The 57186-nt window shown below is 66.1% G+C and carries 46 protein-coding genes (1 of these 46 only partly in view); 19 read left to right on the top strand and 27 right to left on the bottom strand.

The genetic code is table 11. The features are described from left to right. Together FAS41_RS20455 and FAS41_RS20450 are read left to right on the top strand one after the other, a co-directional pair. Positions 1-320, top strand: the 3' portion of a protein-coding gene (locus tag FAS41_RS20455) for a MerR family transcriptional regulator (protein ID WP_138525271.1). 103 nt of this gene lie to the left of the window's left edge; only the last 320 of its 423 coding nucleotides appear in the window; its start codon lies off the left edge, out of view; its stop codon occupies positions 318-320. Next, entirely contained in the window at positions 320-1069 is a 750-nt protein-coding gene (locus FAS41_RS20450) for an SDR family NAD(P)-dependent oxidoreductase (protein ID WP_138525270.1), read from the top strand. The genes FAS41_RS20455 and FAS41_RS20450 overlap by 1 nt, the downstream gene beginning before the upstream one ends. Positions 1070-1120: 51 nt before the next feature. Here FAS41_RS20450 and FAS41_RS20445 read toward each other — a convergent pair whose 3' ends face one another. Then, positions 1121-2098, bottom strand: a complete 978-nt coding sequence (locus FAS41_RS20445; protein WP_138525269.1) for an alpha/beta fold hydrolase — start codon at positions 2096-2098, stop codon at positions 1121-1123. A 759-nt stretch (positions 2099-2857) separates the two neighbouring features. Between FAS41_RS20445 and FAS41_RS20440 the strand changes: the two genes are divergently transcribed. The 3 genes from FAS41_RS20440 to FAS41_RS20430 all read left to right on the top strand — a co-directional run bounded on the left by FAS41_RS20440 (position 2858) and on the right by FAS41_RS20430 (position 6473). Next, entirely contained in the window at positions 2858-4237 is a 1380-nt protein-coding gene (locus FAS41_RS20440; RefSeq protein WP_138525268.1) for an APC family permease, read from the top strand. A gap of 101 nt (positions 4238-4338) precedes the next feature. Next, positions 4339-5232: a LysR family transcriptional regulator gene (locus tag FAS41_RS20435; RefSeq protein WP_138525267.1), complete on the top strand. Its 894-nt coding sequence runs from the start codon at positions 4339-4341 to the stop codon at positions 5230-5232. A gap of 107 nt (positions 5233-5339) precedes the next feature. Beyond that, positions 5340-6473 carry a M14 family metallopeptidase gene (locus FAS41_RS20430; RefSeq protein ID WP_138525266.1) on the top strand — a complete coding sequence of 378 codons (1134 nt, stop codon included), beginning with the start codon at positions 5340-5342 and terminating at the stop codon, positions 6471-6473. Here the strand turns inward: FAS41_RS20430 and FAS41_RS20425 are convergent. The 4 genes from FAS41_RS20425 to FAS41_RS20410 all read right to left on the bottom strand — a co-directional run bounded on the left by FAS41_RS20425 (position 6467) and on the right by FAS41_RS20410 (position 11396). Continuing rightward, positions 6467-8860: a TonB-dependent siderophore receptor gene (locus tag FAS41_RS20425; protein WP_138525265.1), complete on the bottom strand. Its 2394-nt coding sequence runs from the start codon at positions 8858-8860 to the stop codon at positions 6467-6469. The two genes, FAS41_RS20430 and FAS41_RS20425, sit on opposite strands and share 7 nt — an antisense overlap. 75 nt (positions 8861-8935) lie before the next feature. Then, positions 8936-9850 carry a FecR family protein gene (locus FAS41_RS20420; protein WP_138525264.1) on the bottom strand — a complete coding sequence of 305 codons (915 nt, stop codon included), beginning with the start codon at positions 9848-9850 and terminating at the stop codon, positions 8936-8938. Then, the gene (locus tag FAS41_RS20415) at positions 9847-10359 is read right to left on the bottom strand and encodes a sigma-70 family RNA polymerase sigma factor (protein WP_138525263.1); all 513 of its coding nucleotides are present in this window, start codon (positions 10357-10359) and stop codon (positions 9847-9849) included. Before FAS41_RS20415 ends, FAS41_RS20420 begins: the two co-directional genes overlap by 4 nt. Positions 10360-10487: 128 nt before the next feature. Beyond that, positions 10488-11396, bottom strand: a complete 909-nt coding sequence (locus FAS41_RS20410; protein WP_138525262.1) for a LysR substrate-binding domain-containing protein — start codon at positions 11394-11396, stop codon at positions 10488-10490. A gap of 158 nt (positions 11397-11554) precedes the next feature. Between FAS41_RS20410 and FAS41_RS20405 the strand changes: the two genes are divergently transcribed. From FAS41_RS20405 to mrdA, 6 genes are all read left to right on the top strand, one after another. Next, entirely contained in the window at positions 11555-12853 is a 1299-nt protein-coding gene (locus tag FAS41_RS20405) for an NAD(P)/FAD-dependent oxidoreductase (RefSeq protein WP_138525261.1), read from the top strand. Positions 12854-12910: 57 nt separating this feature from the next. After that, positions 12911-14002, top strand: a complete 1092-nt coding sequence (locus tag FAS41_RS20400; protein WP_138525260.1) for a polyamine ABC transporter substrate-binding protein — start codon at positions 12911-12913, stop codon at positions 14000-14002. Continuing rightward, complete coding sequence (locus tag FAS41_RS20395; protein WP_138525259.1) at positions 13999-15267, top strand: NAD(P)/FAD-dependent oxidoreductase; 1269 nt, start codon at positions 13999-14001, stop codon at positions 15265-15267. Before FAS41_RS20400 ends, FAS41_RS20395 begins: the two co-directional genes overlap by 4 nt. Before the next feature lie 46 nt (positions 15268-15313). Next, positions 15314-16213 (top strand): DMT family transporter, encoded by a 900-nt coding sequence (locus FAS41_RS20390; protein WP_138525258.1) that lies wholly within the window; start codon positions 15314-15316, stop codon positions 16211-16213. A 52-nt stretch (positions 16214-16265) separates the two neighbouring features. Next, entirely contained in the window at positions 16266-16664 is a 399-nt protein-coding gene (locus FAS41_RS20385; protein ID WP_138525257.1) for a heme-binding protein, read from the top strand. Positions 16665-16888: 224 nt separating this feature from the next. Next, complete coding sequence (mrdA, locus tag FAS41_RS20380) at positions 16889-18781, top strand: penicillin-binding protein 2 (protein WP_138525256.1); 1893 nt, start codon at positions 16889-16891, stop codon at positions 18779-18781. A 17-nt stretch (positions 18782-18798) separates the two neighbouring features. On the opposite strand, the gene FAS41_RS20375 is transcribed toward mrdA, so the two are convergent. The 4 genes from FAS41_RS20375 to FAS41_RS20360 are packed head-to-tail and all read right to left on the bottom strand — an operon-like array spanning position 18799 to position 23943. After that, positions 18799-19020 carry a formate dehydrogenase subunit delta gene (locus FAS41_RS20375; RefSeq protein ID WP_138525255.1) on the bottom strand — a complete coding sequence of 74 codons (222 nt, stop codon included), beginning with the start codon at positions 19018-19020 and terminating at the stop codon, positions 18799-18801. Continuing rightward, on the bottom strand, positions 19017-21911 hold the full coding sequence (gene fdhF, locus FAS41_RS20370; protein WP_138525254.1) for a formate dehydrogenase subunit alpha: 2895 nt from the start codon (positions 21909-21911) through the stop codon (positions 19017-19019). Before fdhF ends, FAS41_RS20375 begins: the two co-directional genes overlap by 4 nt. Further along, positions 21908-23467, bottom strand: coding sequence for a formate dehydrogenase beta subunit (locus FAS41_RS20365; RefSeq protein WP_138525253.1), 1560 nt, complete (start codon positions 23465-23467; stop codon positions 21908-21910). The genes fdhF and FAS41_RS20365 overlap by 4 nt, the downstream gene beginning before the upstream one ends. After that, a complete protein-coding gene (locus FAS41_RS20360; protein WP_138525252.1) occupies positions 23461-23943 on the bottom strand; it encodes a formate dehydrogenase subunit gamma in 483 nt (160 codons plus the stop codon). Before FAS41_RS20360 ends, FAS41_RS20365 begins: the two co-directional genes overlap by 7 nt. A gap of 364 nt (positions 23944-24307) precedes the next feature. Here FAS41_RS20360 and FAS41_RS20355 point away from each other — a divergent pair, with 364 nt between their 5' ends. The 5 genes from FAS41_RS20355 (at position 24308) to FAS41_RS20335 (ending at position 29178) form a co-directional block, all read left to right on the top strand. Beyond that, positions 24308-24676, top strand: a complete 369-nt coding sequence (locus FAS41_RS20355; protein WP_138525251.1) for a c-type cytochrome — start codon at positions 24308-24310, stop codon at positions 24674-24676. Between the two features lie 16 nt (positions 24677-24692). Further along, a complete protein-coding gene (locus FAS41_RS20350) occupies positions 24693-26087 on the top strand; it encodes a D-arabinono-1,4-lactone oxidase (RefSeq protein ID WP_138525250.1) in 1395 nt (464 codons plus the stop codon). Positions 26088-26172: 85 nt separating this feature from the next. Further along, a complete protein-coding gene (locus FAS41_RS20345; RefSeq protein ID WP_171049524.1) occupies positions 26173-27381 on the top strand; it encodes a DSD1 family PLP-dependent enzyme in 1209 nt (402 codons plus the stop codon). A gap of 212 nt (positions 27382-27593) precedes the next feature. Further along, positions 27594-28634 (top strand): AraC family transcriptional regulator, encoded by a 1041-nt coding sequence (locus tag FAS41_RS20340; RefSeq protein ID WP_138525248.1) that lies wholly within the window; start codon positions 27594-27596, stop codon positions 28632-28634. Positions 28635-28725: 91 nt separating this feature from the next. Continuing rightward, positions 28726-29178 carry a universal stress protein gene (locus tag FAS41_RS20335; protein WP_138525247.1) on the top strand — a complete coding sequence of 151 codons (453 nt, stop codon included), beginning with the start codon at positions 28726-28728 and terminating at the stop codon, positions 29176-29178. Between the two features lie 34 nt (positions 29179-29212). On the opposite strand, the gene FAS41_RS20330 is transcribed toward FAS41_RS20335, so the two are convergent. The 6 genes from FAS41_RS20330 to FAS41_RS20305 form a co-directional block, all read right to left on the bottom strand. Beyond that, positions 29213-30526, bottom strand: coding sequence for an LLM class flavin-dependent oxidoreductase (locus tag FAS41_RS20330; protein ID WP_138525246.1), 1314 nt, complete (start codon positions 30524-30526; stop codon positions 29213-29215). 7 nt (positions 30527-30533) lie between these two features. Further along, positions 30534-32858: a TonB-dependent receptor gene (locus FAS41_RS20325; RefSeq protein ID WP_138525245.1), complete on the bottom strand. Its 2325-nt coding sequence runs from the start codon at positions 32856-32858 to the stop codon at positions 30534-30536. A 153-nt stretch (positions 32859-33011) separates the two neighbouring features. After that, positions 33012-34064: an AraC family transcriptional regulator gene (locus FAS41_RS20320; RefSeq protein ID WP_138525244.1), complete on the bottom strand. Its 1053-nt coding sequence runs from the start codon at positions 34062-34064 to the stop codon at positions 33012-33014. 251 nt (positions 34065-34315) lie between these two features. Then, positions 34316-35989, bottom strand: coding sequence for an arylsulfatase (locus FAS41_RS20315; protein ID WP_138525243.1), 1674 nt, complete (start codon positions 35987-35989; stop codon positions 34316-34318). 211 nt (positions 35990-36200) lie between these two features. Then, the gene (locus FAS41_RS20310; RefSeq protein WP_138525242.1) at positions 36201-37463 is read right to left on the bottom strand and encodes an OmpP1/FadL family transporter; all 1263 of its coding nucleotides are present in this window, start codon (positions 37461-37463) and stop codon (positions 36201-36203) included. A gap of 164 nt (positions 37464-37627) precedes the next feature. Continuing rightward, entirely contained in the window at positions 37628-37924 is a 297-nt protein-coding gene (locus FAS41_RS20305) for an ArsR/SmtB family transcription factor (RefSeq protein WP_138525241.1), read from the bottom strand. A gap of 157 nt (positions 37925-38081) precedes the next feature. Here FAS41_RS20305 and FAS41_RS20300 point away from each other — a divergent pair, with 157 nt between their 5' ends. Together FAS41_RS20300 and FAS41_RS20295 are read left to right on the top strand one after the other, a co-directional pair. Continuing rightward, the gene (locus tag FAS41_RS20300; protein ID WP_138525240.1) at positions 38082-38519 is read left to right on the top strand and encodes a YeeE/YedE family protein; all 438 of its coding nucleotides are present in this window, start codon (positions 38082-38084) and stop codon (positions 38517-38519) included. A gap of 1 nt (position 38520) precedes the next feature. Further along, positions 38521-38946 carry a DUF6691 family protein gene (locus FAS41_RS20295; RefSeq protein ID WP_138525239.1) on the top strand — a complete coding sequence of 142 codons (426 nt, stop codon included), beginning with the start codon at positions 38521-38523 and terminating at the stop codon, positions 38944-38946. A 31-nt stretch (positions 38947-38977) separates the two neighbouring features. Here the strand turns inward: FAS41_RS20295 and FAS41_RS20290 are convergent, their stop codons facing one another. The 12 genes from FAS41_RS20290 to FAS41_RS20235 form a co-directional block, all read right to left on the bottom strand. After that, complete coding sequence (locus tag FAS41_RS20290; protein WP_138525238.1) at positions 38978-39676, bottom strand: type 1 glutamine amidotransferase domain-containing protein; 699 nt, start codon at positions 39674-39676, stop codon at positions 38978-38980. Positions 39677-39710: 34 nt separating this feature from the next. Next, a complete protein-coding gene (locus FAS41_RS20285) occupies positions 39711-40610 on the bottom strand; it encodes an acetoacetate decarboxylase (protein WP_138525237.1) in 900 nt (299 codons plus the stop codon). Between the two features lie 186 nt (positions 40611-40796). Further along, positions 40797-43262, bottom strand: coding sequence for a TonB-dependent siderophore receptor (locus FAS41_RS20280; RefSeq protein ID WP_138525236.1), 2466 nt, complete (start codon positions 43260-43262; stop codon positions 40797-40799). 108 nt (positions 43263-43370) lie between these two features. Beyond that, positions 43371-44312 carry a FecR domain-containing protein gene (locus FAS41_RS20275; RefSeq protein WP_138525235.1) on the bottom strand — a complete coding sequence of 314 codons (942 nt, stop codon included), beginning with the start codon at positions 44310-44312 and terminating at the stop codon, positions 43371-43373. After that, positions 44309-44794: a sigma-70 family RNA polymerase sigma factor gene (locus FAS41_RS20270; protein ID WP_138525320.1), complete on the bottom strand. Its 486-nt coding sequence runs from the start codon at positions 44792-44794 to the stop codon at positions 44309-44311. The genes FAS41_RS20275 and FAS41_RS20270 overlap by 4 nt, the downstream gene beginning before the upstream one ends. 175 nt (positions 44795-44969) lie before the next feature. Beyond that, complete coding sequence (locus FAS41_RS20265; RefSeq protein WP_138525234.1) at positions 44970-47519, bottom strand: TonB-dependent siderophore receptor; 2550 nt, start codon at positions 47517-47519, stop codon at positions 44970-44972. 119 nt (positions 47520-47638) lie between these two features. Further along, positions 47639-48577, bottom strand: a complete 939-nt coding sequence (locus FAS41_RS20260; RefSeq protein ID WP_138525233.1) for a FecR domain-containing protein — start codon at positions 48575-48577, stop codon at positions 47639-47641. A 4-nt stretch (positions 48578-48581) separates the two neighbouring features. Beyond that, positions 48582-49085 (bottom strand): sigma-70 family RNA polymerase sigma factor, encoded by a 504-nt coding sequence (locus FAS41_RS20255; protein ID WP_138525232.1) that lies wholly within the window; start codon positions 49083-49085, stop codon positions 48582-48584. 137 nt (positions 49086-49222) lie between these two features. After that, positions 49223-51670 carry a TonB-dependent siderophore receptor gene (locus tag FAS41_RS20250; protein ID WP_138525231.1) on the bottom strand — a complete coding sequence of 816 codons (2448 nt, stop codon included), beginning with the start codon at positions 51668-51670 and terminating at the stop codon, positions 49223-49225. Positions 51671-51785: 115 nt separating this feature from the next. Continuing rightward, on the bottom strand, positions 51786-52727 hold the full coding sequence (locus FAS41_RS20245; RefSeq protein WP_138525230.1) for a FecR domain-containing protein: 942 nt from the start codon (positions 52725-52727) through the stop codon (positions 51786-51788). Between the two features lie 4 nt (positions 52728-52731). Continuing rightward, positions 52732-53232 (bottom strand): sigma-70 family RNA polymerase sigma factor, encoded by a 501-nt coding sequence (locus tag FAS41_RS20240; RefSeq protein WP_138525229.1) that lies wholly within the window; start codon positions 53230-53232, stop codon positions 52732-52734. A gap of 96 nt (positions 53233-53328) precedes the next feature. After that, complete coding sequence (locus tag FAS41_RS20235; protein ID WP_138525228.1) at positions 53329-56127, bottom strand: ATP-binding protein; 2799 nt, start codon at positions 56125-56127, stop codon at positions 53329-53331. A 471-nt stretch (positions 56128-56598) separates the two neighbouring features. Here FAS41_RS20235 and FAS41_RS20230 point away from each other — a divergent pair, with 471 nt between their 5' ends. Beyond that, positions 56599-57009, top strand: coding sequence for a helix-turn-helix domain-containing protein (locus FAS41_RS20230; protein ID WP_138525227.1), 411 nt, complete (start codon positions 56599-56601; stop codon positions 57007-57009). The last annotated feature ends 177 nt before the right edge of the window (positions 57010-57186 follow it).

The following is a 57186-nucleotide window of genomic DNA, read 5'->3' as shown; positions in this document are numbered from 1 at the left end:
ATCGCGACTACGCGCTAGCCATGGTGCAGCGCGTGCTGTGGGTTCGCGAGCTGCTCGAGTGCGGCTTCAGCACCCGGCAGATCCACGGCCTGTTGCAGTACCTGGAGGAGGATGAAGACAGCGAAGGCTTCCTCGCCTGCCTGCAGCAGCACCTGGAAAAGCTGGTCGCGCTGGACGCACTCCAGGCGCAACTGGCCGAGCGCCGCGAGCGCCTGGCGGAGAAGGTCGAACGCTATCTGCCCCTGCACGAGAGCCTGGCACGCGCCCCCGATTTCCGACCTCCCGAACGAGCTCATGCACAAACCACGTTGGAGAGATGATGGGAAAGCTAAGCAACAAGGTTGCCCTGGTCACGGGCGGCAACAGCGGTATCGGATTGGCCACCGCACAACGATTCGCCCTGGAAGGCGCCGAAGTGGTCATCACCGGACGCCGCCGGGATGCGCTGGAGGAGGCGGTCGGCCTCATCGGTGAAAGCGCCGTTGGTATCTGCGCGGACGCCAGCCGGCTGGCGGATCTGGACGCGCTGTATCAGGAGGTGGGCGAGCGCTTCGGTCGCCTCGACGTGTTGGTCGCCAATGCCGGCATCATTCGCCCGGCTCCGGGGGATCGGGTTGACGAACAGCAGTTCGACGAGCAGTTCGACATCAACGTCAAGGGCGTCTTCTACACCATCCAGAAAGCGTTGCCGCTGCTGCGTGACGGCGGGTCCATCGTGCTGGTGTCGTCCATCGCCCACCTGAAGGCACTGGAAGCCCACGTGGTCTATGCGGCGACCAAGGCGGCGGTGCGCTCCTTCGCCCGCAGCTGGGCGGGGGAACTCAAGGGGCGCAACATCCGCGTCAACTGCCTGAGTCCCGGTCCGGTGCTGACCCCGATCATCGGCAAGATGGGGATCGGCGAGGCGCAGTTCGGCGCGTTCGAAAAGCAGCTGGCGGGGTTGATTCCGCTGGGCCGTCTTGGCCGGCCGGAAGAGTTGGCGAACGCGGCGCTGTTCCTCGCATCCGACGACAGCAGTTTCATCACCGGCGTCGACCTGTGTGTCGATGGCGGTTTGTCGCAGCTCTGAACCGCAAAAGGCCCGGTGCGAACGCGCCGGGCCTTTTGCGTTATGCCGCCGTCAGCTTTTGATGAAGGCCAGCAGGTCCGCGTTGATGGTGTCGGCGTGGGTGGTGCACATGCCGTGGGGCAGGCCGGGGTAGGTCTTCAGGGTGCCGTGCCGCAACAGCTTGATCGAGAGCCGCGCGGAGTCGTCGATGGGGACGATCTGGTCGTCCTCCCCGTGCAGCACCAGGGTCGGCACCGCGATCTGCTTCAGATCCTCCGTGAAGTCGGTTTCCGAGAAGGCTGCAATGCAGTCGTAATGAGCCTTGGCGCCGCCATTCATGCCCTGGCGCCACCAATTGTCGATCACCGCTTCGGAGACCTTCGCACCCGGCCGATTGAAGCCGTAGAAGGGGCCTGCCGCCACGTCGCGGTAGAAGTTCGAGCGACTGGCGGCGAGTGCCTCGCGGAAGCCATCGAAGACCTTCAGCGGCAGTCCGCCGGGGTTCTTCTCGGATTGCAGCATGATCGGCGGTACAGCGCCGATCAGCACGGCCTTGGCAACGCGGCCGGCACCATGGCGCGCGACGTAGCGGGCGACCTCGCCACCACCGGTGGAGTGGCCGATGTGCACGGCATTTTTCAGGTCCAGGTACGCCGCCAGTTCCGCCAGGTCGGCGGCGTAGGTATCCATGTCATTACCTTGCGCCGTCTGTGTGGAGCGGCCATGGCCACGGCGGTCATGGGCGATCACGCGGTAGCCCCTGGCGAGGAAGAACAGCATCTGATTGTCCCAGTCGTCCCCCGAGAGCGGCCAGCCGTGGTGGAACACGATGGGCTGCCCGCTGCCCCAATCCTTGTAGAACAGTTGGGCGCCGTCGCGCAGGGTGAGATAGCCCGACCCTTGCTCCTTGCGGCGCGCCCCCGTTGCGCCGGGTGCCTGGGCGGCGCTCGCCTGGCCCGCCAGCAGGGGGACGGCCACCGCCAGGGTGGCAGCGGCTACGCCAGCGCTCATCAGGGCGCGGCGGGTGGTTCCTTGGGTCTCGTCGGTCATGGTGAAAGCTCTCGTCAGGGGGCCGCTCGCGCGGCGAATGGGAGGCCGGCTCGGTCTGGGTTCGTAGCGACGTTGCTATCGTTGTGCAGGCCGGATTGCCGGTAGGAAAACCCTATTCGCTGGCCGGGGACTCTCACCATCGTCCATGGGTATCGCGCCACCATACTTAGGTTTCGCGGGGCTACACCGGGGCGTGCCTGTGCCGCTGTGAACGGCCCTGCCACGGGGCGGTGGATGGCGCTAAACCCGGGAGCCAATCGTGGTCGAAATTCCCTCGCATGACAGCGAGGCAGGGCAGCGGGTCCACAACGGCCGGCCATTTTTTTCATTGACCGCGAAGATATTTTTACTAATTTTCCTCGGCGAAAAGCTGAAGCACCATGCGCCCCCATTCCAACAACAACGTCCTTCGAGGCGGTCAACAGGAGTGCCCGGGTGCAAGCGTTCAACGAGTGGCGGCAGTGTTTTGCAGCGCAGACTTTCATCGATGAAACGCTCGATGGCGACCTCATACTCGCCGTACGGAAGAAGAGCGCTTTTGCGCATTGCCTCCCGGCTCCGCTGACCAGGCTCCGCCTGACCCGAATAGCCTGCCGGGCTACCCCGACAGACCTCCGCTGAATCTTTCCGGCAGCGGCTGCCCGAAGCTTTGCCCCGGCTGAAACCGCCGGGCTCCCGACCGCTGCCCAGGAAGCCTCGACCGGCATCACGCCGTTCCAGCCCAACGAGCGCCCGTCGCTCGCAGTCCATGAGTCAGCCATGAAAAAAACAACAAGCGCGTCCGCTACTTCCTTGCCTGCCCATCAATCTCACGAGTCGCCCTCGCGGTCCTTCCGCAAATCGCTGGGCATCCCGGCGCTGGTGCTGTTCGGCCTGGCCTACATGGTGCCGCTGGCGGTCTTCACCACCTACGGCCTGGTCACCCGCATGAGCAAGGGCCACCTGCCGGCGGCCTATCTCTTCACGCTGGCGGCCATGCTGCTGACTGCGTACAGCTACGGACGGATGGTGCAGGCGCATCCGTATTCGGGGTCGGTCTACAGCTACACACGCAAGACCTTCGGTGCGGCGTTCGGCTTCCTGGCGGGCTGGACGCTGCTGCTGGATTACATCTTCCTGCCGCTGCTGAGCTACCTGCTGATCGGCATCTACATGACCGACTATTTCCCCTCGGTACCGCTGTCGGTCTGGATCCTTGGCTCGATCGTGCTGGTGACCCTGCTCAACCTCGTGGGTATCGAATCCATCACCCGCGTCAACTGGGTGCTGATCGTCGCGCAGATGGTGTTCGTCGTGGTGTTCATCGCGCTGTCGGTGAGCCACCTGGGCGCCCAGGCCGAACCGGTGCCGCTGGTGCAGCCTTTCTATGACGAGCACTTCAGCCTGCCGCTGGTGATGTCCGGCGCGGCGGTGCTGTGCCTGTCGTTCCTCGGCTTCGACGCCGTGTCGACCATGGCCGAGGAAACGCCCGAGCCGCGTCGGCAGATTCCGGCGGCGATCATGCTGGTGACCCTGATCGGCGGCGTGCTGTTCATCGTCATGGCCTACTTCGGCCAACTGGTATTCCCCGAATGGCAGGCGCTCACCGATGCCGACTCCGCGTCGCTGGACGTGCTGCGCCGTATCGGCGGCGAGTGGCTGGTGACCTTCTTCACCGCCACCTACGTGGCCGGCTGCTTCGCCTCGGCGATGGTGTCCCAGGCGAGCGTCTCCCGCGTGCTGTTCGCCATGGGCCGGGACGGCGCGCTGCCCCGCGTGTTCGGCAAGCTGGTGACGAAGAAACGCGTGCCGGCCACGGCGATCATGCTGATCAGCCTGCTCTCGCTGATCGCCCTGTTCGTCACCCTGGATACCGTCGCCAACATGATCAGCTTCGGCGCACTGTTCGCGTTCTCCGCAGTGAACCTGGCGGTGATCAAGCACTACCTGGTCGACGAGCGCCTCACCGGCAAGGGCAATTACCTGCGCTACGGCGCGCTGCCGGCGGTGGGCTTCCTGAGCACCATCTGGCTGTGGTCGAGCCTGTCGGGCATGTCGTTCATGATCGGTTTCGCCTGGATGTGCCTGGGCTTCATCTGCCTGGCCAGCGCCACGCGGATGTTCCAGCAGCCGCTGCCGGACCTGAACATGGCGGAGTGATCGTCGGGCGGAGAGAGGCCGGGCCTGGCCCCGGCTTCTTTTCAAGCCTGCCTGATACTGGTTAAGGTGGCGCGAATTCGAGGAACTGGCCGGATTTCGCCATGAAATTGCATCAATTGCGCGCCCTGCGCACCATCGCCGAGAGCGGCAGCATCCAGGAAGCCTCGCGGCTGCTCGACGTGACTCAGCCGTCGCTGTCCAAGGCGGTGAAGGAACTGGAAGGCGAGCTGGGCGTGCCGCTGCTGGTGCGCTCGAATCGTGGGGTGACGGTCACGCCCTATGGCGAACGGCTGGTCAGCATGGCCCGGCTGGTCACCGAGGAAGTGCGCCGCGCCCGCGAAGAGATCGACACCCTGAAGGGTGAGATGGCTGGCCGTGTAGCCATCGGCGTATCGCCGGTGACGCCCAATCGCGCCTTCGCCAATTGCTTCAGGCGTTACCGCGAGCTGTACCCCAACGTGCAGCTGCAGATCTTCGAGCTACGTTCGGTGCAGCTGTTCGAAGGGCTGAAGGAGGGCCGGCTGGACCTGGTGCTGACGACCCAGCCGATGGCGGATCAGGCCGACGGGCAGGTCTGGCGCGAGTTGGCGCCGCAGCCTTCGGCGCTGGCGGTACGCAAGGGGCATCCCCTGGCGGCCGCGCGATCGCTGCACGAGCTTCTGGACCTCGAATGGCTGCTCTCCGACCCGCTGGAAGTCGCCCTGGCCGGGCAGTTCTTCCGCGAACGCCAGGTGGCGCCACCCAAGCGCATCACCGAATGCTCCTCGTCGCTGCTCTACCTGGAGCTGGCGGCCAACACCGATGCGGTGAGTTTCTGGTCGCAGCACATGCTGGCTCTGCCGATGGTGGCCCAGGTGCTGGAGCCCTTGCGGATCGCCGAGGCCACGCCGGTGGCGAGCATCTCGCTGGTCACCCGGGCGGAGGAACTGATGACCCGTGAAGCCCGGTTGCTGGCCGAGGAAATGGCAGCTGCTTTCCGTGCGGAACAGGCGTGACCGGCATAACCAGCCTCAATGCTCATGTGTAGAGATCATTACTCCGCGTTTTCGCGCTGATGCATCCTGCCGGCCGCCATTTGCCACAGGAAACGGCCGGAGTCGCCATGAATGCATCGTCGTATTTCTCCCAGAGCTACGCCCAGGCGCGCAGCAAGTTCCTCGACGCCTGTGCGGCCGCCGGCTTGCCGGTGGAGTCCCACGTCCATCCACTGAGCGGGCGCGACGGCGAGACGCTGGCGGTGGACGTCGCCCGTGAGGGTCCGATGGATGCGCAGCGCCTGCTGATCATCAGCAGCGGCTGCCATGGCGTCGAAGGCTTCTGTGGCTCGGGCGTGCAGAGCGCGCTGCTCGCCGACAGTGCATGGCGCGAGTACGCGCGCCGCAACGATTGCGCAGTGCTCTACCTGCACGCTGCCAATCCCTACGGCTTCTCCTGGTGGCGTCGCTGGACCCAGGAGAACGTCGACCTCAACCGCAACTTCCGCGACTTCGCCCAGGCAGCGCCGGAGAACCCCGGTTACGCGCGCCTGGACCCGGTGCTCGCGCCGCGGCGCTGGCCCAGCCCGTTGGGGCGCTTGCATCTGCTCGGCTATGCACTGCGCCATGGTCGCTGGGAGTTGCAGAAGGCGATCTCGTCCGGCCAGGCCAGTCATCCCGATGGCCTGTTCTTTTCCGGCTCGCAGCCGACCTGGAGCAACCGTACCGTGCGCAAGGTGCTGCGCCAGCATGGCCGGCAATGTCGCGAGATGGCCTGGATCGACGTACACACCGGCCTCGGTCCTACCGGCTACGGCGAATACATCTACTCGGGCGACCCGCGTCCCGAAGCGCTGGTTCGCGCCCGCACGTGGTGGGGCGATGAGGTGCGTTCCACGGAGGAGGGCAACAGCGTGTCGGTGAAGCTCAGCGGCAAGCTGGTCCATGCAGCACTCGAGGAGTGTCCGCAGGCATTGCTGATCTCCATGAGCCTGGAGTTCGGCACCGTGCCCGGTCCGCAGGTCCTGGAAGCGCTGCGCGCGGACCAGTGGCTGCATCGCACGCCCGACGCACCGGCGGCAAAGGTGCGACGGATCAAGCAGCAACTGCGCGATGCCTTCTACGTCGACACGGAGGAGTGGAAACAGGCCGTGCTGACCCGCGCGCGGGAGACGGCCTGGAGAGCGGTGGAGGGATTGAGCAGCGATATTCCCGCCGGCTTGTGTCCCCACGTCGAGGGTGGGAACGCCTTGCCTCAATAGGTGGCGCGCAGGGTCAGCATCAGGTTGCGTGGCTCGCCGTAGAAGTTCGAGCCCCAGGCACTGTCGACACGCTCGTAGTACTTGCGGTCGAAGAGGTTGTTGGCGGTCAGCGTCGAGCTCAGGTGGTCGTTGAACCGGTAGCCGAGCTGCGCCGTGGAGACTGCGTAACCGGGCTGGACGAAGTCGGTATTGCTGCGGGTATAGAGTGTTTCGCTGACCACGCGGGTACCGCCGGCCACATGGAAACCCTTCAGCGTGCCGTCAAGGAATTCGTACTTGGACCACAGGTTGAAGTTGTGCTTGGGCGTGATGGTGCTGAAGGTGTCTCCCGAACTGAGGCCATTGTTCGGGTCGTCGTCCAGCAGGCGGGTCATGGTGAAGGCGTAGCCGGTGACGATGCTCCAGTTGTCGGTCAGGTTGCCGGTCAGCTCGGCTTCCCAGCCCTGGCTGCGAACCTTGCCCTGCGCTTCATAGGCGTTGACCGGGCTGCCGCTCCACTGGGCGCGGTTCTCGTCGTAGATGCGAAACAGGGCGACCGAGGCATTCAAGCGGCCGTCCATCAGCTCCTGCTTCAGGCCCACCTCGTATTGCTTGCCCTTGTGCGGCGCGATCATCTTCTCGCCACTGGCATCCGTCTCGCTCTGCGGCTTGAACACGCTGGTGTAGCTGGCATAGGCCGCCAGTGTCGGGGTGAGCTTGTAGATCAGCGCGCCGTAGGGAATGACCTTGGCGTTGGTCTGGGTAGACGGGGAGCCGAAGTTGTTGAAGAAGGTGTTGGCGTTCTTCGCGTCGGCGTCGTACCAGGTCACGCGCGAGCCCAGGATCACGTCCAGTTCGTCGGTCACGCTGAGCTTGGTGCGGCCATAGAGGCCGTACTGGCGGCTCTTGGTGTAGTTGAAGTTGGTGTGCGGCATGTCCAGGCGTGGGAGGTCGTTGGCGCCGTCGATGCCAATCGGCACCTCGTCGGCGTAGCCGTCGTGGTCCAGGTCCACCGAGCCGTAGGTGAAGGCCTTGTCCAGGTGCTGGTATTCACCGCCCAGGGTGAGTTCATGGGTGCGCCCCGCCAGGCTGAAGGGCGTGGTGACGAAGCTGTCCAGGCCCAGTGTCTTGATCCGCTCGTAGTACGAGTAGCGCGCTGCATCGGCGGTCTGGGTGTCCGGGTTGACCACCCAGGTGGTCCAGCTGAACTCGCGCTGTGGCAGGCGTGCGTCTCGGTAGGTCAGGGAGGTCTTCCACTGGCCGCCGTTGTCCAGGGTGTGGTCGAGCTCGGAGAAGGCTTCCCAGGTTTCCTCCTTCATGCGGTTCCACTTCGCGTCGATGTAGGTGGAGCGCGGCACGTCGAGCAGGGTGCCGTCGGCGTAGGCGGGCAGGCCGAAGGCCGGCGTGGAGTTGTTCTTCTGGTAGGCGCCGCCGAAGGACAGGGTGGTGCTGGGGGCCAGATCCATCTCCAGGCGGCCGTAGAACATCGGGCGTTCGTTCTGCACATAGTCGACGAAGGACTTGTTGTGCTCATAGGCCATGACCGAGCGGCCGCGGATCGTCCCTTCCTCGTTCAGCGGACCGGTGACGTCGACCATGCTGCGGTAGCGATCCCAGGAGCCGGCGGCCATTTCCCCGCTCAGGCCGAAGGTCCCCAGCGCGCGCTTGCGCACCAGGTTGATGGTGCCGGCCGGCTCGCCGGAGCCGGCGTACAGGCCGCCCGGTCCGCGCAGGACTTCGACGCGGTCGTACATGGCCAGGTCGAAGCTGGTCGCCATGTCGCCCTGGCCGGTGATCTGCGAAACGCCGTCGACCTGCACCTGGTCCACGAGGAAGCCGCGCATGTACACGTCGTTGAGGCTGGAGCCGGTGTTGTAGGTCTTCACCGTGGCGCCGGTGACCTGGCGCATCGCGTCCTGCAGGTTGTTCATGTTCTGGTCATCCATGCGCTGGCGCGTGATGACGGTGACCGACTGTGGGGTTTCCAGAAGCGTCTGCTCACCTTTGCCGATGGTGATGGCCTTGGTGGCGTAGGAGTGCGTGCCTTCGGTGGTGGTGCCCAGGCCGCGGCCGCTGACGGTAGTGGAGGAGAGGTCCAGCACGTCGGAGGTGTCGCGACGGACGATCAGCCACGCGCCGCCCTGCTGGCGAACGCCAAGGCCTGAGCCGGCGAGCAGCTCGTCCAGCGCGCCGTTGAATTCGTAGTTGCCCTTGAGAGCGGGCGCGATGCGGTCTGCCACCAGTTGGTCGTCCATCGCCAGGGTCACGCCGGCGAGGTTCGCCAGTTGCTTGAGCGAGGTCGCCAGGGGCTGCGGTGGCAGGTCCAGCGCCACCGGCGCGGCGAAGGCGTTGAGGGTGAATGCCAGGGTGCTGGAGACCGCCAGGGACTTGAGGGAAATCGACTTCATGGCAAAGCTCGTCAGGGACTTGGATAACCAATGACGGAGCAGCGCGAAGAAACCCCTACCTGGTCCGGAAGAAAATCAGCGCGGCACCAGCAGCGTGACCCCGCTGCCTTGCTCGATGCGAACAGCGGCCAGCTCGGGCAGCAGGGCGAGGAAGCTCTCCACATCCGCCAGCTGCACCACGGCCGTGATCGATTGCGCAGCGGGTTGCAGTGCCTTCACCGGTGTCTTGCGATAGCGCGACAGGGTGGCGGCGATCTCGCCCAGGCTGGCGCGCTCGAACACCAGGTTGCCCTGGGAGAAGCTGAAGGCATTGCTCGCCGGGCGCTTCAGGGCGTGCAACTGCCCCAGGGCATCGAGCTCGCCGACCTGGTCGCGTTCGAGTACCAGGCGCTGGCCGGCGCTGGAGAACTCGACCCGTCCCTCGGCGACGCTCACCCGTACCTGCGGCTCCAGCCGCTCGACGACGAACCGCGTGCCCAGCACGCGCACCTGCGCGGCGCCGGCATCGACTACGAAGGGACGTGCAGGCGCATGCTCCACGTTGAAGATCGCGCGGCCACGCAGCAGGAATACCTGGCGGGTCGATTCGCTGAACAGCACATGCAGCCGGGTGTCGGCGTCGAGGAAGACTTCGCTGCCTTCCTCCAGGATGAAGCGGCGTCGCTCGCCGATGCCGGTCATCAGCATCTGCTCGCCCTGGCGGCTGCGCATCGACACCAGCCAACCGGCGGCGACCGCCAGCAGCAAGCCGCCCACCGCCCCGTTGCGCACGAAGCGCCGGCGACTCAGGTTCTCCATGGCGCCGGCGAGCGCCTGGGTCTGCGGCGTGCTCGAGAAGTTGCCCCAGAGTTCGCTGAATGCCTGGTACTCCTTGGCGTTCTGCGGGTCGGCGGCGAGCCAGCGGGCAAACGCCTGGCGCTCGGGATGATCGCCGGGCAGGTCCAGCAGGCGGGTGAACCAGCGTGCCGCCTGCTGCCGTCTGGCGCTCACGAGGACAGCTGCTCGCGCGCTTCGCGCAGGTTCAGCAGGGCGCGGATCAGGTGGCGTTCCACCATGGAAATACTGATGCCGAGCATCCGGGCGACCTCCACCTGGCGGTGACCCTCTATGCGCGCCAGCCAGAACACTTCCCGGCAGCGCGCCGGCAGGCACTCGAGGATGCGCTGGATGGCTTCCAGGCGTTGCTGCAGGTCGGCCAGGTGCTCGGCGGAGGGGGCGAACTCGGCGTCCTCGCGGGTATCCATCCAGGGCTCGAGATCACCCTCGGGCAGGGGATAGAAACGCGAGGCGTCGCGGTAGTGGTCGATCAGGACGGAATGCGCGACCCGCCGCAGGTAGGCGTTGGGCTGCTCGATGGCGGTGCGTTGGCTGGCGAGGATGAAGCGGATGAATGCATCGTGCAGCACGTCATAGGCGAGCTGCACACATTGGGTCTTGCGGCTCAGGCCGAGCAGCAGGTCGGTGTAGGCCCAGCGCAGATTGATTCCGTTCCATTCCATTCTGCAGGCCTTCGCGAGCTGCGGCTTCCGGTGTCAGGCGGGCGAGTCTACTGATTCGTTTCTCTTCTGTAAATGCAAGTGATTAGCATTTGATGGTCGCACTGGCTCGGCCTTGAGGCGAGCGCGCCTCAGGACTCCAACTGGTTGCGCTGTTCCTCGAACCAGTCGAGCACCGGCTGACAGGCCGGGTGGGCGGCGCCGCTGTCGCGTAGCCACAGCGCGTAGCGGCCGCCGGTTTTCAGTGCCTCGCCAAAGGGCACGATGAGGTCGCCGCGCTGCAATGCGTCGTGAGCCAGCATGAGGTCGGTCATGGCGACGCCCAGGCCGCGGGTGGCGGCGTCCAGCGCCAGGTCGTCGAGGTTGAACAGCATGTGCTTGAACTGCGCAGGCGGCGGAGCGGCCTGGGCGCGCAGCCACTGCGGCCATTCCAGGCCGCCGCTGGAAGCGTGGATCAGCGGGTGGCGCGCCAGTTCCTCCAGCGAACGCGGCGGCTCCTGGCCGTCGTCCAGGCGGGGGGCGCAGACCGGGATCAGGTATTCGTCGTACAGCGGCGTCAGCGCTCGGCCCTGCGGGTCGCTGCCACTGGGCAGGTAGAGCACGTAGGCGTCGCAGTCACCGCCGTCGTCCACCACTTCGCCGCCCACCGTCTCGATGGACAGGCACAGCTCCGGGTGCCGCGAGTAGAAGGAACTCAGGCGCGGCAGCAGCCAGCGCACCGCCAGCGAAACGAAAATACGGATGCGGAACGGCCGCTCCGCCGAGGCCGGGGCAAGGCGCTCTTCCAGGCGCAGCAGTTGCTGGAGCATGCCCTCGGCCACCGCGTGCACTTCGCGACCGGCGTCGGTCAGCGCCACCTTGCGGCTGGTGCGGTCGAACAGCGGCACGCGGTAGTACTCCTCCAGCTGTTGCACCTGTCGGCTGATGGCGCTCTGGGTCAGGTGCAGCTGTTGCGCGGCGGCGGTGAAGCTGCCGGAGTCGGCGACCTGCACCAGGGCCTGAAGGGCTTGCAGGGAGGGAACACGCAGCAGTTTGTCCATGACGCTTCCCTCTGCAATCTATGCGTTTTGAGAATACCAGGATGAAAAATGAGCGTTGGTGCGGCCAGCGAAACTGCCCGTAGATTCTGGTCATGACGCGCCATCGGGGAAATCGCTTGGATACGCCCGGCGCATGGATTGTGAAGGAGTGCCGGGTAATGAACAATCACTGTGGCTGGATCGCCCTGGCGGGCGAGCTGCCCGCGCGGCCGACGCTGAGCGGCACCCAGCGGGCGGACTGGCTGATCATCGGTGGCGGCATCACCGGCTTGTCCGCTGCCCACACGCTGGCAGCGCGTTTCCCCCAACAGCGCATCGTGCTGCTGGAGCGCCAGCGCATCGCCCAGGGTGCTTCCGCGCGCAATTCCGGTTTCGTCGTCGCCCATGAACTGCCTGCCGCCAGCGAACGCCTCGGGCAGCCCGGCCATGCGGCCTACCAGGTCGCCTCGCGCATCGGTATCGCGGCGGCGCAGGAAGTTCGCCAGCGGATTGCAGGGCTGGGTATCGACTGCGAGTTTTTCGAGGACGGCTATCACTTCGCCGCGCATCGGCCCGAGCACCTGGGCGATATCGACGGCATCCTCGCTACCCTGGCGTCGGTGGGCGCCAACGCGCGCTACTACGAAGGCCTGGCGCTGGAGCAACGCCTGGGCAGTGGCTTCTATGCGCGGGCCATTCATTGCGCGGGCGGCAATGCGCTGCTGCAACCGGCGAGCTATGTGAAAGGACTCGCGGACAGCCTGCCGGCGTCTGTAGAGGTCTTCGAGCAGAGCGACGTGAGCGACCTGCGCCGCAGCGGCCAGGGCTGGGTAGCGCGGACCGCGCAGGGTGAGGTGCAGGCTCCACAGGTACTGGTCTGCCTCGGCGCTTTCATTGCCCGCGCAGGCTTGCAGGACAGCGGCACCTTCCCGCTGGAACTGAGCGCCAGCATCACCCGTCCGCTGGACGAGCCGCGCTGGGAGTCTCTGTTCGGCGAGCGCCAGTGGGGCGTGCTCGCGCCACTACCGGGCGGCGGCACCGTACGCCTGCTGCCGGGTCGCCGGCTGCTGATCCGCAACACCGTCGAATACCGCCATCGCGATCTCGACAACAGTGCACTGGCCGAGCGTCGCCGCCGTCATCTCGTCGGTTTGCAGAAGCGCTTTCCCAGCATCGTCGAGGCTGACATCGCCTACACCTGGACCGGCCACCTGAGTGGCACCCGCTCCGGCGAGCCGTACTTCGCCCGCATCGACCAGGGTCTGCATGCCGTCGCTGGCTGCAATGGTTCGGGTGTGGCGCGCGGCACCCTGTGGGGGCGCCTGCTGGTGGAGATGGCGGTGGGCGACAGCTCGCCCGTGCTGGCCGACGTGCTGTCCCAGGCCAGCCCCGGCTACCTGCCGCCCAGCCCGTTCTTCGATATCGGCGCCTCGCTGCGCATGGCCTGGGAAGTGCGCCGCGCGCGCGCCGAGGCCTGACTCACCGCTTTACCCACGCAAACCAAGACCATCCCGAAAACAAAAACCGAGGGCAGCATGATCATCCGTCCCATGACCCTGGCAGGCCTGGCCCTGTCGCTGTTGGCTGGCACCACCCAGGCGGCGCAGACCGTCACCATCGCCAACTGGAGCAGCTACATCGCCGACGACACCCTGGCGAACTTCACCCAGCAGACCGGCATCCAGACCACCTACGATCTGGTGGACAGCAACGAGACCACCGAAGCCAAGCTGATGACCGGCGCCAGTGGCTATGACCTGGCCAGCCCGTCCAACCACTTCCTGCCGCGGCTGATCAAGGCCGGCGCCATCCAGGAGCTGGACAAGAGCAAGCTGCCCAACTGGAACAACCTCGATCCCAAGCTGATGAAGATCCTCGAGGTCAGCGACCCGGGTAACCGCTACGCCATTCCCTACCTCTGGGTGACTGTCGGCATCGGCTACAACGAGGACAGGATCAAGGCCATCTTCGGCAACACCGACGTTACCCGCAGCTGGCAGCTGCTGTTCGATCCGAAGAACGCGGAAAAGCTCGCCCAGTGCGGTATCGCGGTCATCGACAACGCCACCCAGATGGTGCCCATCACCCTCAAGGTGCTCGGCCGTGATCCGGCCAGCCAGAACCCGGACGACTTCAAGGCCGCCGAAGCGGCGCTGCAGGCCATTCGCCCGTCGATCCGCTACTTCCACCAGTCCAAGTACGTCAGCGACCTGGCCAACGGCAACATCTGCGTCGCCATCGGCTTCAGCGGCGACGTGCTGCAGGCCATGACCACCGCCCAGCAGGCCGGCAACGGCGTGAAGATCGGCTACAGCCTGCCGCGCGAAGGCAGCACCATCGCGGTGGACACCGTGGTGATTCCCAAGGGCGCGCCGCACCTGGATAACGCCTACGCCTACATGAACTACCTGCTGCAGCCGGAAGTGATCGCCAACATCACCAACGCCGTGCAGTACCCCAACGGCAACGCCGCCGCGACCTCGTACGTGAAGCCGGAACTGCGCGCCAACCCGGCCGTGTACCCGCCGCAGGAAGTGCTCGACACCCTGTTCCCGATCAAGACCCTGTCGCCGTCCGGGATGCGCATGAGCACCCGCCTGTGGACCCGCGTGATGAGCGGCAAATGACCCAGCCTAACGACCTGCGCCGCCATGCCCTGGTGGTCGGCGCCGGCGTGGTCGGCCTGGCCACGGCGCTGCAATTGCAGCGCCGTGACTTCCGCGTGACCCTGCTGGACCGCAATCCGCCCGGCCTCGCCACTTCGTTCGGCAACGCCTGCACCTTCGCCACCTACTCGGTGGAGCCGGTGGCCACGCCTGGCATCTGGCGCAAGGCGCCGGGCATGCTGCTGCGCCCGGACAGCCCGCTGGCGATCCGCCCGGCCTACCTGCCGAGCATTGCGCCGTGGCTGCTGCGGTTCCTGGCAGCCTCGCGGCGTGATCGCGTCGAAGCCATCGGCCACGACCTCAACACCCTGCTGCGCCCCTGCATGGGCGCGTGGCAGGGACTGTTCGACGAGGCCGGCGCCAACGACCTGATCCGTCATGACGGTTCGCTGTACCTCTTCGAGGAGCATGAACGCCGCGATGCGCAGGCTATGGTGGATTACCACCGGCGCTTCGACGTGCCGATCCGTTTCGTCGAAGGGGGCGAGTTGCGCGAGCAGGAACCGGCGCTCAACGCACGCGCGAGTTGCGCGGTGGAGCTGCCCGGCGTGAGCCGCACGCTTGATCCCTACGCGCTGAGCCTGCGTCTGTTCGAACGCTTCCTGGCCTTGGGCGGCGAGTTTCGCCGTGGCGAGCTGCTGGGCCTGGAACCGGCCGGGCAGGGCAGGGACGCGGTGCAGGCGCAGCTGGTGGCCGGCGAGCACCTGACTGCCGACCGCGTGGCGCTGTGTACCGGCGCCTGGTCGCGCACGCTGGTGGATCAGTTGGGCGATGCGGTGCCGCAGGACACGGAGCGCGGTTACCACGTGCTCTTCGGGCATGCCGGGCAGGTGCTCAATCGCCCGGTTTGCTGGGGTGCCGGCGGCTTCTACATGACACCCATGGCGCAGGGCCTGCGCGTCGCCGGCACGGTGGAATTCGCTGGGCTGGAGGCGCTGCCGAGCCCGGCGCGCTACCGCTACCTGACCCGTGGCGCACGACGCTTCCTGCGCTTGCAGCACGAGCCGGTGTCGCAGTGGATGGGCTTCCGCTCCTCGGTGCCGGACAGCATGCCGGTGCTCGGCCCATCGTGGCGCCTGCCTCAGGTCTTCTACAACTTCGGCCACGGCCATATCGGCCTGACCCTGGGCGCCATCACCGGCCAGCTGCTCGCCGAGCAGGCCAGCGACCTGGTCACCAGCGTGCCGGTGACGCCCTTCCTCGCCAGCCGCTTCGGTTCGCGCTGAAGCCTTGGCGGCGCATCCATCCACCCTCGAAACAGGAGATCACGACATGCCCCAGCTGACCCTTGTCGCCCCTCGCAGCCATGCCATGCGCAGCGTGGGCCTGATGCTGTTGTCGATGTTCTGTTTCGCCGTGGTGGATGCGCTGGCCAAGGTGGTGGCGCTGAAGTACCCGGCCAACGAGGTGACCTTCTTCCGCATGGCTTTCGGCGTGCTGCCGGCGTTTCTCCTCTGCCTGCGCGGCCGTCCGCTGGCTGAGCGTTGGCGGCAGCTGGACGTGCGCGGGCAGAGCATCCGCGCGGTGACGCTGCTGGGCTCTTCGGCGCTGTTCTTTGCCGGGTTGCCCTACGTGCCGCTGAGCGAGGCGATTTCCATCGCCTATTCCGAGGCGCTGCTGGTGATCGTGCTGGCGCCGCTGCTGCTGGGTGAACGCCTGCTGCCGCGCAACGCGCTGGCGGCGGTGCTGGGCTTCATCGGTGTGCTGATGGTGGTCAAGCCGGACAACGCCGAGGCCAGCCTGCTCGGGCCGGGCCTGCTGGTGGCCAGCGCTTTCTTCGGGGCGTTGTCGATGATCCAGATCCGCCGCATCCGCGCGACCGACGACTCCACCACCACGGTGCTGTATTTCACCGTGGTCGGCACGCTGGTCACCGGCACCACGCTGCCGTTTTCCTGGAGCACGCCGAGCTTGCCGGACCTGGGCCTGATGCTCGCCCTCGGCCTGCTCGCGACCCTCGGGCAACTGCTGTTCACCATCGCCGTACGCCGTGCCCATGCCGCTACGCTGGCGCCGTACACCTACACCAGCATCATCTGGGCAAGCCTGCTCGGCTACCTGATCTGGGGCGAGGTGCTCAGCCTGCTGTCGCTGGTTGGCATCGTGCTGATCGTCGGCAGTGCCGTGGTCGTGGCGGTGCTGGAGCAGCCGCCGGAAGGCTCGGTGGTCTGATTCTTCCCCTCGGTGCTGCGCGCCGTTCACGAGACCGTTCAAGAGAGATGCCATGCAACACAAAGCCGTACTCGAGCAGACCGACGTCACCCGCATCGTCGCTGCCGCCACCGACGAAGCCCGGCGCCAGGGCTGGGCGGTCTGCATCGCCGTAGCGGACGATGGCGGGCACCCGCTGGCACTGGTGCGCCTGGACGGTTGTGCCCAGGCCAGCGCCTACATCGCCACCGAGAAGGCCCGCAGCGCCGCCATCGGCCGACGCGAAACCCGTGAGTACGAAAACATGGTCAATGGCGGTCGCAGCGCTTTCCTCAGCGCGCCGCTGCTGACCTCCCTCGAAGGCGGCGTGCCGATCCTGGTAGGTGGGCAGGTAGTCGGTGCCGTGGGAGTTTCCGGCGTCAGGGCCGAGCAGGACGCGCAAGTGGCGCGAGCGGGGGTCGCTGGGCTCTGAGGAGGTGAAAGGCCGACGCCTCGACTGCCGGTCAGAATCCGCCCGGCCAGTCTGCTACCATGCCGCGCCGGACTGCCTGCCGACGCGTGATCGCTCCACGCCGGGCACTGCCGGTTTCTTCCTTTCCCGCTCTGCTGCAAACAGGCCGCATCGATTGGAAAGCTCCCTTGCACGGCAAGGGCGAAACGCTTTCCGCCGGGTCGATGGGGCCTTCTGGAATCCCGATGCACGATCCGATCAAACTCAAGGACCACCAGCAGGAGTCGATGCTGGTCAACCGCCGCCTGATCGCCTGCGGCGCGCTGGTGGCCCTGATGAGCGTGACCCTGGTGGCGAGGCTGTATTTCCTCCAGGTCACCGACTACGCGACCAACGCCACTGTCTCCGAGAACAACCGCATCCATGTCCTGCCGATCCCCCCGGAACGCGGGCTGATCTTCGACCGCAATGGCAAGGTGCTCGCCGAGAACCTGCCCAGCTTCAACCTCACCCTGACCCGCGAGCGCGCCGGCAATTCCCAGGTGGTGCTCGACCAGGTGACCGATATCCTTCACCTGAGCCCCGAGCAGCGCCTGCAGTGCGACAAGGCGCTGAAGAAGAGCCGCCATCCCTTCGAACCGGTGACCCTGCTGCACGACCTGAGCGAGGAGCAGATCGCCCTCATCGAGGTCAACCGCTACAAGCTGCCGGGCATCGATGTGGATGCCGAGTTCGTCCGCCACTACCCCTATGGCGAGCACTTCGCCCACTCGGTCGGCTTCGTCGGGCGGATCAACGAACGCGAGGCGGCGCGCCTGGACAGCACCGAGTACCGGGGCACCGAGTACGTCGGCAAGACCGGTATCGAGCACTTCTACGAGCCGCAGCTGCATGGCCACGTCGGCTACGAGGAAGTCGAAACCAACGCCCAGGGCCGCGTCATGCGCGTGCTGAAGAAGGTGCCGCCGGTGGCCGGCGAGAACATCGTGCTCGGCCTGGACGTGGACCTGCAGGTCGCCGCCGAGAAGGCCCTGGGCGATCGCCGTGGCTCGGTGGTGGCGCTGGACCCGAACACCGGCCAGGTGCTGGCGATGGTCAGCAACCCGAGCTTCGACCCGAACCTGTTCGTCAACGGCATCAGCTCTGCGCAATATGCCGAGCTGCGCGATTCCATCGACCGGCCGCTGTTCAACCGGGCGCTGCGCGGACTCTATTCGCCGGGCTCGACCATCAAGCCGGTGGTGGCCATCGCCGGGCTGGATACCGGCACCATCACACCGGCCACGCGGGTCTTCGATCCGGGCTACTTCCAGCTGCCCAACTACGACCACAAGTACCGCAACTGGAACCACAGCGGCGACGGCTGGGTGGATCTGGGCACGGCCATCAAGCGCTCCAACGACACCTACTTCTACGACGTTGCGCACAAGCTCGGCATCGACCGCATGCACGACTACCTGACGCGCTTCGGGCTGGGTAGCAAGGTCTCCATCGACATGGCCGAGGAATCTCCCGGCCTGATGCCGTCCCGCGAGTGGAAACGCGCTACCCGCCGCCAGGCCTGGTTCCCCGGCGAGACGGTGATCCTTGGCATCGGCCAGGGCTACATGCAGGTGACGCCGCTGCAACTCGCCGAAGCGACCTCGCTGATTGCCAGCAAGGGTGCCTGGCACCGTCCGCGGCTGGCCGAGTCGGTAGGCGGCGAAGACGTTGTCGATGCCCATCCCATGCCCGACATCCACCTGAGCAACCCCCACGACTGGGACGCGGTGAACTACGGCATGCAGCTGGTGATGCACGATCCGGGCGGCGGCGCGCGAGCTGCGGGGCAGGGTGCGCAGTACCGCATCGCCGGCAAGAGCGGCACCGCGCAGATCGTCGCGATCCGCCAGGGCGAGCGCTACAACCGCCTGAAGACCCAGGAGCGGCACCGCGACAACGCGTTGTTCGTCGGTTTTGCTCCGGCCAGCGAACCGTCCATCGTGGTCTCGGTGACCATCGAGAACGGCGAGGCCGGCGGCCGCGTGGCCGGGCCGGTGGTGCGCGAGATCATGGATGCGTGGCTGCTCGACCAGGACGGCAAGCTCAAGCCGCAGTACGCCGTGCCGGCCGAGACGGCCTCAGGCAAGCACGCCTGAGGTCCTGCGGAGCCCGGCTAGGCCTGAGCTGCCGGCTCCGCCAGTGCCGCCCGCACCAGAGCGTGCAGCTCGTCGCCGGGGTTCTGATCCTGCCAGTCCTTGAGCTCGCGGCGCATGGCCGGCGTCCAGAAGTTCTGCAGGTGCTGCCGAACGCCGTGAACCGCCAGCTTGTGGTCCGACTCGGTGGAGAAGTACTGGCCGATCTGGTTGGCCATCTTGATCAGGTTCTCGACGCTCATCGGCGCACCTCGGCTTGCGCGGCTTGGGCGTGGCGGCGGTCCTTGAGCAGGCGCCGTTGCTCGTCACTGAACGCCTGGTAGCGCTTCTGCCATTCCGATGGCTGGAACACGCGCACCACTTCCACTGCCGTGACCTTGTATTCCGGGCAGTTGGTGGCCCAGTCGGAGTTGTCGGTGGTGATCACGTTGGCGCCCGATTCGGGGAAGTGGAAGGTCGTGTAGACCACTCCCGGCGCCACGCGCTCGCTGACCTTGGCGCGCAGCACCGTCTGCCCCGCGCGGCTGCCCACGCCAACCCAGTCGCCGTCGTTGATGCCTCGGCTCTCGGCATCGCTGGCGTGGATTTCCAGGCGGTCTTCCTCATGCCAGGCGACGTTGTCGGTGCGCCGGGTCTGGGCGCCGACGTTGTACTGGCTGAGGATGCGCCCGGTGGTGAGCAGCAGGGGGTAGCGGGCGTTGACCTTCTCTTCGGTGGGCACGTAGCCGGTGAGCATGAAGCGCCCCTTGCCGCGCACGAACTGCTCGATGTGCATGGTCGGGGTGCCGTCGGGTGCGGCGTCGTTGCACGGCCACTGCAGGCTGCCGTGGCGGTCCAGTTCGGCGTAGCTGACGCGGGTGAAGGTCGGCGTCAGGCGGGCGATCTCGTCCATGATCTGCGACGGGTGGGTGTAGTCCATCGGGTAGCCCAGGGCATTGGCCAGGGCCACGGTGGCTTCCCAGTCGGCCTTGCCGCCCAGTGGTTCCATAACCTTGCGCACGCGGGAGATACGACGCTCGGCGTTGGTGAAGGTGCCGTCCTTTTCCAGGAAGGAGCTGCCCGGCAGGAACACGTGGGCGAACTTGGCGGTTTCGTTGAGGAAGATGTCCTGCACCACCACGCACTCCATGGCGGAGAGGGCGGCGGTGACGTGCTGGGTGTTGGGGTCGCTCTGCGCGATGTCCTCGCCCTGGCAGTACAACGCCTTGAAGGTGCCGCCCAGCGCCGCTTCGAACATGTTGGGGATGCGCAGGCCGGGATCGGGCTGCAGGGTCACGCCCCAGGCCTGTTCGAACTGGCTGCGTACGGTCTGGTTGGAAATGTGCCGGTAGCCGGGCAGCTCATGGGGGAAGGAGCCCATGTCGCAGGAGCCCTGCACGTTGTTCTGGCCGCGCAGCGGGTTCACCCCGACGCCTTCGCGGCCGACGTTGCCGGTGGCCATGGCGAGGTTGGCGATCCCCATCACCGCGGTGCTGCCCTGGCTGTGTTCGGTGACGCCCAGGCCGTAGTAGATCGCCGCGTTGCCGCCGGTGGCGTAAAGGCGGGCGGCGGCGCGGATCTCTTCGGCCGGCACGCCGCAGACCGGGCCGAGCACTTCCGGGGCGTTCTCCGGCAGGCTGACGAAATCGCGCCAGCGGATGAAGTCGCTGGCCTCGCAGCGCGCATCGACGAAGTCCTGCTTGACCAGCCCCTCGGTGACGATGACGTGGGCCAGGGCGTTGAGCATGGCGACGTTGGTGCCGGGGCGCAGTTGCAGGTGCAGCTCGGCGCGGGCGTGGGGCGAGTCGACCAGGTCGATGCGCCGCGGGTCGATGACGATCAGCTGCGCGCCCTGGCGCAGGCGACGCTTGAGCTGCGAGCCGAACACCGGGTGCGCGTCGGTGGGGTTGGCGCCCATCACCAGCACCACGTCGGAGTGCATCACCGAGTCGAAGCTCTGGGTGCCGGCAGACTCGCCCAGGGTCTGCTTCAGGCCGTAGCCGGTGGGCGAGTGGCAGACCCGCGCACAAGTATCGACGTTGTTGTTGCCGAACGCCGCGCGCACCAGTTTCTGTACCAGGTAGGTCTCTTCGTTGGTGCAGCGGCTGGAGGTGATGCCGCCGATGGAGTCGCGCCCGTACTTCGTCTGGATGCGCCGGAATTCGCTGGCGGCGTAGGTGACCGCCTCGTCCCAGCTGACTTCCTGCCAGGGATCGCTGATGTGCTGGCGGATCATTGGCTTGGTGATGCGGTCCGGGTGCGTGGCATAGCCCCAGGCGAAGCGGCCCTTGACGCAGGAGTGGCCGTGGTTGGCCTGGCCGTTCTTGTCCGGGACCATACGCACCAGCTGGTTGCCCTTCATCTCGGCGCGGAAGGAGCAGCCCACTCCGCAGTAGGCGCAGGTGGTGATGACAGCGCGGTCCGGCTGGCCGATCTCGACCACGCTCTTTTCCATCAGCGTGGCGGTGGGGCAGGCCTGCACGCAGGCGCCGCAGGAAACGCACTCGGAATCGAGGAAGTTCTCGCCGCCGGCCGCCGCCACGCGGGACTCGAAGCCGCGCCCCTCGATGGTCAGGGCGAAGGTGCCCTGGGTTTCCTCGCAGGCGCGCACGCAGCGGTTGCAGACGATGCACTTGCTCGGGTCGTAGTCGAAGTAGGGGTTGGAGACGTCCTTGGCGTCCTCCAGGTGATTGGCGCCATCGTAGCCGTAGCGCACCTCGCGCAGGCCGACCTGACCGGCGACGGTCTGCAACTCGCAGTTGCCGTTGGCCGAGCAGGTCAGGCAGTCCAGCGGGTGGTCGGAGATGTACAGTTCCATCACGTTGCGGCGCAGGTTCGCCAGTTTTGGCGTCTGCGTGCGTACCACCATGCCTTCGCTTACCGGCGTGGTGCAGGAGGCCGGGTAGCCGCGCATGCCGTCTATTTCCACCAGGCACATGCGGCACGAGCCGAAGGCTTCCAGGCTGTCGGTGGCGCAGAGTTTCGGAATGCTGGTGCCCAACAGGGCTGCAGCGCGCATCACCGAGGTACCGGCGGGCACGCTGATTTCGCGCCCGTCGATGTTCAGGCTGACCTGCACGGCGCTGTCGCGGGCGGGTGTGCCGAGGTCGATATCACTCGTGCTGGACGTTGCGGGATCGAAGAAATTGATCACGAGTCGGCCTCCGAAGTCGCCAGACCGAAGTCGGCGGGGAAGTGCTTGAGGGCACTGGCCACGGGGAAGGCGGTCATCCCGCCGAGGGCGCAGAGCGAGCCGTATTGCAAGGTGTCGCAGAGGTCGCCGAGCAATTGCGCCTGCTGCTGGCGGGCGCTGATATCGGTGGTGGCGATCAGCCGGTCCACCACCTCCACGCCACGGGTCGAGCCGATGCGGCAGGGCGTGCACTTGCCGCAGGATTCCTCGGCGCAGAACTGCAGGGCGAAGCGTGCCATGCGCGCCATGTCCAGGCTGTCGTCGGCGACCACCACGCCGCCGTGACCGAGCATGGCGCCGACGGCAGCGAAGGCCTCGTAATCCAGCGGGGTGTCGAACTGCGATGGTGGCACCCAGGCGCCCAGCGGTCCGCCCACCTGCGCGGCCTTCAGCGGGCGGCCACTGGCGGTGCCACCGCCGTAGTCTTCCACCAGCTCGCGCAGGGTCAGGCCGAAGGCGCGTTCCACCAGCCCGCCGTGGCGGACATTGCCGGCCAGCTGGAAGGGCATGGTGCCCAGCGAACGGCCCATGCCGAAGTCGCGGTAGAACGGCGCGCCTCTGGCCAGGATGACCGGTACCGAGGCCAGGGTGAGCACGTTGTGCACCAGCGTCGGCAGGCCGAACAAGCCTTGCAGCGCGGGCAACGGCGGCTTGGCACGGACCACGCCGCGCTTGCCTTCCAGTGAATCCAGCAGGGCGGTTTCCTCGCCGCAGATATAGGCGCCGGCGCCAACCCGCACTTCCAGCTCGAAGGCGCGGCCGCTGCCGCAGACGTCTTCACCGAGGTAGCCGGCGTCACGGGCGAGCTTCAGCGCCTGGTTGAGGGTGGCAATGGCGTCCGGGTATTCCGAGCGCACATACACGTAGCCCATGGTCGCGCCGACGGCGAGGCCGGCGATGGCCATGCCCTCGATCAGCAGGAAGGGGTCGCCCTCCATCAGCATGCGGTCGGCGAAGGTGCCGGAGTCGCCTTCGTCGGCGTTGCACACCACATACTTCTGCGGGCCTGGGGCGTCACGCACGGTGCGCCACTTGATGCCGGCGGGAAAGGCCGCGCCGCCACGGCCGCGCAGGCCGGAGTCGAGCACCGCGGCGACGACGTCGGCGCCATCCAGGCCGATGGCGCGGGCCAGCCCTTCGAAGCCGCCGTGGGCGCGGTAGTCGTCCAGCGACAGTGGCCGGGTGATGCCGGCACGGGAGAAGAGCAGGCGCTGCTGGCTCTTCAGGTAGGGCAGTTCTTCCACCCGCCCAAGGGCCAGAGGATGGTTGGTCGCGTCGCCGGACAGGGCATCGAGCAGGGCGGGCACGTCTTCCGCCGTCAGCGGACCGAAGCCCAGCCGGCCGGCGTCGCTGTCCAGCTCCAGCAGTGGTTCCAGCCAGTAAAGGCCACGCGAGCTGGTGCGCTGGATGTCCAGCGGCAACTGGCGGCGCTCGGCTTCGGCGACCAGGGCGTCGGTCACCTCGTCGGCGCCCACCGCACGGGCCACCGAATCGCAGGGGATGAACAGCTTCAGCATTTGGCGTCCTCCCGGCAGCCGTTCACCAGCTTGCGCAGGCGCTCGGGGGTGAGGCGCGCATGCACCCGGCCGTCCAGTTCCAGCGCTGGCGAGCAGGCGCAGGCGCCCAGGCAGTAGACCGGGCGCAGGGCAATGCGGCCGTCGGCGCTGGTGCCGTGGTCGTCCAGTTCGAGCTGTTCGCGCAACTGTGCAGCCAGGGCTTCGGCGCCCCGGCTCTGGCAGGACTCTGCCCGGCACAGGCGCAGCGTGTGACGGGCCGGAGGTGAGGTGCGGAAGTCGTGGTAGAAGCTGATTACCCCACGCACCTCGGCGACGCTGAGGTTCAGGGCGTGGGCAATCTCGGGGAGGGCATCGTCGGGGATGTAGCCGACGCAGTCCTGGATGGCATGGAGCACCGGCAGCAGGGCGCCGGGCGTGGCCTTGAGACGTTCCAGCACATCGTGGATCAGGGGCAGGTGAAGCGAATCATCAGGCATACAGCGCACCTCGATATCACGGCCGCTGCCGGGGCAGGGGCCGAAAACCTTCGGCTGCGGCGTACCGGCCACGTCACGGTCTGCGTGGCTGTTCGGGGCGCCATTCTTATTCTCCGGCCAGGCATCTGGGCGCGCCTGGTCCTCGACAGTATGGAAGCTTGCCATCCCTTGTGTTCAAGGATTGCACCGCAGCGACCCTGCGCATCCTGAAACCGACAGAGGGGCAAAGCTGCCATGCTGTCCGCTCAGAACCCCCTTTTTGGCCGGTAATGCCCTCGGGCACGACTGGCGCCTGGCTTAACCTGCCGGCTACCCATGACAACAAGAATCCGTGCCGTCGCGTACGGGGAGAAAAGGGGGTTCCATGCACAAACCTGCAACACCCTGGTTCGCTTTTGCCTTGCTGGCCTTGTCCGCTCTGCTCGGCGGTTGTGGTGACGATGCCGCGCCGACAACCACCCACAACACCGCCGCCCTGGCGCCTGCTGATCCTGCCCTGGCGAAGGTCTATGACAGCAGCTGCAAGCTCTGCCACGCCAACCCGGCCTCCGGAGCGCCGCAGACCGGTGACGCGAAAGCCTGGCAGCCGCGTGTCGCCCAGGGCGCCGACAGCCTGTTGGACCACAGCATCAACGGCTTCAAGGGCATGCCACCGATGGGCATGTGCATGCAGTGTTCCGAGGAGCAATTCCTCGCGCTGATCTCCTTCATGTCCGGCCAGACGATCCAGTAAGCGCGGGGTTCCTTCGATGCCTATTCAACTTACCCGGCGCCAGCTCCTGCAAAACGCCGGTATTGCCGGCGCTTTCGTCGCGCTGTCGACCAGCCCGTTGGCAGCCGAACTGGCCCGTGCGCCACGGCTGATCCCCTGGCACAACTGGTCCGGCGGGCAGAGTTGCCTGCCAGCGGCGCGGCTGGCCCCGCAGAGTCTCGACGAACTGGTCCAGGTCATCCGCCAGGCCGAGGGCAAGGTGCGTCCGGTCGGCTCGGCGCATTCCTTCAGCGCTCTGGTGCCCACGGATGGCACGCTGGTCTCGCTGGCTTACTTCAACGGTCTGCTCGGCCACGATGCCGCCACGCTGCAGGCGGAGTTCGCTGCCGGTACGCCCATGTCGCTCATGGGGCCGGCGCTGAAGGAGATCGGCCAAGCGCTGCCGAACATGTCGGACATCGACTACCAGACCCTGGCCGGGGCGATCTCCACCTCGACCCACGGCACCGGCGTCGGCTTCGGTTCCTATTCCACCCGCGTGACCGGCCTGCAACTGGTGACCGCCAGTGGCGAGGTGCTGGATTGCGACGCCCAGCGGCATCCCGAGGTGTTCAACGCCGCGCGGGTGTCCCTCGGCGCCTTCGGTGTCGCTACCCGAGTGCGCTTGCAGAACCGCGCGGCCTTTCGCCTGCGCGAACGGCAGTGGATCGCCAGTACCGAAGAACTGCTGGAGGACGTGGAGAAGAACACCCGCGAGAACCAGCACTGGGAAATGCAGGTGCTCACCCATTCCGACTACGCGCTGTCCATCGCCCTGAACGAGACCGAGGACCCGGCCACGCCGCCGCTGGACCCGGCCGAGGAGGGCGGCAACGGCTATGTCAGCATCATCGAGAACCTCGACAAGTACGGCAGCGACTTCCCCGCTGCGCGGCGCTTCCTGCTCAATAGCCTGCGCCATGTCGCCAGCTTCGACGACCGGGTCGGCGACTCCTACGACATCTTCGCCAACGTGCGCAATGTGCGCTTCAACGAGATGGAATACTCCGTGCCCGCCGAACACGGCCCGGCCTGCCTGCGCGAGATACTCAAGCTGATCAACGACAAGGACCTGCGCACCTGGTTCCCCATCGAATACCGCTACGTGAAAGCCGACGACATTCCCCTGAGCATGTTCGAGGGGCGCGACAGCTGCTCCATCTCCGTGCACCAGCACTACAGCATGGACCACCACAACTTCTTCGCCGCCGTCGAACCGATCTTCTGGAAGTACGCCGGCCGGCCGCACTGGGGCAAGCTGCACACGCTGAACGCGCGCACGCTGCAACCGCTGTATCCGCGCTGGAAGGAGTTCACCGAGGTGCGCCGCGAGCTGGACCCGCAGGGCAAGTTCCTCAATGCCCACCTGTCATCGATCCTGGGCGTGGCCTGACAAGGAAGAACAACCCATGAAACGACGCAATTTCCTCGTCGGCGCGGCAGGCGCGGGCGTCCTGCTCGCCGGTGCCGGCGCCTGGCTGCGACCGGGCGACCACGGCGCCCCGTACGACGACTACTTCACCCGGCTGAACCGCGAGCTGCGCGAACACGGGCCGATGCGCCCGGTGATGCTGATCGACCTGGACCGGCTGGACCACAACGTCGACGTGGTGATGCAATCGGTAGCCCGCACCGGCAAACACCTGCGCGTGGTGGAGAAGTCCCTGCCATCGCCGCAATTGCTCGACTACATCGCCCAGCGTGCCGGCACCCGGCGGATGATGTCGTTCCACCAGCCCTTCCTCAACCACGATGCCGAGCGTTTCCCCGATTCCGACCTGCTGCTCGGCAAGCCGCTGCCGGTGGGGTCGGCGCAGCAGTTCTACGAGAACCTTCGCGGTTCGTTCGACCCGACGACCCAGCTGCAATGGCTGCTCGACACCCCCGAGCGCCTGCAGCAGTACCTGGCGCTGGCGCAAGGGCGCAACACCCGGTTGCGGATCAATATCGAGCTGGACGTGGGGCTTCACCGGGGTGGCGTGGCCGACCACGACACCCTGGACCGGATGCTCACGATCATCGGCGCCAACCCGCAGCACCTGGAGTTCGCCGGCTTCATGGGCTACGACCCCTTCGTCGGCATGGGCGTGCCGGAAGTCCTCGGTTCCTCGGAGGAGCTTTTCGCCAAGGTCATGCAGCTTTACGACGGCTTCGTCGATTACGCGCGCACCCGCCATGCGCCGCTGTGGAAGCCGGGGCTGACGCTCAATACCGCCGGTAGTCCGAGTTACCGGATGCATGAGAACGAGCGCACCAGCACCGAGGTGTCGGTGGGCTCGGCGCTGGTCAAGCCGACGCACTATGACCTGCCATCCCTGGTGGACCACCAGCCGGCTGCCTTCATCGCCACGCCGGTCATCAAGAGCACCGGCCCGGTGCGGATTCCGGCGCTGGACGGCAAATCGCAGCTGTTCTCCTGGTGGGACCCCAACCAGCGCGAGACCTTCTTCGTCTATGGCGGCAACTGGATGGCCGAGCCCGAGTCGCCCAGGGGACTGCAGTTCAACGGCCTGTACGGACGCAGCTCCAACCAGGAGATGGTCAACGGCTCCAGCGCCGTGGGCCTGAAGGTGGATGACCAGATGTTCCTGCGCCCGACCCAGTCCGAGTCGATCCTGCTGCAATTCGGCGACCTGCTGGCGGTGCGCGGAGGACGCATCGTCGAGCACTGGCCTGTCTACAGCTGAGCTCCGGTTCGGCTCGATGAACAACCCCAGGCTGCCGGCCTGGGGTTTTTTCTGTCCACGAAACGCTCGTGGCCCGAAGGACCGGGCCTGACGGACGCCCTGTAATATTCTGTTACGCTCGTACCAGAAACGCCCGTGACCACGTTATGATGGCCTCGCCGCGCACCGGCCCATGACAAGAACTTCAGGCGTCCCGGTTCGAGAACAGTCCCATGCCCAGCTCCCCCGTCGATGCCCAGCTCGATCTGGCCCAGGTTTCGCCCTTCCTGCTGCAGACCCTTGCCGAGGTCGCCAGCAGCAAGGGCGTGAGCGGTGAGCGGCTGTGCCTCGGGCTCGGCTTCAACGTCGAGGAACTGCAGGACCCGGCGCGGCGAATCTCCTACCGTCAGGCCGTGAACATGATCCAGCGCGCGCTGGAGGCGTTGCCCGAGCGCGGCCTGGGCCTCTGGGTGGGCGACCATAATGTACTCGGCACCCTCGGCTTGCTCGGCCACGTGCTGTCGCTGTGCAGGACCCTGCGCGATGCCTTCGAGGTGGGCCGGCGCTTCCAGCACACCACGGGCGGCATGACGCTGTGCAACCTGCTGGAAGGGCCCGAGGAAAGCGCCATTGAAGTCGAGTGCCGACTGCCTTACGCCGACGTGCAGATCTTCGCCGTGGAGGAGTTCTTTGCCAGTGTGCTGGTGTACAACCGCGCCCTGATCGGCAACGCCTTCCAGCCCCTGCGGTTCGAGTTCACCCATGCCGCGCCGAGCTACGAGGCGGAGTATCAACGCCTGCTCGGCCCGAACCTGGCATTTGGTTGCGCACGTAACCGCATGCTCATCGCCAGTCACTGGCTGGACCTGCAACTGCCCAGCCACCAGCCCGTCGCCCTGCGCCAGGCGCTTGACCTCCTGGAGACGGTCGGCGCACCACAGCAACAGAAAACCGGGCTGCTGGAAAGTGTGGAACGCGCCATCCTTCGCGACCTGCCCGAGGGTTGCCAGATCGACAAGATCGCTGCCGACCTCAACATGAGCAGCCGCACCCTGCGCCGGCGCCTGGGCGAGCAGCAGATGACCTTCGAGGCGCTACAGGAAAAGGTCCGCCGCGCACGTGCCATGAGCCTGCTGAGCAACCCTCGAATGCCCATCGAACGTATCGCCGAAGCGCTCGGCTACAGCGACGTGCGCGGCTTCCGCCGGGCCTTCAAGCGCTGGACCGGACAGAGCCCGTCCGCCTGTCGCGAAGAGACGGTGCCGGCGCACTGAGACGACTCCCGGCGTATACATTGACACGGCACAAGGGCGTTGCCGACCCGCGCGGTTAAGGTCGTACTGCCCAACCAACGAGGAGCACAGCATGTACGAGCACGTACTGGCCGCCGTCGACGGCAGCCCCGTTTCCCTCCGAGCCCTGGCCGAAGGTGCACGATTGGTCCGCCTGAGTGGCGGTGAACTGCACGTCATCACCATCGTCGACCGTCCGCTGGGGCACCTGCCTTACTACGCCAAGTACTATGACGCCGAGGCGCTGCACGCCGCCGCGCTCAAGGCCGCTGACGACATCCTGAGCAAGGCGCGGGAGGTGGCCGAGGAGTACGCCGTGCCCGCCACCTACCAGCGGGTCACGATGGAGACCACCGGCGAGGAAGTGGCCGACCGTATCGAGGCCGAGGCCGATGCCGTCAAGGCCGACGCCATCGTCATGGGCACCCACAGTCGCCGTGGCGTGCATCGCCTGATGCTGGGCAGCGTGGCCGAAGGCGTCCTGCAGTCGAGCAAGCGTCCGGTGCTGCTGGTACGCGACCAGTAGACACGCCTGCGGCCATGGCGCCGGCCTGATTTGTCTAGCGACGTTCAGGCCGACGCAGCCCGAGGTGTTCGCGCAGCGTGCTGCCACGGTATTCACGACGGTACAGGCCGCGCTTCTGCAACTCCGGCACCACCAGTTCGACGAAACTGTCCAGGCCGTGGGGCAGCAACGGCGGCATGATGTTGAAACCATCGGCGGCGCCGGCGCTGAACCAGGCTTCCAGGTGGTCGGCAATCTGCCTGGGGGCGCCCACCAGCGTGCAGTGCCCGCGCGCGCCGGCAGCCCGCAGGTAGAGCTGGCGCAACGTCAGGTTTTCACGCCGGGCCAATTCGACGAACAACGCCTGGCGGCTCTTCATGGCATTGCTGGGCGGCAGCTCCGGCAAGGGGCCATCCAGCGGGAACTGCGAGAGATCGAGGCCGCCGGCCATGCCCGAGAGCAGGGCAAGGCCCAGTTGCGGTTCGATCAGGCCTTGCAGCTCGGCCTGCAGGTCCTCGGCTTCACTCTGGGTGCGCCCGATGACCGGGGAAATGCCCGGCATGATCTTCAGTTCGTCCGCCTCCCGGCCGTGGGCAGCCAGTCGGCCCTTGAGGTCGGTATAGAACGCACGGGCGTCCTCCAGGGTCTGCTGCGCAGTGAACACGACCTCGGCCGTACGCGCGGCCAGCGCCTTGCCCGGCTCCGACGATCCCGCTTGCACCAGCACCGGATGACCCTGTGGCGAGCGAGGCTGGTTCAACGGGCCGCGCACCCGGTAGTAGTCACCATGGTGGGCGAGGGTGCGCAGTTTCTCCGGGGCGAAGTAGCGGCCGCCGGGCTTGTCACGCAGGAAGGCATCGTCGGCGAAGCTGTCCCACAGGCCACGGGCCACATCGATGAACTCCTCGGCGCGGGCATAGCGGTCGGCGTGCTCGAAGTGCTGCTCCAGGCCGAAGTTCTGCGCTTCCTGGTCGGTCGCCGAGGTCACCAGGTTCCAGCCGGCGCGGCCACCGGACAGGTGGTCGAGGGTAGCGAAGCGGCGAGCCAGCAGGTAGGGGTCGTTGAAGCTGGTTGACACCGTGGAGATCAGGCCGATGCGCTCGGTGACCGAGGCCAGTGAGGCGAGCAGCACCAAAGGGTCGAACACTTCGCCGTGGGTGGTCTGTGCGGCGAGTTCGTTGCTGCCGAGCAGGGCGAGGTTGTCGGCGAAGAAGATCGCGTCGAACAGGCCGCGCTCGGCAGTCTGCGCCAGCCGGCGGAAGTGGCCGAGGTCCAGGGCGCCCGGCGGCGATAGGGGGTGGCGCCAGGCGGCCAGGTGGTGACCGCTGCCCATCAGGAAGGCGCCGAGGCTGATCTGTGTCTGGCTCATGTGTACCTCAGAAATCGTAGCGCAGGGTCACGCCGGTGACCCGTGGCTGACCGGGATAGCCCACGTACAGGCCGTTGGAGGAGGCGATGACCGCCTGGTAGTACTCCTTGTCGAAGGCGTTCTTCACCCACAGCGAGGCGTCCAGCAGACCGTCGCCGACCTCGTGGCGCAGGCCCACGGAGAAATTGGCCAGGCCGTAGCCGGGGATCTTCGACAGATTGGAGTTGTCCAGCGTGCCCTCGGCTTCGGAGCGGTAGGCATAGCTGGCGGTGACGTAGGGCTCGAAGCGGTTGTCCAGCTGCCACTTGTATTCGCCGTTGAGGTTGGCGATCCAGCGCGAGGCGCCCATTACCCGCTCGCCCGAGAGGTCGCAGGTGGCCGGTGCATTGGGCTGGCTGCTGACCTCGGCTGGGCAGGGGGCGTCCTTGAACGACAGGTAGGTGACGTCGTTGAACGAGCCGTTGAAGTTCAGTGTCAGGCCGCGCAACGGCAGGGCCGTGGCTTCGAACTCGAGGCCGCGCGAGCGCAGGTCGCCGGCATTGGCCAGCACCTGGTAGCCGGTCAGCGAACCCGAGGGCTGGTAGTAGGTGGTGGCCTGGTAGCCGGTGATTCCGGTCCAGAACAGGTTGGCGTTGAGCTGCAGGCGGCGGTCGAAGAGGGTGCTCTTGATCCCCAGTTCGGCATCATTGGCTCGTTCCGGGCCGACCAGCAGGGAGTCGGCGCCGGCGCTCGGCGCGCTGCCCACGGTAAGGTTTACCCCGCCGGATTTCTCGCCGTGGGACAGCGAGGCGTAGCCAAGCAGGTTGTCGTCAAACCGGTAGCTCAGGCTCAGCAGCGCCGAGGGTGCGGCGTTGTGCAGGCTGAGGTCGCCGGAGTCGTAGGCGCCGGCCTGGCTGGCGCGGATCGCCGCCGGCAGGCCGCTGACCGGAGCGCCGCCCACGGGGGACGAGCGCTCGACCTGGGCCTTCTTCTCCTCGTAGGTGCCGCGCAGGCCGAGGGTGAAGTCGAGCTTGTCGGTCAGGTGCCAGGTGCCCTGGGAGAACAGGGCGAAACTGTCGGTGTCGATCCAGCCCTTGCTGGTACTGCTGACGTTGTTCAGCGCATTGAGGTTCGCACCGATCAGGTTGAGGTCGGCCAATGGACCGAGGTTGACGAAGTAGCGGTTGTTCAGGCTCTGGCGGAAGGCGTAGGCGCCCACCACGTAGTCGAAGGCGCCGCCGGTGGGCGAGGCCAGGCGGATTTCCTGGGAGAACTGGCGGTCGTGGATTTCGTAGCCCAGGTCGCGGATGACCGGGACGTCCAGCTCGTCCGAATCGTTGGCCGGGTTGAAGTGCCAGTAGCGGTAGGCGCTGATTGAGGTCAGCTTGTAGCCTCCATTGAGGTTCCAGTTGGCTTCCACCGAACTGGCGTTCTGGTGGACGCTGACATTCTGCCGGCCATCGATGTTGGACTTGCCTTGCACCGGGTGCGCGCCGACCAGCGCGGCGCGGCGCCAGAACAGGTCGGAGCCGCCGTAGATCACGCCGCTGCCCTGGCTGGAGTTCTCGCTGTTGTATTCGTTGATCCAGCGCAGGTTGAAGTCGTCGTTGGGCTGGAACAGCAACTGGCCGCGGACGCCCTCGCGCTCGCCGCCCAGCAGGGTGCGACCGTCGGCCAGGTTGTTCAGGTAGCCGTCGTCACGGGTGCGGTAGAGCGACAGGCGTCCGGCGAGGGTATCGGTCAGCGGACCGGAGACGCTGCCCTTGCCCTGGAAATAACCGTTCTCGCCGCCGGAAGTCTCGATGCTGCTCTCGGGGGTGAAGGTCGGCTTGCGCGTGGTGATGTTCAGCACGCCAGCGGTGGTGTTCTTGCCGAACAGGGTGCCCTGCGGGCCTCGCAGCAGGTCCAGTTGCTCGATGTCCATCAGGTCGAACACCGCCATGCCCGGCCGGCCGAGGTAGACGTTGTCCAGGTAGATGCCGGCGGAACCTTCCAGGCCGTCGCTGGCCGGGTTGTTGCCGATGCCGCGTATCGCCAGGCTCGACTGGCGGGCGTGGATGTAGGCGACGTTGACGCTGGGCAGCGCCTGCTGCAAATCCTGGATCTTGTAGATGCGCTGCTTGTCGAGGGTGTCGCCGCTCAGGGTGGTGATCGGCGTCGGCACGTCCTGGGCGTTCTCTTCGCGGCGGCGGGCGGTCACGGTGACCGTCTGCAGGGCGTCGACGGTGGGTTGGCCATCACTGGTGGTGTCCGGCTCGTCGCCAAAGGCGTTGCCGGTGGCCAGCAGCAGCGCCAGGGTCAGCGGGTGCAGCGCCAGGCCGGAACGACGGGCGCGCGGAATGAGTCTATGCATGGCTTGTCCTTGCAGCAGGGCCGTGGCACGCACGGCTTGAAGTCGGCGGAGCGGGGGCTGGTCACCCCTCTGGATGCCGATGCTAGGCAAGCTCGATGGAGGCTGATGGGCTTTGGCGGACAATCCATGGTCCGCCGCGGACAAGGCCTGGGTTCACAGGGCGAGGGCGAACCCGGCAGCGGGGCGAATGGTGGCCGGCGGTTCGGACTGGCCCAGTTCTCGCAGTCGCCATTGACCCGGGCTCTGGCCGGTCCAGCGGCGGAACGCGCGATTGAAACTGCTGGGTTCGTTGAAGCCCAGCCGGTAGCAGACTTCGTTGACCGAGCAGTGCGCCTGGCGCAGGTGTTCGAAGGCCAGCTCGCGGCGGGTTTCCTCCAGCAGTTCGGTGAAGCTGGTGGCATGGCGCAGCAGGTGGCGATGCAGGTTTCGCGGGCTCATGCCCAGCTCCTCGGCTACCAGTGTCTGCTGGACCTCGCCACTGGGCAGTTGGCGCACGATCGACTGGCGCACCTGTTCCGGCAGGTCGTGTCCGGACAGGCGCTTGAGGTAGCTGTTCAGGCTGCCGTCGAGGATCTGCGCCAGCTCGCGGTTGCCGCTGCGCAGGGGGACGTCGAGCAGCGTCGGATCGTAGTCCACGGCGTTGTGCGGGGCATCGAACTCCAGGCGTTGACCGAAGCGCATCTCCCAGGCTTCGGGGTCGTCCGGACGCGGGCGGGCCAGATGCACGCAGCGCACTGCGCCCAGCCCCCAGATCGAGGTGGCATGGCGCAGTCCCGAAGCAAGCAGTGCTTCGGTGGCCATCTGTTCGACCTGGGCGCGTGGGATGCGCCGATAGACCAGCCGGCAGACGCCCCTGCTGCGCTCCAGACTGACTTGGCCGGAGGTGCTGACCACGGGGGAAAAACGCACGACTCGTTCCAGCGCCTCACCCACGGTGGCGCTGCTCTGCAGGGCGAACAGCAGACCATGGAAGTCTGTCGGCAGGCTGTGGGCGGCGACCTTCAGGCCAAAGGCGGGATCGCCGGTGGTGCGCTCCACCGCGCGCCAGAGGGCGCTCATGCGCTCCAGGGGGATACGCAGGTTGGCGTCATTGAGCTGTGCCGGGTCTATGCCGGCGGTGCGCAGCAGTGGTTTGGGATCGTAGCCATGGGCCTGCAAGGCGCGGGCAATGACCTGGGCCCAGGTGGCGATGGTGTCGGCGTGCATGTGCGCTACTCGGCTGGGTAACGACCCAGCGCCTGTCTGTGATGGGCGCCGGTGGTGTTCTGAGCACCATGATGGTGGGTTTTATATAGCTCCTGAAGGAATTGTTTTTGTTATTTAAATAACTTTTTGGATTAATAAATCCTTGCCGATTCGCGTCGCTGATGAGGTGCGGGCTGCAGCCGGGGAACGCCGATGCGATGCATTTCCGGCATGGAAAATATGCCTGGGAAGCAGTTGGCGGGTTGCTCCGTTCACAATGTCCGCGGTTGACGAGTGAAGACGCGTAGCAGCGCGCGTGTGAGTTCGCGGAAGAGGCGGCCGGCGAAACTGAAGTCGAGCACGCCGGTCTCGTCGACATAGCGTTGCCATTGCTCGGTCAGACTGCGCAGGCGCTCTGGCTCCTGCTCGGCCAGATCGTGGATCTCGCCGGGATCGCTCGCCAGGTCATACAGCTGCCAGCGGCCAGGGCCGTCCGGTTTGGGAATGTACAGTGCCTTCCAGCTTCCCTGGCGGACGGCGCGGGCGCGGAACAATTCCCAGCCGGTGGTTTCATCCTGGGCGTGCGGCTCAGCCTGTTCACCCTGCAGGTAAGCCAGCAGCGAGCGGCCTCGGATCGGCAGTACGTCGCGGCCCTGATAGCGAGTGCCTGGATGCTGGACTCCCGCGAGTTCCAGCAGGGTCGGCAGGACATCCATCACGGTGGCGAAGGCATGGCTGATGCTGCCCTGCAGGCGCAGACCTGGCCAGGTAATGAAGGCCGGTACGCGAATCCCTCCCTGGCTGGTGAACAGCTTGAATTGACGTGACGGTGCGGTGGCTGCCTGGGCCCACCGGGGGCCGTACCAGACATAGGAGTTGGCGCGGCCGACGTTTTCCAGGCGGTTGTTGTAGTGCCTGCCGATGAAGCGCTGGGCCCGCTTGCCAACGATGGGCAGGGCCTCCAGCGCGGCGCCTTCGGCACCGTTGTCGGAGAGGAACAGGATCAGCGTGTCGTCCAGTTCGCCGCTGGCGCGCAGGTGCTCGACGACCCGGCCGACGTTCCAGTCCAGACGGTCGACCATGGCGGCATAGACTTCCATGGCGCGTGCGGACTGCTGGCGGCCTTGCTCGTCCAGTGCGTGCCAGTTCGGCGTATCGGCAACCACCGGGTGAGCTTCGACATCCTCGGCGATCAGGCCCAGCGCCTTGAGTCGCGCCAGGCGCTGCTCGCGCAGTGCGTCGGGACCGGCGTCGTAGCGGCCCTTGTACTTGGCGATCAGTTCGTCCGGCGCCTGCAATGGGAAGTGCGGGGCGGAGAAGGGCAGGTAGGCGAAGAAGGGCCGGGCGTCGTCTGCCGGGCGTTCCTTCAGGTAGTCCAGCAGCCGGTCGGTGAAGGCATCGGAGGAGTAGAAATCCCTGGGCAGTTCCGTGACCGGCTCGAGGCCGTCGCGGTAGGTGCCTTCGACTGCATGCAGCAGGCGCGGCATCTTGTGCGGCGGCACCTCTGGCGACCAGCCGTAGTGATTGTGCGCCGCTCCTTCGAGGATGAAAGAGCGCTCGAATCCACGTGCCGCTGCCGAGGTTTCCGCGGTGCGCCCCAAGTGCCATTTTCCGGAGATCAGGGTGTGGTAGCCAGCGTCGCGCAGCAGCTCCGCGAGGCTGACCACGCGCTGGTTGAGATGACCTTCGTAGCCGGGATTGCGGCGGATGGTTTCATCGCTGAATTCGGCCATCGCACCGATGCCGGCGAGGTGGTGATCGGTGCCGGTCAGCAGCATCGCGCGGGTCGGCGAGCAGGCCGAGGCTGCGTGGAAATCGGTGAGCCGCAGCCCGGCGGTGGCCAGGGCATCGAGATTGGGCGTGTCGATCTCGCCGCCGAAGGCTCCGAGGTCGGAGAAACCCAGATCGTCGGCGACGATCAGCAGGAAGTTCGGGCGTTTGCTCATGGCGGTCTCACGATGAGGAGGCGGTGCACGAAGGCGGATGGCTTTATGGAATATTAAATTTAATTTCCATGCATTCCAGCGATAAACGCGTCCATTAAAGGACGCGCTTCAGCTCATGCGCCAGTGCATTCGGCGAATACTTTCCATGCCTTTGGGGCATCCGCTTCGGGCTCGCGAAACGACGGCGAATCGATGTTCCTCCTACGCCGACTCAGTACTTCCACCCGTAAGACAGGCCAAAGATGTCCTGGCTCATCTTCAGGTTGGCCTCGCCGCCGCCGAATGCCGCGGGGATCGAGCCGTCGCCGTCGACCTGCCTTTCGAAGCCATGGGTGTAGGCCAGGCTGAGTTCGCCAGTGTCGCTGGTGGCCCAGGTCAGGCCGAGGCTCAGGTGGTCCTGGATCACGCCGGGGGCGAGGATGTTGAGGAAGGTCTGGCTGCCGGGTATGGGCTGGTCGGAGTGGCTGTAGCCGCCGCGCAGAGTCAGCTCGGGAGTCAGTGCGTAGCTGGCGGCGAACTTGTAGACGGTGATGTCGCGCCAGCCGAAGCCTGGTCCCTGGTCCGTGCCCAGCGCGTTGCCAGCGAAAACCGACTGCAGGTCGAAGTCATTGGCGACCGAGCGCACATGACCATATTTGATCTCCTGCACGTCGGCGCCCAAGGTCAGTTGCGGCGTGGCTTTGAAGGACAGGCCGACGCCGTAGTTCTCCGGTACGTCGAAGCTGCCGCCGTTGGCGAACAGGCCGGCGTAGCGGTCGAACTTGCGCGCCTGGATCTTGGAAGACCAGGTCAGACCGAGCGTCAGGCCGTCGAGTAGCTCGCCTTGCCAACCCAGGCGGTAGCCGACCCCGGTCGAGGTGTCGTGGCCACGGTCGGTGAGGTTGTCGCTGTCGCTGGAGAAACCAGGGCTGGTGAAGGCACCCAGGCCCTTGGCGGCGAAGCGCTGGTAGACCAGGTTGAGGCCGATGCCGAAGGATTGCCGTTCGGTGAATTTGTAGGCCAGCGAGGGGGTGACGAATACCTGGGCGAAGTCCACGCCCGCGCTGCCGGTGCTGCCGAAAGCGGCGTAGGGGTTCTTCCGGTAATCGGTGTTCATCCCGCCATTGCCGTAGACGGCGAGACCGATCCCGAGCTGGTCGGAGAGCTGTTTGCTGACGCCGAATTCGGGGAGCAGGAAAACGTTCTTCGCATTGCCGTTGTAGTGCCCGTTGGCGCCAGCGCCGTTGCCGCGGATCTCGGCCTCGCGGTCCGGTGCGAAGAGGGTGGCGCCGAAGTCCAGGCGATCTCCGATCCAGGCGGTTCCCGCCGGGTTGTTGGCCGCCGCCAGGGCGTCCTGGGGTTGAGCAATGCTTACCCCTGCCTGGCCCTGGGCCTTGATGCCGTAGCCATGGACAAAGTAGCCGTTGGTGGCGAGCGCCTGGCTGCAGCTACCGACAGCGAGCAGTGCGCCAAAGACCTGTTTTCCCCATTTCATGCTGGTGACTCCCCCTTGTCATTGGCCAAGTGGCCGATCTGAGGGTTGTCAATTTAATATAATGCATAATGTTTAATTATAATATTAAAGAAAATACTTAGGCGTTCTGGTTCTATAGGGGAGGGTGGCGCCTTGGGCGTGCCGCCGGCAGCTCAGCTGGCGTGTCAGCGCGGACAGTAGAGCAGGTAGAGGGTACCGAGCAGGTGGAGGATCTGCGGGTCCTTGACCGAGTAGAAGATGCGCTTGCCTTCGCGCCTTGTGCTGACCAGTCCTTCGCTGCGCAATACCCCCAGTTGCTGGGAGAGATTGGGCTGCTGGATGCCCAGAAGTTCTTCCAGTTCGCCCACCGAGCGTTCGCCCTGGCTCAGTTGGCAGAGCAGCAGCAGGCGATCCGGGTGGCCCAATGAGCGCAGCACGTTGGCGGCCTCGGCAGCCGCGAGGCGCATCTGCTGGATATCCATGAAAGTCCCGTGGCGATGAAGAAGCCCGAGTATAGGGAATTGCCTCGCGCAGGCGAAATCGCGAGGTCCTCTGATCCTCTCGACTAGCCAGGCCGGCCCTTAACATTATATAAAATAGTATATTGTTTAAGTGGCGTACTGCTTCGAGGACCTGCCCGTGAGCATTGACTGGAACACCTTTACACCCTGGCCGGCGCTGGGCGGCGGCATGCTCATCGGCCTGGCGGCCGGGGCCTTGATCCTGGGCGCCGGGCAGGTCGCCGGCATCAGCGGCATCCTCGGCAACCTGCTACGACGCCAGGGCCAGGACAACGACTGGCGCTGGTGCTTCGTGCTCGGCCTGGTGCTGGCGCCGCTGCTGGTGCGCGCTGCCGGGCATCTGCCCGAAGTACGCATCGACGCCGGATGGCCGCTGTTGCTGGTGGGCGGCCTGCTGGTCGGCATCGGTACGCGCATGGCCAGCGGTTGCACCAGCGGCCACGGTATCTGTGGCCTGGCGCGTTTCTCGCCGCGCTCCCTGGCGGCGACCCTGACCTTCATGGCGACCGGCATGCTGACGCTGTTCCTGATCCGCCACCTGTGGGGAGGGGTATGACGTGGGGAAGAACCTGATCGCCCTCGTCTGTGGGCTGGCCTTCGGCCTTGGCTTGCTGTTGTCGGGCATGAGCGATCCGGCCAAGGTCCTGGGCTTTCTCGATGTCACCGGCCTCTGGTCACCGACCTTGGCACTGGTGATGATCGGCGCGCTGTCGACAGCGACGCCGGCCTACCTGCTGGCGCGTCGACGCAACCGCTCGCTGCTGGACACAGTGCTGCAGTTGCCGACCACCAGCGGCCTCGATCGCCGCTTGCTGGCCGGCTCCGCATTATTCGGCATCGGCTGGGGCATGGTGGGCATCTGCCCGGGGCCGGCGCTGGTCCTGCTGGGCAGCGGCTCGCTGCAGGGCACGCTGTTCCTGTTGGCCATGTTGGCTGGCATGTGGCTGTTCCAGCGCTGGTCACTACGCGGCCAGGTGCGGTAGTCGCCAGAAGGCGCTCGTGCTGGTAGCTGCTTCAGCCGATTGAGCGAGACAACAGCCCCGCCACCTGCACGGCAGTTGCCTTGGCCGATTGCGGGTTCTGCCCGGTGACCAGGCGCTCGTCCACGACCACCTTGGAGACGAAGGGCAGGAGTGCTTTCTCATAGCGTGCCCCGCGCCGCAGCATTTCTTCTTCCGCGTTGTACGGCATCTTGCGAGTGACGCCAGCGAGGATTTCTTCCGTCCAGGAGAAACCGGTGACCCGGCGTCCTGCCACGAGCCGCTTGCCGTCGCTCAACCGCGTATTGAGCAAGCCGCAGTAGCCGTGGCAGACCGAAGCGACGATGCCGCCTCGCTCGTAGATATCGCGGCTGATGCGCTGCAACGGCTCGCTGTCGGGGAAGGCCCACATCACCGCGTGGCCGCCGGTGAAGTAGATTGCCGCGTAGTCGGCCGGGTCGATCTGCTCCGGCCGCGCGGTGCTTTCCAGCAATGCCATGCATGGCGGATCGGCCAGCCAGGCCTTGGTCGTGGCGTCCGCATTCGGCCATTTCAGTGAGCGCGGCTCCAGCGGTGAGACGCCGCCCTTCGGGCTGACGATGTGCTGCTCGAAGCCATGCTCGGCGAAGACCTGCCAGGCATGGGTGAGCTCCGACAGCCAGAGCCCGGTGGGGTCGGCCGGGTCGGCATAGTGGGCGACGTTACTGACGACATGGAGGATGCGCTTGCTCATGGGGACTCAGCCTTTCGGGTCGCGGTGGTGATGTTCAGTGCAGGCCTTCCAGAAGCGTAGGAAGGTGCAGCGCGATCTGCGCGTCCTTGACCACATCCAGGCGCAGGAGGCGAGATGCGCCCAGGCCGTCCAGCAACTGACTCAACGGTCCGCCGTTGCGGCTGAGGCGGACATTGGGGGGCAGGAGCTTCTGTGCGTAGGCCAGGGTATTGCTCTGCACGCGCGTCTGGTGCCAGCGGCCGTCGACCTGATGAACCATGGTGGTGGTGCCCAGGCGCGATTGCGGAATGGCGATCTCCAGCGCCGGCAGGGGCGCCTGCAGGATGAGATCGGCTTTGCCGTTGGGCCCCTGGATGCTTGCCGTCACCTCGCTGCCAATCTTCACCTCGATGTCGGTGCGCCATTTGGGCAACTGGTATCCATGCACGCCGCGAACCCGCGCAATCTCGGTGGAGACCGGCAGGGCCAGCACATGGGCGACGAAGTTGCGACGGCGCATGGAGTCGAGCAGCTCCAGGGCATGGCTGCCCTTGGCGCCTGGGCGGCGAATGACGATGGCGACCGAGACTTCATCGTAAGGGTCGTTGTCACACACCGAGTAGGAGAAGAAGGTCAGAGCCACCAGCCCCAGGCCGGGCAGGGCGCGTAGCGGTTCCAGGGGCGCCGGCAGCGTGGCGCGCAGACGGTCGATGGGTGCCAGGAACAGCAGTTGGATGCTGCAGGTGCGGTAGTAGAAGTTCGGTGCCCAGGTCGGCCCGACGCGCGAGGTGACCATCTGCTTGGGAATGCGCCGGAAGTAGTCGATGTTGCCGACGACAGGGTCCTTCGCCACCTCGTCGAGGTCCGGGTTCATCCGGTAGCGGTCGTAGTAACCGCCGTCGATGACTTCAACGCTGTGCGAGCCGAACTCGACTTCCTTGAACCGTGCCTTCATCTGCTTGACCTTCTGGTTGACCCTGGTGGGGCCGCCCGGCGTTTCGAGCCGGGCGGCGGATGGGTTCACCCTAAGTTTAAAGTTAACTTTAATGTCAAGCTGCTTCTGGCGCTCTGTGCCGGGCGGGCTGTGCCGATGACGCGAGGGGGAAGGTGCGGCCCGGCCATGACGCCGGGCAGGCCAGCGTCAGAACTTCGCGCGCAAGGTGAGGTTGAAGTTGCGCGGCTCGCCCTGGAAGTTCCAGTAGTTGGTGTTGCCAACGGTCTGGTAGTACTTCTTGTCGAACACGTTGTCGAGGTTGTACTGCAGCTCGAAGTGGCGATCCAGTTCGTGAATCACGTGCAGGCTGGTGAGGTGGTAGGCGTCCTGCTCGATCTTGTAGTCCTCGCCGTACTCGCTCTGCACCATCTTGCTTTGCGCGTAGAAGCTGCCGCCCACGCGGGTCTTCGACCAGTCGCCAGGCAGGCGGTAATCGGTGGCGAGCTTGAACAGGTGGCGCGGTGCGGACTGGGTGTAGTCGTCGCCTTTCTGCTCGCCGCCGACGTACTTGGACTGGGTATAGGTGTAGCCCACCGACAGGTTCCAGTCCGGCGTCAGGGCGCCGTTGAAGTCGAGGTCAACGCCCCGGTTGCGCACTTTCTCCGAAGCGCGGTAGCAACCGGCCGGGCACAGGTCCTCATCATCCACGTACTCCGCGCGGCCACTCTGGTCTGTCTGGAACAGCGCCAGGGAGGCATTCAGGGTCTTGTCGAGGAATTCGCCCTTCAGGCCCAGCTCGTAGTTGCTGCCGGTCATGGGGTCGAGGATCGAGCCGTTGCGGTCGAGGTTGTTCTGTGGCTTGAAGATTTCGGTGTAGCTGGCGTAGGCGGAGAGGTTGTCGTTGAGGTCCTGGACGATGCCTGCATAAGGCGTGACCTCGCCGTTTTCCGAGTACTCGCTCTCGATGCGACGGGTGACGTTGGTCAGGGTTTCGGTCTTGAACCAGCTGACGCGGCTGCCGAGGATCAGGCTGGTACTGTCGGTCAGGCTGAAGCGGCTGGCGGCGTAGACGCCCTCCTGCTCCTGGGTGATGTTGTACTTCCATTTGTTCACGTCCAGGCCGGTGGGCCTGGGCGGGTTGAAGCTGCTGGCGTAGTCGTTGATGTCGAAGACGTAGCTGTAGCCGACGTCGTTGCCACCGTGGTAGTCGAAATCATCCTTGCGCGCGTTCAGGCCGACGACCAGTTCGTGCTGACGGCCCAGCAGTTGGAACGGCCCCTGGGCGTATCCGTCGAGGCTGGTCTGGGTATCGTCGTAGCGGAACAGCCGGGGCTGCAGGCGGAAGCTGCTCTGGGTGCCCGGCACCAGCATGGTGAAGTTGCCGAGGAAGTCGGACTTGGCCCACGTCTGGTTGAGCGCGCCGACGATCTTCCAGTCGTTGTCGAAGCGGTGTTCCAGGTTGGCGAAGACGGTGGTGTTGCGCTTGTCCAGATGGTTCCAGTCACCGGTCAGCGAGGTCTTGCGCGACAGTGGGAAGAACTTGCCATCGGCCTGGGTGGGCAGTGCTGACCAGTCGTAGCCGCTGTTGCGCTCCTTCTGGAAGCTGTAGCCCAGGGTGCCCAGTGTGCTTTCACCCAGGTCCGCTTCCAGGATGCCGTAGAACAGCTGGTTTTCCTTCTGCTGGGTGTCCAGGTAGCTGTTGGCGTTGTTGTAGCTGATGACCGTGCGGCCGCGCAGCGTGTGCTGGTCGTTCAGCGCGGAAGAGGCGTCCACCACGGTCTTGTAGTTGTCCCAGGAGCCGGCGGAAGTGGTCACCTGCAACTGCGGCTCGACGGTGGGACGCTTGCGCACCAGGTTGATGGCGGCTGCCGGGTTGCCCGCACCCTCCATCAGGCCGGTGGCGCCGCGTACGACCTCGATGCGGTCGTAGATCTCGGTGACCGGCTTGGACAGCGCATCCATGGAGTAGGAGTTGCTGATGTTGGTGGGCACGCCGTCGATCTGCAGGTTGTCTACCAGCTGCCCTCGCGCGACGTACTCGGAGCGTTCTGCACCATTGCGGATGATGGTGATGCCGGTGGTGTTGTGCAGCACATCGTCCAGGTTCTGCATGTTCTGGTCGTCCATGCGCTGGCGGGTGATGACGCTCACCGACTGCGGGGTTTCGCGCAGGGACAGGTTCAGCTTCGTCGCCGTACTGGAGCTGCCGGTGGTGTAGGAGCCGGTGCCTTCGGTGGTGGCGCCCAGTTGTTGCCCGGTGACGCTGGTGGCGTCCATTTCCAGCACGTCGTCGCTGCCGCGTGGCGCGAGCAGGTAGTCGCCCGAATCACTGCGCATCACTTTCAGCCCGCTGCCGGCGAGCAGTTGCGCGAACCCTTGTTCCAGCGAGTAGCGGCCGCTGAGGCCCTGGCTGCGCTTGCCGCTGGTGAGGCCTGCGTCGAACGACAGCACCACGCCCGACTCGCTGGCGAAGCGACTGAGCACGGCGCCCAGCGGGCCGGGCTCGATGGTGTACTGGCGCGTGGCGGATTCCGCGCGGGCCTGGCCAGTGGTGCTGAGCAGCGGTTGGAGAATCCCGACCTGCAAGGCCAGGCTGGCGCCCAGGATGGCGACGGCCAAGGGTTTGCGGGAGTGGGGCACGCTGCGGAAAAGAGGGAGGGTGGCGCGGAACATGAAGACTCCTTCGGATGCCTTGAGGCTGTTTTGCAGAAGGAGTCGTGCGAGCGGCTGCAAATCGACAATTGGCAATGAGAATATTTTTCGAAAAGGTTCCGCGACGCGTCAGCCGCGCGGCAGTACACGGACCCAGAAGCGTGTGCGTGTCTCGATCCGTACGGGGAGTGCCTGGCTGATCGCAGCCAGGGCGCGGTCGGTGTCGTCCAGCGGGAAAGCGCCGGATACTCGCAGTCCAGCGATTTCCGGGGCGCACTGGATGAAGCCCGGTCGGTAGCGCTGTAGTTCGCCCAGCGCGTGCTCCAGGCTCCAGTCGTCGATCACCAGGCGGCCATTGCGCCACTCGGCCTGGTCCTGGGTGGTCGGGCGCGGTTGCGGCAAAGGGCCGGTGCCGAAGTCGAGACGATGGCCGGCCTGCACGATGACTTCAGTAGCCAACGGGGCGTTGCGTACGGCGACGGCGTGCTCGAAGACGTCCAGCTGCGTGTGCCCGTCGTACTGGCGCGCGCTGAAGCGCGTACCGAGCGCTCGCATCTCGCCCTGGGCGCTGCGCACCCTGAGGGGGCGCGAGTCCTTGGCGGTCTGCACCCAGATTTCCCCAGCGCGCAGGATGATCAGGCGCTGGCCTGCGTCGTAGCGGATATCCACGGCGCTGGCGGTGTTCAGGGCGATCTGCGTGCCATCCTCCAGCGTCAGGTTGCGGCGCTCGCCGGTGCGCGTACGCAGGTCGGCCATCCACACCGGCATCTGCCGGTAACCTGACCAGGCGATCCCGGCGCTGCCGATGCCCAGCAGCAGCCCCTTGAGCACGGTGCGTCGGTCCAGTCGCGGCTCGCCGGCTGCCAGCGTATGCCGCGCCAATGGCCCGGAGAGCCCCTGGAGCTCCGCCTGGAAGTTCTGCAGGCGCTGCCAGGCCCACTGGTGCAGGGCGTCCTGCTGGTGCCAGGCCTGCCATTGGCCCTGGGTTTTCGAGCAGCCCGGTGCTGCGCCCAGGCGCGCGTGCCAGTGCGCGGCGTCACGCAGGGCCAGTCGTTGCTTCGCCGCATTCATGCTTCGGCATCCAGGGCGAAGAGCAGGCATTGCTCGGTGGCCTTGGCCATGTACTTGGTCACCGAGCTGACCGAGACGCCCAGGCGCTGGGCGATCTCCGCGTAGCCCAGCCCGTCGAGCTGGGCGAGGAGGAAGGCCTGGCGCACCTTGTGGCCCAGGCCGTCGAGCATGGCGTCGAGCTGCAACAGGGTTTCCAGCACCAGCAATTGCTGTTCAGGCGAGCAGGCCAGCAGCTCCGGCTCGTGGGCCAGCGCTTCCAGATACGCCTGTTCCAGGCTGCGTCGGCGCAGGTGGTCGATCATCACCCGCTTGGCCACGGTGGCGAGAAAATGCCGGGGCTCGCGCAGCGGGTGGGCGACGGTGCCGGTGAGCAGGCGCAGGAAGGTGTCGTGGGTGATGTCCGCCGCCTTGTCGCGGTCGGCCAGGCGTTTGCGCAGCCAACCGGTGAGCCAGCTGCTGTGGGCACGGTAGAGATTGTCCATCTGCTGGTGCAGCGGCGAAGGCGGCAGAACTCCGGACACCACGAACTCCCTTTCGAGTGCGGATAAGAATTAATCGCAATTGTAAGGAGGCGATGCGGCTTTGGGAATAGGGGCGGTGTTGCGGAGTGTCTGGCCGGGGAGCGCAGGTTCGCTCCCCGGACCTTGCCTCGTGCGGTCAGTCGAAGGCGCCACGCAGCGTGAGCGTGAAGTTGCGCGGCTCGCCGTAGTAGTTGCCGTACTCGGAGGTACCGACGCTGGCGTAGTAGCGGCGGTCGAACAGGTTGTTGCCGTTCACCGCGACGGTCCAGTGATCGTCGACCTTGTACTCCACCAGCGCGTCGTAGACCGCGTAGCCGGATTGGCTGAAGTCATAGTCGCGACTGTCGATCACGTTGCCGCTGGGGTCGAAGCGGTAGGCGGTGCCGCTGACATAGGTCGGGCTCTGTGCCGTGACGCCGCCGCCGACACGCCAGGCGGCGAAGTCGCCGGGCAGGGTGTAGGTGGTCCAGAGCTTGAACAGGTGCTTGGGGGTGACGGTGCTGTAGAGGGTTTCCTCGGTATCGTTGTGCACCTGGTTGTAGGTGTAGCCGGCGAGAATTTCCCAGCCTGGTGCAAGCTCGCCGGTGGCTTCCAGGTCGATGCCCTTGCTGGTCACCTTGTCCTGGGCGACGAAGCAGCACGAACCGCTATAGCTGAACGGCGGGTTGGGGTAGCTCGGGTCGGTCGCGGCCTGGTGCTCGCGTTTGGTATAGAACAGCGCCGCGCTGACGTTGAGCCGGCCATCGAGCAGTTCTCCCTTGATGCCGGTTTCGTAGGTCTTGCCGGTCATGGGCTCGATGGAGCTTGGCGAGGCTTCCGGACCCTTGAATTTCTGCGCCTGGGGTTTGAAGACTTCCGAGTAGCTGGCGTAGGTCGACCACTGGTCATCCAGGGCATAGATCAGCCCACCGAAGGGGATCAGGGTGGTCGGTTCGCGGTCAGACACGCGGTCCTGCTCCACCCACGGGCCGGTGCCGTTGGCGTTGCGCATGCTGTAGGCCTGCTCGAACTTGAAGCGCTGGGCGCGGGCGCCCACCACCAGCTTGAGCGGGTCGCTCAGCTGCAACCGCAGGGTCGAGTAGAGGCCGTACTGCTCACGGGTGTTGGGTGAGTAGTCGCGGAAGAAATTGTGGTTCGACTCGTTGCTCGGCAAGGGCGTGGAAGACGGGTCCCACAGGTCGATCAGACCGCCCTTGTCGACCATGCCCTGGGCGGAGCGCCAGCGGCTGGTGACTTTCTGGTAGTCGGCACCGAGCAGCAGTTCGTGCTGGCGACCGAAGGCGTCGAAGTGCCCCGACAGGTTCAGGTCGAACACCGACTGTTTGCTCCAGCTGTCGATGTAACTGCCCCACCAGTAGGGACCGGTGTTGGTGGTCTCGTCCACCGAGCCGTAGGGGATGATGCCTTCGGTGGTAGAGCCGTTGTAGGAGTAGGTGTAGGAGGTGTTGAACTTCCAGTTTTCGTTGAAGTAGTGGTCGAGCTTGGCGAAGTACTCACGGGTGTAGCTGTCGGCCCAGGCGGCGTTGGTGGTGTACCAGCTGTGGCGGGGCAGGTGCACGTCGCCACCGGTGCTGTAGCGCGGTAGGCCGTCGCCGGTGCCGTTCTGCTTTACCTTGTCGTAGCTGCCGCCGACCGTGACCAGGGTGGCGTCATCCAGGTCCGCTTCCAGCACGCCGTAGAGCAGGGGGCGCTCGGTGCTGCGGTTGTCCATGAAGTACTGGCGGTCGTTGTAGGCGGCGACCATGCGCCCGCGCAGCCGGCCGTCGAAGGCCAGCGGGCCGGTGAGGTCGATTTCGCTGCGGTAGTTGTCCCAGGAGCCGGCCGAGGTTTCCAGCTTGAGCTGGTAATGGTCCAGCGGGCGCTTGCGCACCAGGTTGACGATGCCGCCAGGGTCGCCGGTGCCGCCCAGCAGGCCGCTGGCGCCGCGCAGCACCTCGACGTGGTCGTACATCGCCATGTCGTATTGGCGGTTGCTGTAGAAGGTGCCGATGCCGGTGCCGATGTCCATCGGCGCGGCGCCGTCGATCTGCAGGTTGTCGATGGGGAAGCCGCGCGAGTAGAACTGCTGCGAGTTGTAGCTGCCGTTGCGCACGGTGATGCCCGGTGTGCGCTTCATGGCGTCGGGCAGGGTGTCCAGGCGCTGGTCTTCGATCAGCTGGCGGGTGATGACCGATACGCTCTGCGGCGTTTCCTTCAGGCTCACCGGAGTCTTGGAGCCGACGCTGACCAGCCCGGTTGTATAGGCGCCGGAGTTCTCCGTCATCTCGCCCATGCCCTGGCCCATGATGATGGTCTCGCTCATTTGCAGCGCGCTTTCGGCATTGCCCTGAGTCGGATGCAGCGTATAGCTCCCGGCCTGGCGTTCCACCGCCTGCAGGCCGCTGCCGTCGAGCAGCAGCATCAGCGCGGTACCGGCGGCGAAGCGCCCGCGCACACCCGGTGATTGCCTGCCCTGGGCAGTGCCCGGCTCATAGGAGACGGTGACCCCGGCGACGCTGGAGAACACAGCGATGGTGTCTTCCAGCGTGCCGGCAGGAATGTCGAAGCTGTATTGGGCCTGCACGTCCTGCGCCCAGGCGGTCGGTGTGACCAGGAGGGGCGGCGACACGGCGAGCAGGGCGCCGCTCAGGGCGAGCGGAATGGCGTGGAATCGGGATCGACGGAGCTGCGGACGGGTGCCTGACATGATTGCGTTGTTCTCCAATGGCAGATTGCGGCGTCTGTGCGCCTCTACTGTCCTTGTCGAACGAGAATCAGAATCACCAACACCTCGCCAGATTATTTTTTCGATGAGGCTCTGTCCGATCAGCGCTTTTCCACCCGAGCCCACCAGCGGGTGAGGCGACGTGTACGGACGGGCAGGGAGCCGCCGAGGTTATCCAGCACCGTGTCGATGTCGTGCAGCTGGAAGGCGCCGGAGATGCGTAGCGCGGCGACGTCCTCGGCGCAGCCCAGGTAGCCGGCGTGGTAGCGCGACAGCTCGGCGAGGAAGTCGTCCAGCCGCCAGTCACTGACCAGCAGTTGCCCGCGCATCCAGGCATCCGCGCCCTTGGCCAGCGCGCCAGGCTTGCCGGCGGATGTCGCGCTGAAGTCCAGCTCCTGGCCGGCCTCGACCCGCACGACTTGCGAAGGCGTCTGCTGCGGACGGACTTCCACGGCGTGCTTCAACACCCCGACCCGCGCGCCGGCCCCGTCGCTGCGCACCAGGAAGCGCGTGCCGAGCGCGCGGACACTGCCGAACGGCGTATGCACGGCGAAGGGGCGGGAAAGGCTGTCCGGCGCAGTCTCAACCCAGATCTCGCCTTCGCGCAGGTCGAGCTGGCGCATCTCGGCGTTGTAGTTCACGTCGACGGCGGTGCGGGTGTTCATCACCAGCCGGGTGCCGTCGGGCAGGTCGAGCGCCAGGGTTTCTCCGGTAGCGGTTCGCCGGTCGGCCAGGGAATTTCGCCACGGGCCAGCCTGCAGGCCGAGTGCTGCCGTGCCGCCTGCGGCGAGCAGGATCGAGAGCACCTTGAGCACCGCGCGGCGCTTGAGGCGCGAGTTCTTCAGCGTCGGCCGGGCGATATCCGCCGTCACCTGGCCGAGTTTTGCCTGCAGGCGCTCGACCCGAGCCCAGGCCAGGGCGTGTCGTGGATCGCTGGCCAGCCAGCGGCGATGGGCCTCCTGCGCGGCGTCAGCTTGCTCGCTGAGCGTCACATACCACTGTGCGGCAGCTTCGAGAGTCTTGAGGTCGAGGGCGGACATCGGCTCAGTCGTCCAGCAGCACGAGGCAGTGGGTCATGGCCCGTACGAAGTGCTTGCGCACCGAGTTGGCGGACAGCTCCAGGCGCTTGCCGATCTCCACGAAGCTCAGCCCATCGAGCTGCGCCATCAGGAAGATCTCCCGCGTTCGGGCGGCCATGCCGTCGAGCAGGGCGTCGATCTCCATCAGCGTTTCGATGATGATGCAGCGCATCTGTGGCGAAACTTCCACGGGCTCGGGCAGCGCCGCGAGGGTTTCCAGGTAGGCCTGTTCCAGGGTTCGGCGACGGTAGTGATCGATCACCAGGCTGCGGGCAACGGTTGTGAGGTAGGCGCGGGGCTGGCGCAGCTCGAACAACTTGCGCTGGGTGATGACCCGCACGAAAGTGTCCTGCGCGAGGTCCGCCGCCTGCTCGCGGCAGCCTAGCTTGCGGCGCAGCCACTGGTGAAGCCAGCCGTGATGGTCACTGTAGAGTTGGTGCAGGGCCTGCTGGCTGAGGGCGTCGGTCATGGGGCGAGAGCGGAGTGAAATGTGATAAATGATAATCTATCGTATTTGTGTGCCGCTGCGCGACTGCCGTGAATCCAAACCCACGATCTTGGCCCAGCACTGCCGGTCGGCCCGGCAGTGCAGCGTTTCTGACAGGCTCAGAAGTCGTAGCGCACGTTCATCATCAGGTTGCGCGGCGCACCGTAATGGGCGTAGCTGCCGGAGAACCCCGCGTAGTACTTCTCGTCCAGTACGTTGTTGAGGTTCAGCGTGGTGGAGAGCTGGTCGGTGAGACGGTAGCGCGCCATCAGGTTGACCACGGTGTAGTCGTCCTGACCCACACGGCTGTTGTAGCGGCTGAAGTACAGCGAGTTGCTGGAGTTCCAGCTGGCGCCGCCGCCCACCGTCAGGCGGTTCCATTGGCCGGGCAGGTCGTAGGTGCTCCACAGACGGAAGGTGTCCAGCGGTAGCTGGGTGGTCAGCCGCTCGCCGTCGGCATCTTCGGTACGCGAGTGGCTGAAGCTGGTCTGCAACTGCCAGCCGGGCGCCAGTTCGCCGGCCAGTTCCAGGTCGATACCCTTGGTCTTGGCACCGCTCACTGCCTTGTAGGCGTCTTCGTCGGTGCCGGGCACGGTGTAGCCGGCGTCCAGTTCGGCCACGTTGTCGCGCTTGATCAGGTAGGCGGCGACGTTGGCGTTGAGCTGGCCGTCGTAGAACGCGCCTTTCCAGCCGACCTCGTAGTTCTTGCCGACCACCGGGTCGAGCACCTTGCCGCTGCGATCCTGGCTGGACTGTGGCTTGAAGATGTCGGTGTAGCTGACGTAGACGGACTGGTCCGGCGTCAGGTCGTAGACCAGGCCGGCATAGGGCGTGACCACCCCGCGCTCGGTCATGCCGTAGTCCAGCACGTATCCCGAGGCGATGCTTTTCGAGTAGTAGTGATAGTGGTAGTTGCTGCCACGGGCACCGAGGATCAGGTGCAGGTCGTCCATGAGGTTGAAACGCGCGGCGCCGAAGTAGCCGCTCTGCTGGGTGTCCACGTCGTAGTCCAGCGAGGGGGCGAAGCCGTCCTTGTCGGGCTTGGGCAGCTCGTTGTTCCAGGTATTGAAGTCCACCTTCGCCGTCGGCCCGGTCCAGGCGTAATGGTGGTTCACGTAGTCGAGGTAGTTGGCGCCGAAGATCAGCTCGTGGGTCTGGCCGAACAGCTCGAACGGACCCTGCACAGTGGCGTCGACAGCCTTCTGCCGCTGGTTGGCTTCAGAGTACGCCTGGTTGATGTTGGCGATGCCCTCGGGGGTGATGTAGGACATACCGGTGGAGCTCTGGTAGGAGCCGGTGCGAGTGTCGCGGTCGACCTCCATGTAGGTCGCGGCGACCTTCAGCTGCCAGTCGTTGGCCAGCTGCTGTTCGAGCCCGAAGGTGTAGTTGTTGGTGTCGAAGCGGTCCTCGTTCCAGCGCGCGCCGGAACTGGTCGAGCGCGAGAAATCGGTCTGCTCGCCGTTGGTGTAGAGCATCGGCACACCCTGCGCGCCGGTGGGGCGATAGCGCTGGTGGTCGATGCTCAGGCGCGCCACCGTGGTGTCGGTGAGGTCGGCCTCGATGACGCCGTAGACGATGTCGCGGTCCTGCTGGTACCAGTCCATGAAGGTGTCGTTGACCTGCTTCGCGGCGACCATGCGCCCGCGCAGGTTGCCGGTGTCGGTCAGCGGGCCGGAGACGTCGGTCTCCAGTCGCTTGTAGTCCCAGGAGCCGACGCCGCCCTGCACGTAGGCATGGAAGTCACGGGTCGGGCGTTTGCGGATCACGTTGACCACGCCACTGGGGTCGCCGGCGCCAGTCATCAGGCCGGTGGCACCGCGCACCACCTCCACGCGGTCGTAGATCGCCATGTCCATCAGGGTGCTGGGCATGGTGCGGGTCTGGTTCTCCTGGTAGGTGGTCACGCCGTCGTACTGGTAGGTGTTGATGGCGCTGCCGCGGGAGTAGATGTTGAAGCGCTCGCCGCCGTCCTGGGACATGGTCACGCCGGGCGTCTGGTTGAGCACCTCGGAGATGCTCTGCAGGTTCTGGTCGTCCATGCGCTGGCGGGTGACGACGCTGATCGACTGCGGCGTCTCGCGGATCGACAGGTTCATCTTGGTGGCGGTGCTGGTCGAGCCGGTGGTGTACGAGCCGGTGCCCTCGGTGGTGGCTCCCAGCTGCCCGGTGATGGTGGTCTCGTCCATCTCCAGCGCGCCCTCGTCGCGCACCAGCACGTAGCCGCCGTTGTCCTCGCGCTGGGCGCGCAGGCCACTGCCGGCGAGCAACTTCGCCAGAGCGGCGTCGATGCTGTAGCTGCCCTGCAATCCGGCGCTGTGCCGGCCGCGAGTTTGCTCGGCGCTGAAGGACAGGGTGATGTGGGCGTCGGTGGCGAACTGGCTCAGGACCTGGCCGAGCTCGCCCGGTTGGACCTGAAAGGCCGTCACCTGGCTGTTCTCCAGCGATTGCGCCAGCGCCAGGTTCGGCAGTGCGCCCAGAGCCGAAGTGCCACCCAGTGCAAGGCTCAGCAGCGCCAGGTGGATGGCGCGGGACAGGGGCCGGGCGGCGCTCGGAGGGGAGTACGACATTCGATTTTCCTTTCGTTGGCGGGTACGCAGTGGCAGCGCTCACGGCTGCTTCCTGTGTTGGCCGAACGAGAATGAAAATCGGCAACCCTTCCTGAAGATTTTTTTCCGGCGCCGGTCAGACCGCCTCGACGGTGACCCAGTAGCGGGTGCGATAAGTCACGCGGACGGGCAGCGACTTGCCCAGGTTGTGCAGGATCGCGTCGATCTGGTCGAGGCGGTAGGCGCCGGACAAACGCAGGCCCGCCACCTCGTCCGAGCAACGCAGCAGGCCATGGCGGTAACGGTCCAGCTCGGCGATGAACTCGCCCAGCGGCCAGTCCACCACGGTGAGGATGCCCTTGGCCCAGGCTCCCTCGCCCTCGCGCAGTGGTGTCGGCGGCGAGACCCAGGCTTCGTCGAAGCGCGCCTGCTGGCCGGCCTCCAGCCGCCGTGGTCGATCCGCTGCTTCCAGGGCGCGTAGCTCCACAGCGTGCTCCAGCACACTCACGCGGGTGTCTTTCGAGTGGCAACGTACGCTGAAGCGGGTGCCCAGCGCGCGCACCGTGCCCTGCGCGGTCTGTACGATGAAGGGGCGGCCGGCAGGGTCCTTGCCGGTTTCCACGAGGATTTCGCCTTCACGCAGTTTTATCTGGCGCAGGCGCTCGTCGTAGGCCACGTCCAGCGCGGTGCTGGTGTTGAGGTCGACGCGTGTGCCGTCCGCCAGTTGCAGCTGGCGTCGTTCGCCCACTCCGGTACGCTCGCCGACCAGCAGCGCCTGGTAGGGGCGCGAACCGGTCGCCAACCAGCCCGCACCCCCCGCGCAAATCAGCAATGCGACTGTCTTGAGCACCGCGCGCCGACGTGCGCGCACTCCGGCGAGGGTGTTCAGCGAAACGTCCCGAGGCAGTGCCGCCCATTGCCCCTGCAGGCGCTCGACGCGCTCCCAGGCCAGGCGGTGCGCGGGGTCCGCTTCCAGCCACTGGCGCCACGCCTGGCGTTCGCTGTCGCGCGGCGGGTGGGCGCTGAACTGTACGTACCAGGTGGCGGCGGCTTCGAGCACCTTGAGGTCTGGTGTCATGAAGTCAGTCCTCGCACAGCAGCAGGCAGCGGGTCATGGCGCGGATCATGTGGTTCTTCACTGTGGTCACCGACACGCCAAGGCGTTCGCCGGCGGCCTTGTAGGTGAGCCCTTCGAGCTGCACCGCGAGGAATATCTGGCGGGTGCGCTCACCCAGGCCGTCGAGCATGTTGTCGATGGCGGTCAGGGTTTCCAGGATCGACAGACGCAGCTCCGGCGAAATATCCAGCGGCTCCGGCCGCGCCGCCAGGCTCTCCAGGTAGGCCTGCTCGATGGCGCGGCGGCGGAAGCCGTCGATCATCAGCGCGCGGGCGATGGAGCTGAGGTAGCTGCGCGGCTCACGAATGGCCTCGGTATTGCGCGAGGTGAGCACGCGCAGAAAGGTGTCCTGCGCCAGGTCCGCCGCATCCTGGGCGTTGCCCAGGCGCACGCGCAGCCATTGCCTGAGCCAGCCATTGTGTTCGACGTAAAGCCGTTGAAGGGAAGAGGGCGGAGCGGACGACATGATCGGGGAAGGGTTCAAATGACAATGAATCGCATTCTCTATTCGTGCGCCGCGTTGCACAAGAGGTTTGTGCCGAGGTGCTGCCGTTACTGCCCCTTAGCGACCCCTGACGACTTCCAGGCATTGCCGCGCGCGGCGCTGGTCCGGTGAGTCGAAACCCTCGGTGAAGCGCTGGTAGACCGGCTCCAGCAGTTGCCGCGCGGCTTCCGGCTGGCCCTGCGCATTCCACAGCTCCGCCAGGCAGGTGGCCGAGCGTAGCTCCCAGGCCTGCGCGCCTTGCTCCTGGGCCAGCGTCAGGGCGCGGGTGAGCAGGGTTTCCCCGCCCAGGAGGGATTCGCGATCGCCGCGCGCCAGCAGGGCAACGGCTTCGTTGCGCAGGATTTCCGGAGCGCACCAACCCGCCGCGCCGGTCCGTGCGCGCATCAGCTGCGCCTGGTCGGAGGGCAGGGGGCGACCGCCGAGGGTCTGCACGATGTCGCGCACCAGGCCGACGGCGGGTGCCGCGGCGCCAACCGTTTCGTCGAGTTGCATGGCCCAGGCGTAGTGTCGCGCCCAGTCGGTGAACAACGGCACGCGGTGGCGCTCGGCGACTTCGATCATCTGCCGCACGCGGCGGCGGGCCTTGTCGAACTCGCCGTTGTAGAAGGCGATGACGCAGCCGGCTACCGCGAGGCTGTAAGCGATGGAAGCGCTGTGGTCGATCTCGCGGGCCAGTTCGATGGCCTGTGTCGCCATGCGCTCCGCTTGCTCGGGCAGGCCCCGCAGCCACAGCGTGCGCGCCTGGGTGGCGAGGGAGGCGACCTGCTGGTCGTATTGCACGCCCAGGCAAGGGGCGAAGCGGTTGGCCCGGCGCTGTTGCTCCAGACGCTTCAGCACTTCTTCGCCGACGGCCTGGGCGCGTACCTGATTGCCTGAGTAATGCAGCGCCAGCACCTTCAGGCGCAGGGCGCTGGTGGCGAGCATCTCGCCCTGGCCGTTGCTCAGTCGGTCGAAGTGCCGGCTCTGCTCGGCCGCCTGCTGGTACTGGCCAGCCCACAGCAGCACGGCCAGGCCGCCGGACAGCGCGGTGAGTTCACCGTCGAGATCGCCAAGCTGCTGCGCCAGGAAGCGGGCGTTCTGGAAGGCCTCGTCCGCCTGACGATTGCGTACATCGTGGTAGGTGGTGTTGCCCAGCGCCAGCTCCAGGCGCATGGCCAGTTGCAGTGACGAAGCGGATTCGGCGCTGAGCAGACCGAGCGCCGCACTGACATAGGGGCCGTATTCATGCAGCAGCGACAGCTCCTGCCACAGCGGCGCCGAACAGGCCGCGAGATGGATCGCCTGGGTGTGTCGGACCTCCGCGTGCAGGCCCCAGTCGAGAGCGGCGCGGATTTCCGCGAGCCACGGTGAGTGCCGCTTCAGCCACCCCAGCGAGGCGGATCTTTCCCATTCGTTCTGCGCAGCCTGCATTGCACTCAGGCAGAGCTGCAGATGGCGCTCGCGGGCTTCGTGCAGTTCACCGGAGGCCTGGAGTTTCTCCAGCGCGTGCAGGCGGGTCGGTTCGAGCAGCCGGTAAGTGACCTCGTCGCTGCGAATCTCGGTGGTCAGCAGCGACTTGGCGGTCAGCTGGTTCACCAGCACGAAGGCCGCGCCCAGGTCCGCCGGCTGGCCGAGGACGGCGGCGATGGAGTCCAGCGTGAAGGCGCCGCGGAACACACTCAGGCGACGCAGGCAGGACTGCTCCGCCGGACGCAGCAGCGCATAGCTCCAGTCGAGCATCGCGCGCAGGTGTTCGTGGCGGTTGGGCGATTCCTCCGATTGCAGCGGAAGGTCCAGGTAGCCGTCCTGCAGCAGCGCGTCGAGGCTGCCGTCGGCCAGGCCCAGGTGGCCGGCGGCCAGTTCCAGCGCCAGCGGAATGCCTTCCAGGCGCCGGCAGATTTCGCCAATCCGCGGCAGGTCCTCGGGGCGGAGTTCGAAGTCCTCGTGGCTCTCACGGGTTCGCTCGATGAGTAGCGCGACGGCGGGGTAGGTCAGGGCGTCCTCGACGCTGCCGACCTGCACCGGAGGGCAATCGAGCGGCCGCAACGGCAGGATGTATTCGCCGATGGCGCGCAGGCTTTCGCGGCTGGTGGCGAGGATATGAATCCGCGGCGCGTGGCGCAGCAGGCATTCCACCAGGTGCGCGGCGGCCTCGATCAGGTGCTCGCAGTTGTCGATGAGCAGCAGCATCTGCCGGTCGGCGACCTGGCGGCAGAGCTGTTCCAGCGATTCGCCTGCCAGCCCCGGTATGCCCAGCGCACAGGCGAGCGTGCTGTTCAGCGGTCGCGCGTCCTGCAGTTGGGTGAGATCGAGCATACGGATGCCGTGGGGATACTGGCCGATGAAGCGTTCGGCGGCGTGCAGGGCGAGGCTGGTCTTGCCGATGCCGCCGCAGCCCACCAGGCTGACGCAGCGACGACGCGGCAGCTCGGCGACCAGGCGTGCAAGCTCCGCTTCGCGGCCCAGCAGGCGGTTGCGCCGGGGCGGCAGATTGTGGTCCGCCGACTGGCCGTCATCGGGAGCGGGCGTCGCCTGTGCCGAGGCCGTCAGCGGCTCGACGAAGCTGTACCCGCGCAGCGCGATCGTGACAATGAAGCGCCGACCGTTCTGGCCGTCGCCCAGCGCCTTGCGCAGGGCGGTCATGTGGACCCGCAGGTTGCCTTCGTCAATGTCCTGGCCGGGCCAGGCTCGGGCCAGCAGTTCGCGCTTGCTGACCACCTGGCCGGCGCGCTCCAGCAGCGCCAGCAGGATGTCCAGCGCGCGTTGCCCCAGGCGCAGCGGGCGGCCGGCTTCGAGGATCACACGGGAGGCGGGGTAGATCTGGTAGGGGCCGAAATGAAGCACGGTTTCGACCGTGGCCACGGGCTCGGGAATCATCGTCTGGTCGTCGCTTTCGCACGCTGGGGGCAGGTTTCACGCCGGTCCAGGCATCAGCCCTGGTGGCACAGGTCCATCGACTCTGCGGTCGATTGGCCGTTCTTCTGTCATGGCGGTCAGGGTAAACGACGGCTCATCGTTGAGCCATCCTGTGCCGGTCGTGGAGTTTTGCCGGCGGGCTTAATAAGGATTAACGCCAGGCACGCTGTAGCACGGCTGGCGAAACGGCGCCCGGCTGTCAGCTGTGCCGTTCTCTTGAGCTGCAAGCCACGCAGTACAAGGCAAGGCGGCAAGTTGCCGGCGCGTTCGGCATGTTCGCGAGCTGCCGTGCGGACCCTGGAATTCTTCGCTCCTGGCCGTCGAACTGCTGTCTTTCCTCTTCTGCGGGTTAATGCGGTTTAACCAGCTTTAACTCGCCGCTACCCCTGCGCCCACAAAGAATGGTCTGCAGATCGCAGGGGAGGGACCAGCATGTTTCAGAGACTCATCAGCCAGATTCCAGTGAGCGCCCCCAAGCGCGACCTGGCCCCGTGGCAGAAGGAGCGCGCCCAGGCGCTGCTGCTCAAGCATCTGGACGTCGGCATCACGGTCAGCGACCTGGCTGCCGCCTGTGCGCTGTCACGCAGCGATTTCACCCGCAAGTTCAAGGTCACCACCGGCCACTCGCCCCAGGCCTGGATGCGCATCCTGCGGGTGGAAAAGGCCAAGCAACTGATGCGCGAGTCGGCCTTCGCGCTGGCGGAGATTGGCCTGCAATGCGGCTTCTGCGACCAGGCGCATTTCTGCCGGATCTTCTGCCGCATCGAAGGCGTCACGCCGCTGAGCTGGCAGCGCCGTTTCCTGGACGAGAGGCGTCAATCCACCTGGCGGCACGCGGGCTAGCCCCGACCTCCGGCGGCATTGTTGCTATTTATCGTTCTTTAAATGGAACGCTAGAGGCGAATTTTGCCGTCTGGTGGAGCAAGGGTGTCGAATTTAATCTCTCTTCCCATGCAGTGACGCACTGCAGACGAGTCCAAAACCTTCCGGCCCAGCCGGCCCCACTGAAAGCAAATCGAG

This window comes from Pseudomonas nicosulfuronedens, assembly GCF_005877905.1.
Taxonomy (GTDB): Bacteria; Pseudomonadota; Gammaproteobacteria; order Pseudomonadales; family Pseudomonadaceae; genus Pseudomonas; species Pseudomonas nicosulfuronedens.
The sequence above is the reverse complement of the archived record's forward strand: the minus strand, read 5'-3'. Positions and strand labels throughout refer to the sequence as shown.

Coding starts and splice junctions, on each gene's coding strand:
- FAS41_RS20365 (WP_138525253.1), bottom strand. CDS start 23,467: ATGCTGAAGCTGTTCATCCCCTGCGATTCGGTGGCCCGTGCGGTGGGC.
- FAS41_RS20240 (WP_138525229.1), bottom strand. CDS start 53,232: ATGTCGTCCGCTCCGCCCTCTTCCCTTCAACGGCTTTACGTCGAACAC.
- FAS41_RS20415 (WP_138525263.1), bottom strand. CDS start 10,359: ATGGAATGGAACGGAATCAATCTGCGCTGGGCCTACACCGACCTGCTG.
- FAS41_RS20450 (WP_138525270.1), top strand. CDS start 320: ATGGGAAAGCTAAGCAACAAGGTTGCCCTGGTCACGGGCGGCAACAGC.
- FAS41_RS20290 (WP_138525238.1), bottom strand. CDS start 39,676: ATGAGCAAGCGCATCCTCCATGTCGTCAGTAACGTCGCCCACTATGCC.
- FAS41_RS20270 (WP_138525320.1), bottom strand. CDS start 44,794: ATGGACAATCTCTACCGTGCCCACAGCAGCTGGCTCACCGGTTGGCTG.
- FAS41_RS20435 (WP_138525267.1), top strand. CDS start 4,339: ATGAAATTGCATCAATTGCGCGCCCTGCGCACCATCGCCGAGAGCGGC.
- FAS41_RS20395 (WP_138525259.1), top strand. CDS start 13,999: ATGACCCAGCCTAACGACCTGCGCCGCCATGCCCTGGTGGTCGGCGCC.
- mrdA (WP_138525256.1), top strand. CDS start 16,889: ATGCACGATCCGATCAAACTCAAGGACCACCAGCAGGAGTCGATGCTG.
- FAS41_RS20315 (WP_138525243.1), bottom strand. CDS start 35,989: ATGAGCAAACGCCCGAACTTCCTGCTGATCGTCGCCGACGATCTGGGT.
- FAS41_RS20255 (WP_138525232.1), bottom strand. CDS start 49,085: ATGACCGACGCCCTCAGCCAGCAGGCCCTGCACCAACTCTACAGTGAC.
- FAS41_RS20260 (WP_138525233.1), bottom strand. CDS start 48,577: ATGTCCGCCCTCGACCTCAAGACTCTCGAAGCTGCCGCACAGTGGTAT.
- FAS41_RS20280 (WP_138525236.1), bottom strand. CDS start 43,262: ATGTTCCGCGCCACCCTCCCTCTTTTCCGCAGCGTGCCCCACTCCCGC.
- FAS41_RS20400 (WP_138525260.1), top strand. CDS start 12,911: ATGATCATCCGTCCCATGACCCTGGCAGGCCTGGCCCTGTCGCTGTTG.
- FAS41_RS20310 (WP_138525242.1), bottom strand. CDS start 37,463: ATGAAATGGGGAAAACAGGTCTTTGGCGCACTGCTCGCTGTCGGTAGC.
- FAS41_RS20235 (WP_138525228.1), bottom strand. CDS start 56,127: ATGATTCCCGAGCCCGTGGCCACGGTCGAAACCGTGCTTCATTTCGGC.
- FAS41_RS20385 (WP_138525257.1), top strand. CDS start 16,266: ATGCAACACAAAGCCGTACTCGAGCAGACCGACGTCACCCGCATCGTC.
- FAS41_RS20320 (WP_138525244.1), bottom strand. CDS start 34,064: ATGCACGCCGACACCATCGCCACCTGGGCCCAGGTCATTGCCCGCGCC.
- FAS41_RS20430 (WP_138525266.1), top strand. CDS start 5,340: ATGAATGCATCGTCGTATTTCTCCCAGAGCTACGCCCAGGCGCGCAGC.
- FAS41_RS20425 (WP_138525265.1), bottom strand. CDS start 8,860: ATGAAGTCGATTTCCCTCAAGTCCCTGGCGGTCTCCAGCACCCTGGCA.
- FAS41_RS20350 (WP_138525250.1), top strand. CDS start 24,693: ATGCCTATTCAACTTACCCGGCGCCAGCTCCTGCAAAACGCCGGTATT.
- FAS41_RS20360 (WP_138525252.1), bottom strand. CDS start 23,943: ATGCCTGATGATTCGCTTCACCTGCCCCTGATCCACGATGTGCTGGAA.
- FAS41_RS20405 (WP_138525261.1), top strand. CDS start 11,555: ATGAACAATCACTGTGGCTGGATCGCCCTGGCGGGCGAGCTGCCCGCG.
- FAS41_RS20250 (WP_138525231.1), bottom strand. CDS start 51,670: ATGTCGTACTCCCCTCCGAGCGCCGCCCGGCCCCTGTCCCGCGCCATC.
- FAS41_RS20265 (WP_138525234.1), bottom strand. CDS start 47,519: ATGTCAGGCACCCGTCCGCAGCTCCGTCGATCCCGATTCCACGCCATT.
- FAS41_RS20275 (WP_138525235.1), bottom strand. CDS start 44,312: ATGAATGCGGCGAAGCAACGACTGGCCCTGCGTGACGCCGCGCACTGG.
- FAS41_RS20330 (WP_138525246.1), bottom strand. CDS start 30,526: ATGAGCCAGACACAGATCAGCCTCGGCGCCTTCCTGATGGGCAGCGGT.
- FAS41_RS20335 (WP_138525247.1), top strand. CDS start 28,726: ATGTACGAGCACGTACTGGCCGCCGTCGACGGCAGCCCCGTTTCCCTC.
- FAS41_RS20340 (WP_138525248.1), top strand. CDS start 27,594: ATGCCCAGCTCCCCCGTCGATGCCCAGCTCGATCTGGCCCAGGTTTCG.
- FAS41_RS20285 (WP_138525237.1), bottom strand. CDS start 40,610: ATGAAGGCACGGTTCAAGGAAGTCGAGTTCGGCTCGCACAGCGTTGAA.
- FAS41_RS20230 (WP_138525227.1), top strand. CDS start 56,599: ATGTTTCAGAGACTCATCAGCCAGATTCCAGTGAGCGCCCCCAAGCGC.
- FAS41_RS20445 (WP_138525269.1), bottom strand. CDS start 2,098: ATGACCGACGAGACCCAAGGAACCACCCGCCGCGCCCTGATGAGCGCT.
- FAS41_RS20355 (WP_138525251.1), top strand. CDS start 24,308: ATGCACAAACCTGCAACACCCTGGTTCGCTTTTGCCTTGCTGGCCTTG.
- FAS41_RS20245 (WP_138525230.1), bottom strand. CDS start 52,727: ATGACACCAGACCTCAAGGTGCTCGAAGCCGCCGCCACCTGGTACGTA.
- FAS41_RS20305 (WP_138525241.1), bottom strand. CDS start 37,924: ATGGATATCCAGCAGATGCGCCTCGCGGCTGCCGAGGCCGCCAACGTG.
- FAS41_RS20325 (WP_138525245.1), bottom strand. CDS start 32,858: ATGCATAGACTCATTCCGCGCGCCCGTCGTTCCGGCCTGGCGCTGCAC.
- FAS41_RS20410 (WP_138525262.1), bottom strand. CDS start 11,396: ATGGACAAACTGCTGCGTGTTCCCTCCCTGCAAGCCCTTCAGGCCCTG.
- FAS41_RS20390 (WP_138525258.1), top strand. CDS start 15,314: ATGCCCCAGCTGACCCTTGTCGCCCCTCGCAGCCATGCCATGCGCAGC.
- FAS41_RS20440 (WP_138525268.1), top strand. CDS start 2,858: ATGAAAAAAACAACAAGCGCGTCCGCTACTTCCTTGCCTGCCCATCAA.
- FAS41_RS20375 (WP_138525255.1), bottom strand. CDS start 19,020: ATGAGCGTCGAGAACCTGATCAAGATGGCCAACCAGATCGGCCAGTAC.